This window comes from Nonomuraea rosea, from assembly GCF_039539705.1.
Taxonomy (GTDB): domain Bacteria; phylum Actinomycetota; class Actinomycetes; order Streptosporangiales; family Streptosporangiaceae; genus Nonomuraea; species Nonomuraea rosea.
In genome coordinates this window covers 1-55,521 of sequence record NZ_BAABDQ010000015.1, presented here as the reverse complement: position 1 = coordinate 55,521, position 55,521 = coordinate 1, and the positions used below count along the sequence as shown (strand labels likewise).

The 55,521-nt window shown below is 69.4% G+C and carries 55 protein-coding genes and 1 pseudogene (1 of these 56 only partly in view); 29 read left to right on the top strand and 27 right to left on the bottom strand.

The window, feature by feature from the left end; genetic code table 11:
* From ABEA43_RS31010 to ABEA43_RS30985, 6 genes are all read left to right on the top strand, one after another.
* Positions 1 to 317, top strand: the 3' portion of a protein-coding gene (locus ABEA43_RS31010; protein WP_345567321.1) for a hypothetical protein. 76 nt of this gene lie to the left of the window's left edge; only the last 317 of its 393 coding nucleotides appear in the window; its start codon lies beyond the left edge, outside the window; its stop codon occupies positions 315 to 317.
* A gap of 110 nt (positions 318 to 427) precedes the next feature.
* Complete coding sequence (locus ABEA43_RS31005; protein ID WP_345567319.1) at positions 428 to 1,702, top strand: ABC transporter substrate-binding protein; 1,275 nt, start codon at positions 428 to 430, stop codon at positions 1,700 to 1,702.
* A 134-nt stretch (positions 1,703 to 1,836) separates the two neighbouring features.
* The gene (locus ABEA43_RS31000) at positions 1,837 to 2,619 is read left to right on the top strand and encodes an AfsR/SARP family transcriptional regulator (RefSeq protein ID WP_345567317.1); all 783 of its coding nucleotides are present in this window, start codon (positions 1,837 to 1,839) and stop codon (positions 2,617 to 2,619) included.
* 303 nt (positions 2,620 to 2,922) lie between these two features.
* Positions 2,923 to 6,720, top strand: a complete 3,798-nt coding sequence (locus tag ABEA43_RS30995; protein ID WP_345567315.1) for an nSTAND1 domain-containing NTPase — start codon at positions 2,923 to 2,925, stop codon at positions 6,718 to 6,720.
* 153 nt (positions 6,721 to 6,873) lie between these two features.
* Positions 6,874 to 7,368, top strand: a complete 495-nt coding sequence (locus ABEA43_RS30990) for a hypothetical protein (protein ID WP_345567313.1) — start codon at positions 6,874 to 6,876, stop codon at positions 7,366 to 7,368.
* Between the two features lie 46 nt (positions 7,369 to 7,414).
* Positions 7,415 to 8,827 (top strand): NucA/NucB deoxyribonuclease domain-containing protein, encoded by a 1,413-nt coding sequence (locus ABEA43_RS30985; protein ID WP_345567312.1) that lies wholly within the window; start codon positions 7,415 to 7,417, stop codon positions 8,825 to 8,827.
* A 54-nt stretch (positions 8,828 to 8,881) separates the two neighbouring features.
* Here the strand turns inward: ABEA43_RS30985 and ABEA43_RS30980 are convergent, their stop codons facing one another.
* From ABEA43_RS30980 to ABEA43_RS30965, 4 genes are all read right to left on the bottom strand, one after another.
* Positions 8,882 to 10,030 (bottom strand): serine hydrolase domain-containing protein, encoded by a 1,149-nt coding sequence (locus tag ABEA43_RS30980; RefSeq protein ID WP_345567311.1) that lies wholly within the window; start codon positions 10,028 to 10,030, stop codon positions 8,882 to 8,884.
* A 161-nt stretch (positions 10,031 to 10,191) separates the two neighbouring features.
* Positions 10,192 to 12,192, bottom strand: a complete 2,001-nt coding sequence (locus ABEA43_RS30975; RefSeq protein ID WP_345567310.1) for an ABC-F family ATP-binding cassette domain-containing protein — start codon at positions 12,190 to 12,192, stop codon at positions 10,192 to 10,194.
* A 70-nt stretch (positions 12,193 to 12,262) separates the two neighbouring features.
* On the bottom strand, positions 12,263 to 13,084 hold the full coding sequence (locus ABEA43_RS30970; RefSeq protein ID WP_345567309.1) for an SDR family NAD(P)-dependent oxidoreductase: 822 nt from the start codon (positions 13,082 to 13,084) through the stop codon (positions 12,263 to 12,265).
* A 149-nt stretch (positions 13,085 to 13,233) separates the two neighbouring features.
* Positions 13,234 to 15,234, bottom strand: coding sequence for a sulfatase-like hydrolase/transferase (locus ABEA43_RS30965; RefSeq protein ID WP_345567308.1), 2,001 nt, complete (start codon positions 15,232 to 15,234; stop codon positions 13,234 to 13,236).
* Between the two features lie 327 nt (positions 15,235 to 15,561).
* Between ABEA43_RS30965 and ABEA43_RS30960 the strand changes: the two genes are divergently transcribed.
* On the top strand, positions 15,562 to 15,996 hold the full coding sequence (locus tag ABEA43_RS30960) for a GMC family oxidoreductase (protein WP_345567306.1): 435 nt from the start codon (positions 15,562 to 15,564) through the stop codon (positions 15,994 to 15,996).
* Here the strand turns inward: ABEA43_RS30960 and ABEA43_RS30955 are convergent.
* Positions 15,914 to 16,432 (bottom strand): SRPBCC family protein, encoded by a 519-nt coding sequence (locus tag ABEA43_RS30955; protein ID WP_486348727.1) that lies wholly within the window; start codon positions 16,430 to 16,432, stop codon positions 15,914 to 15,916. The two genes, ABEA43_RS30960 and ABEA43_RS30955, sit on opposite strands and share 83 nt — an antisense overlap.
* A 100-nt stretch (positions 16,433 to 16,532) precedes the next feature.
* Entirely contained in the window at positions 16,533 to 17,384 is an 852-nt protein-coding gene (locus tag ABEA43_RS30950; RefSeq protein ID WP_345567305.1) for a helix-turn-helix transcriptional regulator, read from the bottom strand.
* Positions 17,385 to 17,470: 86 nt separating this feature from the next.
* Between ABEA43_RS30950 and ABEA43_RS30945 the strand changes: the two genes are divergently transcribed.
* A complete protein-coding gene (locus ABEA43_RS30945) occupies positions 17,471 to 18,253 on the top strand; it encodes an SDR family NAD(P)-dependent oxidoreductase (protein ID WP_345567304.1) in 783 nt (260 codons plus the stop codon).
* 41 nt (positions 18,254 to 18,294) lie between these two features.
* Here ABEA43_RS30945 and ABEA43_RS30940 read toward each other — a convergent pair whose 3' ends face one another.
* Complete coding sequence (locus tag ABEA43_RS30940) at positions 18,295 to 19,812, bottom strand: RtcB family protein (RefSeq protein WP_345567303.1); 1,518 nt, start codon at positions 19,810 to 19,812, stop codon at positions 18,295 to 18,297.
* A gap of 252 nt (positions 19,813 to 20,064) precedes the next feature.
* Positions 20,065 to 20,568, bottom strand: a complete 504-nt coding sequence (locus ABEA43_RS30935) for a hypothetical protein (RefSeq protein WP_345567302.1) — start codon at positions 20,566 to 20,568, stop codon at positions 20,065 to 20,067.
* A 276-nt stretch (positions 20,569 to 20,844) separates the two neighbouring features.
* Between ABEA43_RS30935 and ABEA43_RS68685 the strand changes: the two genes are divergently transcribed.
* Positions 20,845 to 21,030: a glycine zipper domain-containing protein gene (locus ABEA43_RS68685; RefSeq protein ID WP_486348726.1), complete on the top strand. Its 186-nt coding sequence runs from the start codon at positions 20,845 to 20,847 to the stop codon at positions 21,028 to 21,030.
* Between the two features lie 346 nt (positions 21,031 to 21,376).
* Here ABEA43_RS68685 and ABEA43_RS30925 read toward each other — a convergent pair whose 3' ends face one another.
* The gene (locus tag ABEA43_RS30925) at positions 21,377 to 21,658 is read right to left on the bottom strand and encodes a SigE family RNA polymerase sigma factor (RefSeq protein WP_345567300.1); all 282 of its coding nucleotides are present in this window, start codon (positions 21,656 to 21,658) and stop codon (positions 21,377 to 21,379) included.
* A gap of 97 nt (positions 21,659 to 21,755) precedes the next feature.
* Complete coding sequence (locus tag ABEA43_RS30920; RefSeq protein ID WP_345567299.1) at positions 21,756 to 22,265, bottom strand: hypothetical protein; 510 nt, start codon at positions 22,263 to 22,265, stop codon at positions 21,756 to 21,758.
* Positions 22,266 to 22,484: 219 nt separating this feature from the next.
* Here ABEA43_RS30920 and ABEA43_RS30915 point away from each other — a divergent pair, with 219 nt between their 5' ends.
* The 3 genes from ABEA43_RS30915 to ABEA43_RS30905 all read left to right on the top strand — a co-directional run bounded on the left by ABEA43_RS30915 (position 22,485) and on the right by ABEA43_RS30905 (position 26,184).
* Positions 22,485 to 23,276 (top strand): DUF4253 domain-containing protein, encoded by a 792-nt coding sequence (locus ABEA43_RS30915; RefSeq protein WP_345567298.1) that lies wholly within the window; start codon positions 22,485 to 22,487, stop codon positions 23,274 to 23,276.
* Between the two features lie 374 nt (positions 23,277 to 23,650).
* Entirely contained in the window at positions 23,651 to 24,886 is a 1,236-nt protein-coding gene (locus ABEA43_RS30910; protein WP_345567297.1) for an FxsB family cyclophane-forming radical SAM/SPASM peptide maturase, read from the top strand.
* Positions 24,883 to 26,184: an HEXXH motif domain-containing protein gene (locus tag ABEA43_RS30905; RefSeq protein WP_345567295.1), complete on the top strand. Its 1,302-nt coding sequence runs from the start codon at positions 24,883 to 24,885 to the stop codon at positions 26,182 to 26,184. Before ABEA43_RS30910 ends, ABEA43_RS30905 begins: the two co-directional genes overlap by 4 nt.
* 6 nt (positions 26,185 to 26,190) lie before the next feature.
* Here the strand turns inward: ABEA43_RS30905 and fxsT are convergent, their stop codons facing one another.
* Entirely contained in the window at positions 26,191 to 28,692 is a 2,502-nt protein-coding gene (gene fxsT, locus ABEA43_RS30900) for an FxSxx-COOH system tetratricopeptide repeat protein (protein ID WP_345567293.1), read from the bottom strand.
* A gap of 306 nt (positions 28,693 to 28,998) precedes the next feature.
* Here fxsT and ABEA43_RS30895 point away from each other — a divergent pair, with 306 nt between their 5' ends.
* Both ABEA43_RS30895 and ABEA43_RS30890 read left to right on the top strand, forming a co-directional pair.
* Positions 28,999 to 29,187 (top strand): hypothetical protein, encoded by a 189-nt coding sequence (locus ABEA43_RS30895; RefSeq protein ID WP_345567291.1) that lies wholly within the window; start codon positions 28,999 to 29,001, stop codon positions 29,185 to 29,187.
* A gap of 408 nt (positions 29,188 to 29,595) precedes the next feature.
* Complete coding sequence (locus ABEA43_RS30890; protein ID WP_345567290.1) at positions 29,596 to 31,545, top strand: tetratricopeptide repeat protein; 1,950 nt, start codon at positions 29,596 to 29,598, stop codon at positions 31,543 to 31,545.
* Here the strand turns inward: ABEA43_RS30890 and ABEA43_RS30885 are convergent.
* From ABEA43_RS30885 to ABEA43_RS30875, 3 genes are all read right to left on the bottom strand, one after another.
* The gene (locus ABEA43_RS30885; RefSeq protein ID WP_345567289.1) at positions 31,506 to 32,060 is read right to left on the bottom strand and encodes a hypothetical protein; all 555 of its coding nucleotides are present in this window, start codon (positions 32,058 to 32,060) and stop codon (positions 31,506 to 31,508) included. The genes ABEA43_RS30890 and ABEA43_RS30885 overlap by 40 nt on opposite strands.
* A gap of 81 nt (positions 32,061 to 32,141) precedes the next feature.
* Entirely contained in the window at positions 32,142 to 33,311 is a 1,170-nt protein-coding gene (locus ABEA43_RS30880) for an alginate lyase family protein (RefSeq protein ID WP_345567288.1), read from the bottom strand.
* A 424-nt stretch (positions 33,312 to 33,735) separates the two neighbouring features.
* Complete coding sequence (locus tag ABEA43_RS30875; RefSeq protein WP_345567287.1) at positions 33,736 to 34,152, bottom strand: MarR family winged helix-turn-helix transcriptional regulator; 417 nt, start codon at positions 34,150 to 34,152, stop codon at positions 33,736 to 33,738.
* A gap of 119 nt (positions 34,153 to 34,271) precedes the next feature.
* On the opposite strand from ABEA43_RS30875, the gene ABEA43_RS30870 reads away from it, so the two are divergent.
* Entirely contained in the window at positions 34,272 to 35,474 is a 1,203-nt protein-coding gene (locus ABEA43_RS30870; protein WP_345567286.1) for a multidrug effflux MFS transporter, read from the top strand.
* A complete protein-coding gene (locus tag ABEA43_RS30865) occupies positions 35,471 to 36,463 on the top strand; it encodes a prolyl oligopeptidase family serine peptidase (protein ID WP_345567284.1) in 993 nt (330 codons plus the stop codon). Before ABEA43_RS30870 ends, ABEA43_RS30865 begins: the two co-directional genes overlap by 4 nt.
* Here the strand turns inward: ABEA43_RS30865 and ABEA43_RS68240 are convergent.
* From ABEA43_RS68240 to ABEA43_RS30850, 4 genes and pseudogenes are all read right to left on the bottom strand, one after another.
* Complete coding sequence (locus ABEA43_RS68240) at positions 36,353 to 36,751, bottom strand: TetR-like C-terminal domain-containing protein (protein ID WP_425570382.1); 399 nt, start codon at positions 36,749 to 36,751, stop codon at positions 36,353 to 36,355. The two genes, ABEA43_RS30865 and ABEA43_RS68240, sit on opposite strands and share 111 nt — an antisense overlap.
* A gap of 115 nt (positions 36,752 to 36,866) precedes the next feature.
* Positions 36,867 to 37,160 (bottom strand): alpha/beta fold hydrolase, encoded by a 294-nt coding sequence (locus tag ABEA43_RS30860; protein ID WP_345567282.1) that lies wholly within the window; start codon positions 37,158 to 37,160, stop codon positions 36,867 to 36,869.
* A 146-nt stretch (positions 37,161 to 37,306) separates the two neighbouring features.
* The gene (locus ABEA43_RS30855) at positions 37,307 to 37,891 is read right to left on the bottom strand and encodes a GbsR/MarR family transcriptional regulator (RefSeq protein WP_425570386.1); all 585 of its coding nucleotides are present in this window, start codon (positions 37,889 to 37,891) and stop codon (positions 37,307 to 37,309) included.
* A pseudogene (locus ABEA43_RS30850) lies at positions 37,883 to 38,014 on the bottom strand (helix-turn-helix domain-containing protein); the annotation flags it as partial. The gene ABEA43_RS30855 and the pseudogene ABEA43_RS30850, both read right to left, overlap by 9 nt.
* A gap of 186 nt (positions 38,015 to 38,200) precedes the next feature.
* On the opposite strand from ABEA43_RS30850, the gene ABEA43_RS30845 reads away from it, so the two are divergent.
* The 3 genes from ABEA43_RS30845 to ABEA43_RS30835 all read left to right on the top strand — a co-directional run bounded on the left by ABEA43_RS30845 (position 38,201) and on the right by ABEA43_RS30835 (position 41,201).
* Positions 38,201 to 39,022 carry an oxidoreductase gene (locus tag ABEA43_RS30845; protein WP_345567280.1) on the top strand — a complete coding sequence of 274 codons (822 nt, stop codon included), beginning with the start codon at positions 38,201 to 38,203 and terminating at the stop codon, positions 39,020 to 39,022.
* Between the two features lie 9 nt (positions 39,023 to 39,031).
* On the top strand, positions 39,032 to 40,540 hold the full coding sequence (locus ABEA43_RS30840) for a DHA2 family efflux MFS transporter permease subunit (RefSeq protein WP_345567278.1): 1,509 nt from the start codon (positions 39,032 to 39,034) through the stop codon (positions 40,538 to 40,540).
* Between the two features lie 331 nt (positions 40,541 to 40,871).
* The gene (locus ABEA43_RS30835; protein WP_345567276.1) at positions 40,872 to 41,201 is read left to right on the top strand and encodes a hypothetical protein; all 330 of its coding nucleotides are present in this window, start codon (positions 40,872 to 40,874) and stop codon (positions 41,199 to 41,201) included.
* 57 nt (positions 41,202 to 41,258) lie between these two features.
* Here the strand turns inward: ABEA43_RS30835 and ABEA43_RS30830 are convergent, their stop codons facing one another.
* The gene (locus tag ABEA43_RS30830) at positions 41,259 to 42,302 is read right to left on the bottom strand and encodes a DUF6461 domain-containing protein (protein ID WP_345567274.1); all 1,044 of its coding nucleotides are present in this window, start codon (positions 42,300 to 42,302) and stop codon (positions 41,259 to 41,261) included.
* A gap of 96 nt (positions 42,303 to 42,398) precedes the next feature.
* Positions 42,399 to 42,578, bottom strand: a complete 180-nt coding sequence (locus ABEA43_RS30825; RefSeq protein WP_345567273.1) for a DUF2399 domain-containing protein — start codon at positions 42,576 to 42,578, stop codon at positions 42,399 to 42,401.
* A gap of 18 nt (positions 42,579 to 42,596) precedes the next feature.
* Here ABEA43_RS30825 and ABEA43_RS30820 point away from each other — a divergent pair, with 18 nt between their 5' ends.
* The 4 genes from ABEA43_RS30820 (at position 42,597) to ABEA43_RS30805 (ending at position 44,889) form a co-directional block, all read left to right on the top strand.
* A complete protein-coding gene (locus tag ABEA43_RS30820; protein WP_345567272.1) occupies positions 42,597 to 42,935 on the top strand; it encodes a hypothetical protein in 339 nt (112 codons plus the stop codon).
* Positions 42,926 to 43,375, top strand: a complete 450-nt coding sequence (locus tag ABEA43_RS30815; protein ID WP_345567271.1) for a hypothetical protein — start codon at positions 42,926 to 42,928, stop codon at positions 43,373 to 43,375. Before ABEA43_RS30820 ends, ABEA43_RS30815 begins: the two co-directional genes overlap by 10 nt.
* A gap of 6 nt (positions 43,376 to 43,381) precedes the next feature.
* Complete coding sequence (locus tag ABEA43_RS30810) at positions 43,382 to 44,308, top strand: hypothetical protein (RefSeq protein ID WP_345567270.1); 927 nt, start codon at positions 43,382 to 43,384, stop codon at positions 44,306 to 44,308.
* A gap of 197 nt (positions 44,309 to 44,505) precedes the next feature.
* Positions 44,506 to 44,889, top strand: a complete 384-nt coding sequence (locus ABEA43_RS30805) for a hypothetical protein (RefSeq protein WP_345567269.1) — start codon at positions 44,506 to 44,508, stop codon at positions 44,887 to 44,889.
* 11 nt (positions 44,890 to 44,900) lie between these two features.
* Here ABEA43_RS30805 and ABEA43_RS30800 read toward each other — a convergent pair whose 3' ends face one another.
* Positions 44,901 to 45,050 carry a hypothetical protein gene (locus ABEA43_RS30800; protein WP_345567267.1) on the bottom strand — a complete coding sequence of 50 codons (150 nt, stop codon included), beginning with the start codon at positions 45,048 to 45,050 and terminating at the stop codon, positions 44,901 to 44,903.
* Between the two features lie 49 nt (positions 45,051 to 45,099).
* Here ABEA43_RS30800 and ABEA43_RS30795 point away from each other — a divergent pair, with 49 nt between their 5' ends.
* On the top strand, positions 45,100 to 45,759 hold the full coding sequence (locus ABEA43_RS30795) for a hypothetical protein (RefSeq protein WP_345567265.1): 660 nt from the start codon (positions 45,100 to 45,102) through the stop codon (positions 45,757 to 45,759).
* Between the two features lie 246 nt (positions 45,760 to 46,005).
* Here ABEA43_RS30795 and ABEA43_RS30790 read toward each other — a convergent pair whose 3' ends face one another.
* The 3 genes from ABEA43_RS30790 to ABEA43_RS30780 all read right to left on the bottom strand — a co-directional run bounded on the left by ABEA43_RS30790 (position 46,006) and on the right by ABEA43_RS30780 (position 48,325).
* Positions 46,006 to 46,974 (bottom strand): zinc-binding dehydrogenase, encoded by a 969-nt coding sequence (locus tag ABEA43_RS30790; protein WP_345567263.1) that lies wholly within the window; start codon positions 46,972 to 46,974, stop codon positions 46,006 to 46,008.
* A gap of 511 nt (positions 46,975 to 47,485) precedes the next feature.
* Entirely contained in the window at positions 47,486 to 47,887 is a 402-nt protein-coding gene (locus tag ABEA43_RS30785; RefSeq protein WP_345567260.1) for a hypothetical protein, read from the bottom strand.
* 111 nt (positions 47,888 to 47,998) lie between these two features.
* Positions 47,999 to 48,325: a hypothetical protein gene (locus tag ABEA43_RS30780; protein ID WP_345567258.1), complete on the bottom strand. Its 327-nt coding sequence runs from the start codon at positions 48,323 to 48,325 to the stop codon at positions 47,999 to 48,001.
* 1,006 nt (positions 48,326 to 49,331) lie between these two features.
* Here ABEA43_RS30780 and ABEA43_RS30775 point away from each other — a divergent pair.
* The gene (locus ABEA43_RS30775) at positions 49,332 to 49,874 is read left to right on the top strand and encodes an integrase core domain-containing protein (RefSeq protein WP_345567256.1); all 543 of its coding nucleotides are present in this window, start codon (positions 49,332 to 49,334) and stop codon (positions 49,872 to 49,874) included.
* A 228-nt stretch (positions 49,875 to 50,102) separates the two neighbouring features.
* On the opposite strand, the gene ABEA43_RS30770 is transcribed toward ABEA43_RS30775, so the two are convergent.
* Entirely contained in the window at positions 50,103 to 50,303 is a 201-nt protein-coding gene (locus ABEA43_RS30770) for a hypothetical protein (RefSeq protein WP_345567254.1), read from the bottom strand.
* Positions 50,304 to 50,420: 117 nt separating this feature from the next.
* On the opposite strand from ABEA43_RS30770, the gene ABEA43_RS30765 reads away from it, so the two are divergent.
* The gene (locus ABEA43_RS30765) at positions 50,421 to 51,887 is read left to right on the top strand and encodes a sialidase family protein (protein ID WP_345567252.1); all 1,467 of its coding nucleotides are present in this window, start codon (positions 50,421 to 50,423) and stop codon (positions 51,885 to 51,887) included.
* Positions 51,888 to 52,005: 118 nt separating this feature from the next.
* Here ABEA43_RS30765 and ABEA43_RS30760 read toward each other — a convergent pair whose 3' ends face one another.
* Both ABEA43_RS30760 and ABEA43_RS30755 read right to left on the bottom strand, forming a co-directional pair.
* Positions 52,006 to 52,515: a hypothetical protein gene (locus ABEA43_RS30760; RefSeq protein ID WP_345567250.1), complete on the bottom strand. Its 510-nt coding sequence runs from the start codon at positions 52,513 to 52,515 to the stop codon at positions 52,006 to 52,008.
* Between the two features lie 82 nt (positions 52,516 to 52,597).
* Entirely contained in the window at positions 52,598 to 52,729 is a 132-nt protein-coding gene (locus ABEA43_RS30755) for a hypothetical protein (RefSeq protein WP_345567248.1), read from the bottom strand.
* Positions 52,730 to 52,993: 264 nt separating this feature from the next.
* Here ABEA43_RS30755 and ABEA43_RS30750 point away from each other — a divergent pair, with 264 nt between their 5' ends.
* The 3 genes from ABEA43_RS30750 to ABEA43_RS30740 all read left to right on the top strand — a co-directional run.
* Positions 52,994 to 53,608 carry a TetR/AcrR family transcriptional regulator gene (locus tag ABEA43_RS30750; protein ID WP_345567246.1) on the top strand — a complete coding sequence of 205 codons (615 nt, stop codon included), beginning with the start codon at positions 52,994 to 52,996 and terminating at the stop codon, positions 53,606 to 53,608.
* 177 nt (positions 53,609 to 53,785) lie between these two features.
* A complete protein-coding gene (locus ABEA43_RS30745) occupies positions 53,786 to 54,637 on the top strand; it encodes an alpha/beta fold hydrolase (RefSeq protein ID WP_345567244.1) in 852 nt (283 codons plus the stop codon).
* A gap of 628 nt (positions 54,638 to 55,265) precedes the next feature.
* On the top strand, positions 55,266 to 55,521 hold a 256-nt coding region (locus ABEA43_RS30740; protein ID WP_345567242.1), incomplete at its 3' end, for a hypothetical protein.

Genomic DNA, 55,521 nt, shown 5'->3' with positions numbered 1-55,521 from the left:
CAGGCAAGCGGGACCCCGGACGGCCCGACGCCAAGCGCATAGTGGACGACGGTTTGTTCAGCGGGGCCACGCTGGTCCCGTTCAGCTGCTACGCCCGTATCGACGACGCCGAATCGGTCGAGGTCGTCGTCATGTGGATGACGAAGCGGCCGGAGGATGCTGACGTGCTGCTCGACGGGAGACCTGGCACGCCGCCGGACGCCGACGAATACGCCGGCGGCAACCTCAGGGTCGGTGGCGTCATCGTGCAGGTGCAGGGCTCCGACGAGGCCGAGCGGGCTGTGGTCAAGCGGCTTCGGTCAAGGGTCGCGTCCTAGACGCCCGAATTTCGTTCGGTCATTTAGCTCGAACTTTTCGCTGAGATCATCTCGCCGTCCCGGTAGCCTTACGGAATTCTTTACTCCGGCACCCCCCAGGAGGTAGAGCCGTGCGCTCCGGTACGAAGAGGTGGACGGCGGTGCTGCTGGCCACCGCTGTCCTGGCGAACACCGCCGCCTGCGGCGGCGAAGCCGCCGACGGCGAGATCACGTTACGTTTCTCCTACTGGGGTGGTCCCGCACGGCAGAAGATGACGCAAGAAGCGATCAAGAAGTTCGAAGCGCAGAATCCGAATATCGACGTCGAGGAAGAGTTCTCCGACTTCGGCAGCTACTACGAGACGCTGGCCACGAAGGTCGCGAGCGAGCAGGCGCCTGACGTCATCACCATCGAGATCCGCGGCCTGCGCGAATACGCCGAACGCGGCACGCTCGCCGACCTGTCCAGCACGGTCGACACCGCCGACATCGACGGCAAGGTGCTGTCCACCGGGGCCATCGACGGCAAGCAGTACGCCATCCCCACCGGCGTCAACGCCTGGTCCCTGGTCGCGGACCCGAAGGCGATCAAGGACGCGGGGGAGAAGCTGCCCGACGACACCGTGTGGACCTGGGAGGAGTACGCCGACCTGGCGGCCAGGATCACCGAAAGGACTGGCGGCAAGGTCTACGGCACGCAGCAGGCTTTCAATCCGGCCTTCCTGCAGATCTTCGCCGCGCAGCGGAGCGAGTCGCTCTACCAGGGCAACAAGATCGGCATCTCGCCCCAGACGCTCAAGGCGTGGTGGGCCATCCACCGCAAGCTGATCACGACCAAGGGCTCTCCCGACGCCGCCAAGAGCGTCGAGCTCGCGACCCTGGGCGAGGACCGGTCGCTGTTCGCCACCCGCAACGGCGCGATGGGGATGTGGTGGAGCAACCAGCTCGGCGCGATCAGCAAGGCGTCCGGCGGCAGGCAGGTGGACCTGCTGCGGATGCCGAAGGCGCAGGGCGCCGACGCGGGCGGCATGTTCCTGCAGCCCGCGATGTTCTACACCGCCGCGGCGAAGTCCAAGCATCCGGCCCAGGCGGCCCAGTTCATCAACTTCATGATCAACGACCCGGAGGCGGGTGCGATCATCCTCAGCGACCGCGGCCTGCCGGCCAGCTCGAAGGTGCTGGCGGCGGTCGGCGACAAGCTGCCCGAGTCCGACAAGAAGACGCTGGCCTTCCTCGACGAGATCAAGGACGAGCTCACGGCCCCGCCCGCCGCGCCGCCGAAACACGCCAGCGCCATCGAGGACATCCTCACCCGGTACACGGATGAGGTCCTGTTCGGCCGGATGACCCCTGACGCGGCCGCTCAGAAGCTCATCACGGAGGCCAACGCCCTCATCGCCGGGTAGCCGGCGTCACCGGTGCCTGGGAGAAGACAATTCAGCCACATCAACTGTGGCACGTACTGACAAGAAGTGTGAACGTGTTCTCGTTACGATGCGAGCGGCATGTGGCCGTATGAAGCGCGTAGTCGGAGGACAACGTGTACGGCGTCGCGTGGTTCGGCATTCTCGGCCCGCTGGAGGTGACGGCGGTGGGCCGACTGATCCGCATCGCCGGGCGCAGCCAGCGCGAGCTGCTCGCGGTGCTGCTGCTCCGGGCCAACCAGCTGGTCTCGATCGATCTGCTGATCGAGACCGGCTGGCCGGACACCCCGCCCGCCAGCGCGCGGCGGCAGGTGCAGAACGCGGTGGGACGGCTGCGGAACACGCTCACCAACGGCGGCCTTCCCGGCGACCTGATCGAGACCCGCCCCGGCGGATACCTCCTGGGCGCGATGGCCGACGAACTGGACACGCTCACCTTCAACCGGCACGTGGAGGAGAGCAGGCAGGCGAGCGCGCGACAACAGTGGGACAAGGCGGTCGCCAGGCTGCGCGCGGCACCGGCCCTGTGGCGTGGCCAGCCGTTGCCTGATCTCGACAACCACCTGGTGGTGGCCGAGGCGCGGCGGCTGCAGGAGCGGCGCGTCGAGGTCCTGGAGGAATGCCTGGACCTGGAGCTGCGGCTGGGCCGGCACCACCAGGTGGTGGGGGAGCTGACCGCGCTGGCGGAGGAGCATCCGCTGAGGGAGCGCGTCTGCGCCCTGCTGATGCTGGCGCTGTACCGCAACGGCCGTACGGCCGGGCGGTCAGCTGATCCCGGGGGTGGGGGTCGTCTTCCTCACCCTGGACGTGCTGGACCAGTTCGGACTCGTGGATCCCGTCATCGACTTCCTGCAGGAGCTGTTCGACACCGACGACCGCAGCCCCGTGCGGACGTGTGACTCCGGGTCCAGGCCGGAATACGGATGCACGCACCTGCCCAGTGGCGGGCAGGGCGAGTACACCGGATCGGCCGGGGTGCCGCCGCCATGCGAGGGCCGCGCGGCTCCACAGGCAGGCGCATGCCCGGTGAGGGGGTGCGACCACAACAGTTACAACCTGGATGACTGATGACTGGTCGGGGGGACGTTCGACCTGAACGTCCCCCCTTGTCAACCCCCGGTCCTGTGCGGGCGTGTGATAATCGCCGGGCGCGAGCAGTTCCAATCGTGGTGCCAGGAGGCCCGCGTGAGGGGGTGGGACCGTTGCCTCGCGGGGAGCGTCCGCTTGACGCAGACGACACCGCACTGCTGCGGTTCGCGGCGAGTCTGCGGGGGCTGCGGCAGGAGGCGGGCAGCCCGCCGTATCGCGCGCTCGCCCGCCGTACGCACTATTCGGTGACGACGTTGTCCGGCGCCGCGGCGGGCAGGCGGCTGCCGAGCCTGGCCGTGACCCTGGCCTACGTCGAGGCCTGCGGCGGCGACCTCAAGGAGTGGGAGCGGCGCTGGCACGAGGTGGCCGCCGAGCTCGCGACGATCCCGAGGGAGCAGGAGGCCGAGCAAGAGCCTCCCTACCTCGGGCTTGCCGCCTTCGGCCGTGAGGACGCCGACCGGTTCTTCGGCCGTGAGGAGCTGGTGGGCGAGCTGGCCGCGCGGCTGGAGCGCCGCAGGCTGGTGGCGGTCTTCGGCGCCTCGGGGGCGGGCAAGTCGTCGCTGTTACGCGCCGGCCTGATCCCGCTCCTGCTGGGCGAGGCTCCCGACCGGCCGGTCGCGGTGTTCACCCCGGGAGCGTCCCCGCTGGAGGAGTGCGCGATCCACCTGTCCGGAGTCACGGGCCGCGCTCCGGCCCAGCTGCTGGCCGATCTGTCGGCCGACGTTCGCGGGCTGCATCTCGCCATCCGCTCCGCCCTGGCCGGTCAGCGGGAGGACGTGGAGCTGCTGCTGGTGGTGGACCAGTTCGAGGAGGTCTTCACCCTCTGCGACGACGAGCGGGAACGCGCGGCGTTCATCGAAACGCTCACCACGGCGGCGACGAGCCCGAACGGCCGGTGCCGGGTGGTGCTCGGAGTCCGGGCGGACTTCTACGCGCACTGCACCCGCTACGCCGAGCTCGTGGACGCCTTCAACGAGGCGCAGCTCACGGTCGGTCCCATGACCGCCGAGCAGACGCGGCGGGCCGTCGTCCAGCCCGCGCTCCAGGCCGGCTGCTCGGTGGAGGGCCGGCTCGTGGCCGCGCTGATCGCCGAGGTGAACGGGCGGGTCGGCGTGCTCCCTCACCTGTCGCACGCCCTGCTGGAGACGTGGCGGCGACGCCGCGGCAACGCGCTGACGCTGGCGGGTTTCCAGGCCGCGGGCGGGCTGCACGGGGCCCTCGCGCAGAGCGCCGAGACGCTCTACGCGGAGCTCGCCCCGGGCCGCCGACGACGGGCCAAGAGCCTGTTGCAGCGGCTGACCGCGGTCGGGGAGGGCACCGGTGACACCAAGCGGCGGGTGGCGCGCGACGAGCTCGACACCGACGACGCCGACACCGCCTTCGTCCTGGAGCGGCTGGCCGAGGCCCGCCTCATCAGCCTCGACCGCGACACCGTCGAGCTGTCCCACGAAGCGCTCATCGGTGCCTGGCCGCGCCTGCGGGACTGGCTGGCCGAGGACCGCGAGGGGCTTGTCGTCCATCGGCGGATGACCGAGGCCGCGCGTACGTGGGAGTTACTGGGGCGCGATCCGGGCGCACTCTACCGCGGCGTCCGGCTCGCGCAGGCACAGGACTGGATCGGGCGGGGCAGGACCGTGCTGAGCCCGCTGGAACGCGCTTTCGTCGAGGCCGCCCTGGCGGCGCGGGCGGCGGAGGAGCGCGCGGACCGGCGGCGCACGCGCCATCTTCAGCGGCTGGTCGGCGCGCTCACGCTGCTGCTCGTCGTGGCCGCGGTGGCGGTGGCGTCCGCGGTGGCGGCCAACCGGACGGCGACGCTCGAACGCAACACCGCCCTCTCCCAGAAGACGGCCGCGGACGCCACGGCGCTGCGCGGCACCGATCCCGCCCTCGCGGCCCAGCTCGGCGTGGCGGCCTACCGGCTGGAGCCGACCGCCGAGGCCAAGGGTGCGATGCTCAGCTCGTACGCCGACCCGCGCGCGGCCCGGCTCACCGGGCACACCGGCAACGTGAACGCGGTGGCCTTCGCCCCCGGCGGGACCCGTCTGGCCAGCGCGAGCTGGGACAACACCGTACGGCTGTGGGACCTGACCGACCCGCGCCGGCCGCACGCCCAGGCCACGCTCACCGGACACACCGACAACGTGAACGCGGTGGCCTTCGCCCCCGGCGGGACCCACCTGGCCAGTGCGAGCTGGGACGGCACCGTACGGCTGTGGGATCTCACCGACCCGCGCCGGCCACGCGCAGAAGCCACCGTCACGGGACACACCGCCCACGTCAACGCGGTCGCGTTCGCCCCGCGCGGCGGCCTCCTGGCCACCGCGAGCACCGACCGGACGGCACAGTTGTGGGACCTCACCGCTCCTGGCCGCCCGCGCCGCGTGGCCACGCTCACCGGCCACACCGACGGCGTCGTCGCCGTGGCGTTCGCGGCCGACGGGCGGACCTTGGCGACCGCGAGCTGGGACGGCACCGCGCGCCTGTGGGACGTGAGCGACCCGGGCCGGGCCAGGGCCGTCCAGGTGCTGCGCGGCCACACGGGGCCGGTGGTGGCGGTGGCGTTCAGTCCCGGCGGAAGCCTGCTCGCCACGGCCGGCCACGACCGCACGGCGCGGCTGTGGGAGCTCGGCGACCTCCGCCGGGTCCGCGCGGGCGTGATCCTGCACGGCCACGAGGACGTCGTCAGGTCCGTCGCCTTCAGCCCCGACGGCCGCGTCCTCGCCACGGCGAGCCAGGATCACAGCATCAGGATGTGGGCCGTGGCGGGCCGGCACCTGACCACCTTGTACGGGCACAGCGGCGCCGTCGTCTCGGTCGCCTTCGACCCGGGGGGCCGCACGCTGGCCAGCGCCAGCGACGACCACACCATCTGGGTACGCGATCTGCCCGCACCCACGCTGACCAGCCACGACGGCGCCGTCTGCGCCGTTGCGTTCAGCCCGGACGGCCGCGCACTGGCCACCGCGGGACGGGACCGCACCGTCCGCCTCTGGGACGTCACCGCCGCCCCCGCGACCCGCGCGCTGGGCGTGCTCACCGGGCATCTGGACGCGGTCTGCGGGGTGGCGTTCGCCCCCGGTGGCCGCGTGCTCGCCACCGCCGGATACGACCGCACGGTACGCCTGTGGGACATCACCCGCCCCGAACACGCCAGCGAGCTGGCGGTCATCACCGGATACACCGACAACGTCAACTCCGTGGCGTTCAGCCCGGACGGGCGCACCCTCGCCACGGTGGGGCTCGATCCCCAGGTGCGCCTGTGGGACATCACCGACCCACGCCGCCCCGGCGCCCTGGCCCGTCTTTCCGGCCACACCAAAGGCGTCAATGCGGTGGCGTTCAGCCCGGACGGCCGCACTTTGGCCACCGGCGGCTGGGATGAGAGCGCGCGTCTGTGGGACGTGACCGACCCGCGCCGGCCCCGGCAGACCGCGCTGCTGTCCGGGCACACCAACGGGGTCAACGCCGTGGCCTTCCGCCCGGACGGCCAGGTCCTGGCCACGTCCGGCTTCGACGGCACCGCCCGCCTGTGGGACCTGCGGAGCCGGCGGCCCCTCGCCGTGCTGACCGCGCACGGCGACATCGTCTACTCGGTGGCGTTCAGCGGCGATGGCCGCACTCTCGCGACCGCCGGCGCCGACCGGACGGTCCGCCTGTGGGACGCGTCGGATCCGCGGCGGATCGGCGACCCGGCCGTGCTGACCGGCCACGGTGACCGGATCTACCTGCTGGACTTCGCCCCGGACGGCCACACGCTGGCCACCGCGAGCCGCGACCGCACCGTCCGGCTCTGGGAGACCGTCCCTGAACGCGCCGCCGCCGCGCTCTGCGCCTCGGCCGGGCCTCGGATCACGCTGGCCGGCTGGCGCCGGTATTTCACGGGAGCGGATTACCGGCCGCCTTGCCCGTGACCCCATTTATCCCGAATTTTCGGTACGTAGTGATGAATCGTCACTTTCTGTTGTTTTCTCGTTGTTTGTTCACTTCAGGGCTGCCGATCAGGAACAACCCGATTTCGGTAGGAACGATCGCGTCAGCACGATCGGCAGACCCGAAGGAGAACGATGTCCGCAAGAGCGAGGGCCACCGGCAGACGCCTGACATCAGGGGTGTTCGGTCTGCTGGTGGCCGCTGGTGTCATGATCACGACATCGCCCGCCCGGGCGGCGGCCGTACCGGACGGCTGCTGGGGGACCGGGCCGGTCGTCGTCGATCCGCAGGGCCGGCAATGGCCCACCAGGTACTGCCACAACTACATCGCCGGCGACCTCTACAACTACGTCGGCAGCGGCTGGCAGCCCATAGGCAGGATGAACGCCGGCGACAACTGGTTCGTCTGCCAGGCGCACGGGCCCGAGAATCCGCCCGTCCAGTCGTGGAAGAACGACATCTGGCTCTACACCCAAGGTGACGAGGGCTGGGCGAACGACGGCTGGGGCGCCTTTCCCGCCACCCACGTGTCCGGCGGGGTGAACTACGGCCCCATTCCCAACCTCGACTGGTGCCCGTGGGAGAACAGCCTCACGTCCGCCACGAAGACTCCCGCGAGCGCCTGGTGAACCCGTCCCCGCGCTCCTCGGCTCATGATCTCCGGAGAGTGACTTCATGCGTGTGAACACGCCTGCTCGACGAATGCGCCATGCCTTTGCCCTGCTGGGGGTGGTCGTGCTGGCGCTGGGAGCCGCCGCGCCCGCCGCCATGGGGCAGAGCGCGCCGCACGATGCGGAACGCTTCTACTCCAACGACCCGGCGAACCTCCCGGAGCCGCAGGGAAAACCGCCGGCGGCGAAGGACGCCATGGAACGCGACCTCCTGGAGGCGGCCAGGCTCGGCGCGCACTCCTTCTACGACACCTCCAAGGTGCCGCTGGACACGCCGACCCCCAGGGCGCTCAACGCCGACTTACCCACGGCCCCTTCTGAGGACGACTTACGCAAGTGCCTCGCCGCCGCTCCCGAGGCGAAGACCGCGATCGGCTGGACCTACAACCGCATGTTCTGGTGCCAGGAGCTCGGCTTCAGGATCGCGTACGAGAAAGTCGACCTGCAGACCGGCGAGCGGACCTACAAGGGGACCAACCTGATCCGCTACCAGATGGTGGTCGCCGGCACCGGCACGCAACGTGCGGTCCGGGTGTTCTTCCGCCCGATCCCGGGTTCCGTCTCCTACCCGGACTGGTCCGTTCTGGACGATCCCGGGAGTCTCAATCTGGACCTGGTCGCCCAATGCGGTCAGGAGTCGGAATACTGCTCGGTGGCGAAACCCTCCGTCCGGAAGACCTGGGGCGAGTGGAACAGCTCCGGATCGTGGGTCTGGTGGGACATCGCCTCCCACGAGGAAGCGAGCGACGCTCCGCTGGACAAGATCATATTTCACTCCTGGCGGCTCCGGTATGACGGCACATCGCTCGAATATCCGGCGGGCGGGAGGCAGACCGTGGAGCGACCGTTCCGGTGCGATTCCGCGACCTACTTCAACAGGTGGGGCACGGTCTTCGACAAGGGCTGCGTACTGACGAACGTCATTCCGCACCTGCAGTACGACATCAGCGACACGCGGGTCCAAGAGGTCGCCCGCCACATCCGGGAGGCGCAGGACAGTCCCGCAATTACCTGGCCCAAGGAGAGCCACACGAAGAACATCCCGGGCAAGTGGGTCCTGACAGACCCTGAGGATCCCCAGCTTCCCGACGGGCTGCACCGTGTTCTCGGCGACAGCGCGATCGCCAAGGAGAACACCAAGTTCAAGAACTACGCCTGCGACCGCAACGGCCCCTACAACGCCCTGACCGGGCTGCCCCCGAAGACTCCGCAGCAAACGGCAGAGGGGTACCAATGCGATGAATACCCCTTCCGTTCCAGCGAAGAGGGCGCGAGCAACTCCCGCTACGACTTCTCGGTGAAGTGGGTCCCGGGATCCCAGAACGGCTCGGCCGGCGGTCGCCTGAACCAGCAGTTCTTCTTCGACGACCGCATCCTGCGGATCGTGGACGAGTTCTGGGTCAAGATCAACAACTGACCCGTCCGCGACGCCGTCGGGCCCGGCGTCCCTGCCGAGGGACGCCGGGCCTCATCACCCGGCGGCAGGGCAGAACACCGACGTGAGGGCCTGGTCGATGAGCCTCCCCACTGCGGCGCGCTCGGCATCGTTCATGGCCACCGTCGCCGAAACCGCGAACTGCAGCCGCCCGTCCGGGGAGGTGTAGGTCACGGCGGTGAAGCCGGGGGCGCTGCCGCCGCGCGGGGCGAAGCTGGGGTTGCCCGCGCACGGACCGCCCTGCGGCGGCGGCTGCTGGCCGGGCACCGGATCGGTGATCACCGCGCGCAGCGAGTCCGGCAGCAGCTTGCTCTGAACGAACGCGCGCTGGAAGGCGCTGACGTCGCGCGCGGTGGAGACCACGCCGCCGGCGCCCAGCAGGGTGGTGGCGTTGAGCTGGTCGACATCGAGCAGCTTGCCCGTCTCATCCGGCATGTACCCGTGCCCATGCGGGCCCTTGATGCCTTCGGCGGCCTTGACCGGCAGGTAGGTGTCCCGCATGCCCAGCGGGGCGAAGATCCGCCGGTCGAGCTCGGCCGCCAGCGAGTGCCCGGTCACCCTCTCGATGATCATGCCGAGCAGGATGTAGTTGGTGTTGGAGTAGTTGAAGGTCCCGATCGGCGACGGCCGCTGCCGCTTGCGGGAGGCGGCCACCAGGTCTGCGGGGCGATACGTGACCGTGGGGTCGAGCGCGTGGATGTCGGGACCGAGGAAGTCGGGGATGCCCGAGGTGAGCTGGATCAGGTTGCGTACCGTGATCTCGCCGGCCTGTTCGACCAGGTCCTTCTCCGCCGTCTCGGGGAGCACCTCGCTGAGCTTGTCGTCCAGCTTCAGCTTGCCGCTCCGTACGAGTTGCAGGGCCACGGTCGCGGTCATGTTCTTGGTCTGCGAGCCGATCCGGTAGCGGGCGGTGGAGGGGATCGCGCCGCCCTTGCCGTCGAGCAGCCGGGATCCGGCCGATCCCGTGGCGGCCCGTTTCCCGTTCACGTACACCTCGCCGATGGCGCCCACGACGTGACCTGTCTTCACCAGGGCCGCCATCGCCTTCTGCACGTCCCCTACCTTGACGGGGCCGCTGCCTGCCGTGGCGGTGGCGCCGGCGATGGCGGGCGCGGACACACTCAGCGCCAACGCCGCGCATGCCACCGAGACGACACGGACAACTGCCGACTGACGCAAAACCATGAAGCACTCCTCCTGGAGGCCGAAGCTCCGATGCGAAAGCTCCAGTTCTAGGCGGGGCGCCGTTTCCTCAGCGTTTCCTCCCGGACCGGGACATGTCGTACGCGCCTGGCTACGGCCGGCCCGGCCATCGGGGACGGCGAACCCGCAACGGCCGCGACCGGCTATGCCACCACGCCCTCGTCCAGCTCCAGCCGGGAGCCGGTGAAGGAGGCCCGCAGGCGCCGATCGTGCGTCACGACCACCAGCGCGCCACGGTACGAGACGAGCGCCTCCTCCAACTGCTCCACGAGCATCGGCGACAGATGATTGGTCGGCTCGTCCAGCAGCAGCAGGTCCACGGGCTCGCTCACCAGCCGGGCCAGCTCGATCCGGCGCCGCTGCCCATAGGACAGCTCCCCGAGGCGCAGCCCCAGGTCGGACGGCCGGAACAGCCCCAGGGCGAGCAGCGCGTCCGCATGCTCGTCCAGGCTCCCCGGACGCCCATGCGCATAGGCCCGCAGCACGGTCCGCTCCGCCACCCCGCCCTGCCGGAGAACCCCGGCCCGGCCAGTCCGCCACACCTCGCCGCTGTCCAGCTCGCCCTGCCGGAAAGTCCGCCTGACTTGCCGCACTTCGTCCGCGTCCAGTTCGCCTCGCCGGAGGGCCCGCCTGGCGTGCCGTTCCTCCTCCGCGTCCAGCTCGTCCTGCCGGAAGAACCCGGCCCGGCCGGTCCGTCGCACCTCGCCCGCGTCCGGCCGCAGCTCTCCGGCGAGAACGCGCATCAGCGTCGTCTTGCCCGCTCCATTCGGGCCGGTGACGAGCAGCCGTTCACCGGCCCGGATGGTCAGGGACTCCAGGCGGAGCCGCCCCGCCACCACTACGCCGTCGAGCGCGACCACCTCGGTCCCGGCGACGGCTCCTCCGGCTGCTTCCGGGGTGCCTCCTGAGGTGCCTTTTTGGGTGGCCCACGGGGTGGCTCCTGCGGTGGCCCCCGGGGCGGCTCCTCCAGCTGCTTCCGAAGTGGCTTCTGCGGTGGTGAGGGTGGCGGTGAAGCGCAGTGGCTCGGGCGGCGGCGGCGCCGGGTGGTCGGTGAGCCACCGTAGCCGCTGCTGGGACTGCCGGATACGCCCGGCAGCGCCGTGCGTACGCGAGCGCGCCCGCCAGGCCCCGGTGCCCATGCCCGCCTTGGCCGTCTTGCGCGGAATCGCGGCCAGCCGTCCCGCGTTGGCCGTCACCAGCGTGGCATGCCGGTCCAGCTCCGTCTTCCACTCCTCGTGCGCCCGCGCCTGCGCGGCGCGTTCGGCGGCCTTGCCCGCGAGGTAGCCGGCGTACCCGTCCCCGTAGCGGCGCACCTGCCCGTCGGCGACCTCCAGGATGGCGGTGGTCACCCGCTCCAGGAACACCCGGTCGTGCGTGATCGCCACGACCGTGCCCCGGTGGGCGCGCAGGCGCTGTTCGAGCCAGGCCACCGCCTGGTCGTCCAGGTCGTTGGTCGGCTCGTCGAGCAGCAGCAGCTCAGGAGCGGACGCCAGCGTGGCGGCCAGGGCGAGCCTGGCACGTTCGCCACCGGAGAGCGTGCCGAGGGGGCGGCTCCGATCCAGCCCGGGCAACCCCAGCCCGTACAGCGCGACATCCACACGAGCGTCGGCCTCGTACCCGCCCCGCGCCTCGAACTCAGCCACCAGCCCCGCGTAGGCCTCCAGCCCCGCGTAGACGCCCAGCTCCGAACCGACCTTCGTCCCCGAATCGGCCTCCAGTCCCGAACTGGCCTCCAGCCCTGAACCGGCCTTGGCCTCCGCCTGGTCGTCCAGGTCGGCGCGAGTCCCCGTGCCGGCCTCCGCGAGCGACCGCTCGGCCGCCCGCATCCGGGCTTCGAGCTCCCGCAGGTCGGCCAGCGCCAGGTCGACGGCGTCGGCCACCGTCGCGTGCGCCGGCAGCGCGAGCGACTGCGGCAGGTAGCCGACGCCGCCCGGCGCGACGACCACGAGCTCGCCGTTGTCCGGCCGTTCGGCGTCCGCCATGAGCCTGAGCAGCGTGGACTTCCCCGACCCGTTGTCGCCGATCACCCCGATCCGCTCGCCGGACTTGATGGTGAGTGACACCCGGTCCAGGACGACGCGGGTGCCGTAACGCTTGGTGATCTCGGTGAGTGCCAGTTGCGCAGCGGTACGTATGGAGCCCATCTCCTCTTCTCGGCGCGGACGATTCCTCGGGTCCGCGGCCTCGCTGTCGATGCGTGAACCGGTGCCGGCCTCAGCCCGGAGCCTGCCGGCTGAGGTGCTCCCAGGCCTGGTACTCCTCCGTGCGCGCCTGGTCCATCTGCTGGACCATGTCGTAGGAGGCGCCGCCGACGATCAGCCGCAGCGGCGGCTCCGCGAGGCCGGCCAGCTCCATGATCACCGGCGCTGCCGTGCTCGGATCGGGGCCGGCGTCCTCGCCCCACATCTCGGCCAGCCTGGCGCGCAGCGGCTCGTAGTCCGGGCGCGGCTCCGTCGTCGTGGTGCCGCGCGTGAACAGGTCCGTGCCGTACCCGCCCGGCTGCACGATCGTCACCTTGATCCCGAACGGCGCCACCTCCATGGCCAGCGCCTGGCTCACCGAGTCGAGCGCGCTCTTGCTCGCCGCGTAGAACCCGACGGACGCGAACCCGCCGCCGGATCCCATCGAGGTGACCTGCAGGATGTGGCCGGACCGTTGCGCCCGCAGGTGCGGCACGACGGCCTGGGCCACCCAGACCGCGCCGAAGAAATTGACGTCGAACTGGGCGCGGACCTGCTCCTCCGTGGCCTCTTCCACCATGCCGAGCAGCATCCCGCCGGCGTTGTTGACCACGATGTCGAGTCGGCCGAACGCCGCTGCCGCCCGGTCCACCACCTCCCGCACGGCCGCGCGGTCGCTGACGTCCAGCGTCAGCCGTACGAGGCTGTCCGGATGCGCGGCGGCCAGGTCGTCGAGCGGGCCGAGGTCGCGCGCGGCAGCCACGACGCGGTCTCCGGCGGCCAGCGCCGCCTCGGCGAAGGCCCTGCCCAGGCCCCTCGACGCGCCGGTGATGAACCATACTCGGGCAGTTGTCATGCGGTCTCCTCGCTTACATGAGACGAGACGGTCCGCCTCGTAAGGTCAGAGTCTGCAGGCATACCGCTCCCATGTCAAGACGAAACGTATCGTCTCGTTGAGGTTTCGAAGCCGGAGATCACGGCGGCGAGCAACTCGACCGTGAGCCGTCAGCGACGGCGGACCGCGAAGCGCTCCACCGCGAGTGTGCCGCCGTCGATGCGGACGCCGAAGCCATAGCGATACTGCGCGCGGACGTTCGGATCGTCGAGTCGTGCGTAGCGGCCGACGTCGGCGGTGAACAGGTACTGCCAGGCTCCGCCGGCCGCCACCGCGTACGCGGTGAGCTCGTCGCGGTGCAGGACGCACGCCAGCCGCGCGTTCGGCCCGGGATAGTCGATCTTCCCGTCGAGCTGGACGATGCGCTGGGCGGTCAGCTCACCGTCGACCCGGACGTCCCAGCCGGTGCGCTTGCTCCGGTGGTTGTACCAGACCACCAGGTAGTTCCCGGCGTCCTTGACCAGGCCCGCGAACAGGGTGTCCTGGGTCGGCGCGGCGGCCCTGGCATACGAGCGCTGGCTGACGATGATCGCGGCCGGCGACTCGTTCACGACGACGTCCGAACGCAGCAGCGCGAACGCGGCGGCCCCGTCGGCGGCCACGGTGAGCGCACCACCGGCGGCCTGCACCGTCCCAGGGCGTCCCTCCGGACCCGGTGCCAGGACGGTGAAGCCGGCAAGCCCGCCCGAGAACTCCCGTTCGAGCACCAGGCCAGGGAAGTTCTCCGGCGTGGGCTGCGGCGGCAGCAGGCCGACGTCCCGTAGATGCGCGTCCAGGGCCGCCTGCAGCTGCCGCGTCTCGTCGGGCAGCCGGCCGGCCAGGTTCTCGGCCTCCCCGGGATCGGCGAGCAGGTCGTACAGCTCGGTCTGCCCGTCGTGCAGATACCGCAGCAGCTTGTGCCGGCCGCGGCGGACCGAGGCGGCGGGCGCGCCGGGGTTGTGCCAGTGCGGGTACACCCAGAACAGGTCGGTACGCTCCGGCGCCGTGCCGCCGCTCAGCAGGCCGGCGAAGCTGACGCCGTCGAGGTGCTGTCCCGGCGGCCTGGCGACGTCGGCGGTGTCGAGCAGGGTGGGCAGGAAATCGACGGTGCTGAACGGGGTGTCGACGACTCGCCCGCCGGGCCCCGCCGGGTGGTAGGCGATCATCGGCACGCGGACGCCGCCCTCGTACAGGGTCGCCTTGGCGCCGCGCAGCGGGCTGCTGGTCGCCACGCCGCCGTCGCCACCGTTGTCCGACAACAGCAGAATGACGGTGTTCTCGGCGATGCCGAGCCGGCGCAGCGTGTCCCGGATCGTGCCGACGCCGTTGTCGATGACCTCCAGCATCGCGGCGAGGACCGGGTTCTTGCCCCGTTCCCCGGCGCCCGGCTTCGCCGCGTACTTGTCGATCAGTGGTTGCGGCGCCGCCAGCTTCGTGTGGGTGGCGTAGTGCGACAGGTAGAGGAAGAACGGCCGCGCTTCGTCCTGGGCGCGGGTGATGAAGTCCACGGCCTCCAGGTTGAGCCGGTCGGTGAGGTACTCGTCCTCCCCGCGAGCGGGCAGATCCGGCAGCATGAAGTACGGGTGGAAGTAGTCGCCGTCGGCGATGTACTTCTGCTCCGAGGCGATGACGTCGGTGAAACCGTGCGACCACGGGTTCCCGGGCCGGTCGCGCACCGCGCCGGTGTAGGTCTCGCTCAGGTGCCACTTGCCGATCAGGCCGGTGCGGTAGCCGGCGTCGCGCAACGTCTCCGGCAGGGTCTGGTGACCGGTCGGCAGAAAGTCGTCGCCGGCGGCGCCGAGAAACTCGGTGATCCCCACGCGCGCCGGGTACTGCCCCGTCATGATGCTGGCCCTGGTCGGCGAGCAGACCGGTGCCGCGGCGTAGCCGTGCTCGAACCTGATCCCGTCCGCGGCGAGGCGATCCATGTGCGGGGTCTCGTTGAACGTGTTGCCGTAACAGCCCAGCTCTCGCCGGGCGAGGTCGTCGATGAGAACCACGATGATGTTCGGCTTCGTCGCCGCGACCTCGGAGGCGCGGGCGCGCGCCGCCGGGCCGACCGCGCCGCCCAGGCCGGCTGCCGCCGCCAGCCCCCGCAGTACTGTGCGCCGGTCCGGCATCGATGTTGTCATGGAGTGGGGGACCTCCGGTCTGGTCGCTGACATTTTTGACACGCCGGCGTCAAGTATCGGAGGGTATGACAGGACACGTCCAGCGTCCGGCCCGCTCCACAGGTCCCCTGAGCGGGGCGCAAAAGCACTCGCGCGCACTGCGCCAGCAGCCACCGCTCCGCTTCCGGAAGCGACCAGCCGTTGTCCTCGGTAAGCATGAGATAACCGGAATAGCCGAAGGAGAACCACAACACGTCCGTCGCGTACCCGGTGTCGATGCCGTCCGCGAGGCCGCCGAGCGCGTGCAGGTGCTCGGCCACCGCGGCCAGCGTGCCGCGATAGCGCTCGGTGGACGAGCGCAGGGCCGGCCCACTCGTCGACCAGGATCCGCAGGAGCGCGACCTCGGCGTACGCGTGGTGCGCGACCTCCCAGGGGTGGGCGCCAACCTGCAGGACCATCCCATGGTCACGCCGGTGTGGCCGGTGTCGGACGGCAGCCCGCTCTGGAACACGCTGACCGAGAACGACGTCCGCGACTACCACCTGCTGCGACGCGGCCCGCTCGCCTCGCTCACCCAGGCCGCCGCGGTGCTCCGCAGCGACGCCACTCGTCCGACGGTGGATCTGCAATTCACCCTGACGCTGCTGGGCATGACCGGCGAGATGACGCTGATCGAGGAGCCGGTCGTCACCTACGCGATCAGCGTGCCGGACCCGGACAGCCGCGGCAGCGTGCGACTGTCCGGCACATGCGCCGCTGGTCGATCCCGGCTATCTCGGTGACGACGGTGATCGCGTCCGGTTGCGATCCGGTCTCCGGGTCGGCCTCGATCTGGTCGCCGGTCCAGCTCTCCTCGGTACGGACGAGGACACCCCCCTTGACCTTGATGAAGTTCCACACGTGCACGCCCTCGTCGATGCGCAGCCCCTCACCGATCGCGGGCCCGCTCCAGCGGATGCACTTGCCCTGCTGGACGTCCTTGACGGTGGAGGTGATGACCAAGGTGGTGGCGGTGGTCGTGGGCGTGGCGGGCGCCGGAGTGGTCCACCGGAACCGCGAGTCCTTCCGCAGCGGTCCCCGGTCCAGCCGCTTGACGCTGGTGACGGTTTCCTGCCAGGACGGCCAGGCCTCCACCTTGGTGTGCAGCTTCCAGACGGTGCTCAGCGGCGCCTTGATGAAGGCCTCGGTCCGGTGGTGGAGCTTGGCGTCGGGGTCGATGCCCTTGCCGCGGCAGGTCAGCGAGTCCGAATGGCTCGGGTTCGCGTTCTGGTCGATGGTGGCGGCGTCCGCCGATGCGGCGCCGGCGGCGAGGAGCCCGTCACCCCAGATAATCCGCGGCCTCGGCGCCGAGCACGTTCAGCAGAGCCAGAGCCTCGGCGCTGGGGGATCCGGGCGGCGCGCTGTAAAGCACGAGGTGCTGGTCGCAGTCCGTGAGCGCGAGCGAGTCGCACTCGACGGTGATCTCCCCGACGACCGGGTGGCGGAAGGTCTTTGTGAGCACCGGCGCGGCCTGCACGTCGTGCCGCTCCCACAGCCGGGCGAACTCGGGGCTGGCGTCGCGGAGCTCCTCGACGAGGCCGATCACCGCGGGATCCGTCGGGTAGCGGGGGAGGGCGGCACGGAGCTGCATGACGACATGGTGCCGGAACTCCGCGGCGTCGGAGATCCCGTACAGCGTCGTGCCAGGTCGGGCGGGCCCGAGGAATGCGCGGCGCGCGAGATTGCGGTCCTCCGGGCTGAGCTCGGCAAAGTTCTCCATGAGCGCGGCCGCGAGGTCGTTCCAGGCGAGCACCTCGAACGTCGCGGATATCACGAAAGCGGCCGTCTGCGGCAGCCGTTCGAGGAGCGCGACGATGCTCGGGCGGACATCGCGCCGGTGCAGGCCGGTGCGGGTCGGCGCAGTGCCCGCGAGGACGTGGAGGTGATCGGACTCGGCGTCCGTGAGCCGCAGCGCGCCGGCGATCCCGGCGAGGACCTCGCCCGACGGCCGTGGCGCCCTGCCCTGTTCGAGCCGTACGTAGTACTCGGTGGAAATGTGGGCGAGGACCGCCACCTCCTCGCGGCGCAGACCCGGCGTCCGGCGTCGCGAGCCCGAGGGGAGGCCGACGTCCTCCGGCCGGAGCCGCTCGCGACGGCTACGGAGGAACGCTCCGAGCTCCTGCTTGTCCATACCCCCAGTCTGCACGCTGCGCTGCGGCGCATCCTGGTACAGCCTGTGCCTGCCTCCGGCATGGAGGCCGGCCTGACACTGACGTCATGACGAACACCATCGACATCGCACCCATCGGCCTGCTCACCGGCAAGGTCGTGTTCATCACCGGCGCCAGCCGCGGCATCGGAGCGGCGGCGGCCCGGCTCTTCGCCCGCGAGGGCGCCGCCGTCGTGCTCGCCGCCCGCAGCACCGACGCCCTCGACCGGGTCGTCACCGAGGTCCGCGCCGACGGCGGCGTGGCCGACGCCGTCACCCTGGACCTCGCCGACCGGGCGAGCGTCCGCGCGGCCGTCGACCGCGTCGCGGAGCTGCACGGACGGCTCGACGGCGCCTTCAACAACGGCGCGGCGATCCAGCAGCCCGGCCCGCTCGACACCACGAGCGATGAGGACATCGACGAGCAGTTCGCCGTGAACTTCCGCTCGCACTGGGCCGCCATGACCGCCGAGGCCGCACTCATGCGGCGCAACGGCGGCGGGGCGATCGTCAACACCTCGAGCATCGGCAGCCGCCGCGCGAACCCCGCCCTCCCCGCGTACGGCGCGATGAAGCGCGCGCTCAACAGCATCACCGAGACCGCCGCGGTGAGCTGGGCCCGTGACGGCATCCGGGTGAACGGCATCACCCCCGGCGGCACCGCCACGGTGATGATCGACAAGTGGGAGGCGGCGACCCCCGGCATCACCGAGAAAGTGAAGGCCTCGGTCCCGCTCGGACGGATGGCCGAGCCCCACGAGGTCGCCGAGGCGGCCGCCTGGCTGCTCAGCGACCGGGCCTCGATGGTGACCGGCGCGATCGTGCCGGTGGACGGCGGCGCCGGCGCCTGAAGGAACGATCGTGCCGGCGCCTGAAGGGAGAGCCCAGGTGGTCAGCCCTTGACGGTGAGGAGCGGGCGCAGCTCGGCCACCGGATCCGCCACCCCTCCCGCCTGCAGGCTCGACACCACAGGCCCGATGTCCTTGTACGCCCACGGGGCTTCCTGCTTGAGGTCGCGCCGCCAGGCCGCCATCACGTCCGCGCGGCGCGCCACGGTCGGATCGCGGTGGTCCAGCGGCGTGACCACGCGGAACTCCCGCAGGAACGCGTCGAGGTCACGGTCGCCGGCCCGTGCGGTGGCGCCGCGCGGGACCCGCCGTCCGGCGCCGTGGCAGGCGCTGGCCAGCGTACGGGCGTTGCCGTGGCCCCGCAGCAGGTAGCTGGAGGAACCCATCGACCCGGGCACGATCACGGGCTCGCCCCACATCGCGTACGGGCCGCCGGTCATCTGCTCGGGACCGCCCGCCGGCGTCGCGCCTTTGCGGTGGACGACACGGTCCTCCTCCTGCCAGAACAGGTTGTGCGGCGCGTCGTAGACCAGCCGCGCCGTCGTCGGACCGCATTCGGCGGCGAGCCCGGCCCGCATGGTCAGGGCGAGGAAGAACCGGTTGCCCGCGGCGAAGTTGGCGGCGTTGCCGAACGCGTCCAGATAACGGCGCCGGGCGGCGGCCGTACGCTCGTCCAGCAGGAACGGCAGGATCTGGTTGCGGGGCCGCGACAACCCCGGCGGCCAGGTCTGGCGCAGCCGATCCAGCGCTGTGGCGTTGGCCTGGTGCCCCAGCGACAGCGAACCGCTGTGCACCATCAGCACGACCGAGCCCGCTGTCAGGCCCCACGCGTACGCGGCGGCGGGGTCGTGGATGTGTGCCACGTACTGCAGCTCGGCGAAGTGGTTGCCGCCGCCGATGCTGCCGATGAGGCTGTCGTGGCTGGCGGCCGTGGTGCCGCCCGCGCTGGTGATCCAGTCGGCGAACGCCTCGGCGGTGCCGGTCGGGTGCGCGGGAGCGTGCATGCGGTCCAGGCAGTCCTCGGCGTCGGTCGGCTGGTGGCCCTGCCAGGAGGCGTCGCCGGTGAGCAGGAGCCCCGGGAGCCCGTCGCACAGGAGGGCTTCCCGCTGGGCGGGGGTGAGGGCGATGCGGCGGCCGCCCTCGAAGAACAGGTGCCGCAGCCGCCGTTCCAGGGCGTCCAGGCGCGGCCGTACCTGCTCCAGGGTGAGCGAGGTGACCTCCAGCCGCATACCGCAGTTGACGTCGTTGCCGACCGCCTGCGGGAGGAGCGCGCCCTCGGTCTCGATGACCGTGCCGATCGGGATGCCCGCGCCCTTGTGGAAGTCGGGCGTGAGGACGAGTCGGGTCAGGCGGGGCGGCGGGCCGTCATGGCCGGGTACGGCCTCGGCGAGGCGGGCGAGGGTGCCGGCGGTCTCCAGGACGGACAGCACTTCGTCGACGGCCGCCGGTTCGAGGGGGACGCCCTCGTCGGCGCAGATGTCGACGGGGACGTTCCAGGAGTTGGGGAGAGTGAGCCACTGCTCGTCACGGCGGACGAGACGGTGATCCTGACGGACACGCATGATGGTGAAGTCCTTCGGGCTGCTGAAATGACGTGCGAGAGGGGCGCGCGGTTGAAGAGCGCGCCACAGAAGACGACGGAACAGGACCGTCGCCACAGGCCTCGTGGGTCAGCAGCCGCGAGGTGAAGACGTATCCGACCGTAGTGCGGCACGCGCCGCCCGCGCCACGGATTTACGGCGATCTCCACCTCGGTGCGCAGGAAAAGAGCCGCCCCGATTGACGAGGGCGACTCTTTCAGCGCGCATGAATCGCTACTTGGGCGAGGCCGCGGTCTGGGTCCAGCGTGAGTAATTGACCGGATTCACGGTGGCGGCGATGCGGACGTCCGAGTTACTGGCCTGGTCGTAGAGGTTGGCGTAGTCGCGGCGGACCGACTCGATCAGGTTGTTGCGGACGACCCAGTCCATGGACGTGCCGTTACCGCACGTGCCTTCGCGGACGCCGTTCGGGCTGGTGTTCTCCGCCCAGAGGCACTTGTTGGTCTTCCAGTTCTTCAGATGGAGACGGCCGCCGCCGTTGGGGGAGTCCTCGACGATCCAGATCTGGTTGTTCCAGCGGGCGCTGCTGCGGGCCACGCATGCCTTGGTGACGATGTCGCTGCCGGTGTCCTCGAGACAGGCACTGGTGGCCCAGTTGCTGAACCTCACGAACTGGGCGGGTGCGGCGGCGAGGGCGGGTGCGGATGCGGGGCTGATGGCGAAAGCGCCTGTCGCGAGAACGCTTGCCAGGCCGAGCTTCGCCGTTTTCTTGATCACGAAGGTGGTCCTTTCGTGTGAGGAGTTCAGAGGGTGCGACCGCGGGATCCAGTGCACTACGGGCCGCCGCTGCGTGTCGCCCTGTTCCCGCCTGAGCCGGAACACCCAGTTCACCGGCCTGCGTGCGGTATCCGGTGCCCCTTTACGGCCGACGCCTGCTGCGGCGCCGGGAACCTTGACGTCAGGTCCTACGTTTGTGGAGGAAGATGGTCGCGCATCCGCCGTGGTGGGCCGCCAGGTCGTCAGCCTTCCGCCCACCTCCCCGGGAGAGATGCGATGACGAGCAAGAACATGCCACCGGGCGCCGGGTTATGTTTCGGGATCAGCCTCGGCTTGGTCTTCGGCGCCGTCTTCGGGATTGCCTTGGACAACCTCGCCATCGGTGTCTCGCTGGGTGTTGCCCTGGGTGCCGCCGTCGGCTCCGCCTTGAGCGTGCGGAAGAACGACGACGGCGAATCCTGAGCGTCGCGCCCGGGTTCGTCAGGAGCGCCCAACGACGAAAAGGCGACACGCGCCCGCTCGGCCACCACGGCCCCGCCCGCGTCGTACGCGGTGACGGTGACCGGCGGCGTGCGGATGGTGATGTCCGCGTTGACCGTCGCCCGCACCCTGCCGATGAAGAACCCGTTCCGCAACGTGGCCTCGTCTCCTGCCCCTCCGCCCAGACCAGCCGTACGCGCGTCACCTCGCCTACCACCCGGCCGGCCACCACCAGGAAGGCCGGGTCGGCGCCGTCCCGGCCCGGGTTCACCAGGGACTTGGTCTGGACCGCGTACGTGTCCACCTGCAGCGGCCCGCTCAGCGCCAGTCACCCGGGAGGGTCGTAACCCCAGTACGAGAAGATCGGCGCCTCGGGGTAGCTCACGCCCGGCTCTCCCGGCAGGCACAGGACGAACCCCTTGGTACTCCCTACGAACTGCGACTTCCCGAGCTTGATGCCCCGCCGGTGACCGGCCGCCTTGACCAGCGCGCTCTGCAGCAGGTCTTCGGCGGCATGCTGATCACCGGTAAGCACGTACGCCAGCCGTATCAGCCGATCCGATGCGGCGGCGACGAACTCGGCGAAATCACGTTGGTCCGCGGATCGCACAGAGCCTCCCCGTCGGGGTCCCGCCTTCTTGGACGGCTGCGGCACGTGGATCTATGGCGTACGGACCGAACGTTTCCCGCCCCTGGTCACCCGCCTGTCAATCAGCCTGGGCGGACGGAAAATAGCCCAGGATGAATTCGGCGTTCACCTTGGAGGCGGGCGGATTCGACTCGCAGTCGGAGCGTACGGACACGAAGTGGCTCTGCGTGTGCGGGACATAGCAGCGATAGAGCGCTCGCCTGCCCGCCCCCGGGCTCTTGTAAAGGAAGCCCTCCCGCCGGAGGAACGTGTTGTTCTTCGAGCTGCTGACGCTGTTCTCGCAGTCGCTCTCGCCGGTCAGGAACTGGTCGCGCCGGGCGTTGCCCGCCAAGCAGCCGTAGATCGCCCTCGTGCCCGGAAGGTTGCTGGTCAGAATGGGGACCCGGCCCTCCTCACGATATTTCGGCCCCGGCCGCGCGCCGCTGGTCACATAGTGCTGCAGCCCGTCGAAGTACCGCACCAGCGGAACGGCCTGCGGACCGGTCTCCGCGTGGGCCGCGGAGATCCCGGCTCCGGCGGTGACAATGGCCGCCGCCAGCGTGCCGAGTACGGCGAATTTCGCTCTCATGTCGACTTGCCTTTCATATGTTTCCGCATACGCGCCTCCCGCGTCGGGTCGCGCGAGATCGGCAGTCACTCTAGCCCCGCCGACATGGCGCTGATCTGCGTTACTTGACGTATGACCGGCTATTGTCAGTCGAATGTCCGCTTAATGTCCGGTCGCGTTTACTCTGTTTCGACCGTCACGGGAACCTCGCTGACGGGATCCAGCAAGGAAGGCATGCCGATGACCAGATTTCAGGTGCCCGACGGCCTGCGGGGCCGCCTGATCACGCCGAAGCCCGCATGGGCCCGAACGGGCGAGCCCGTGACCGATCCGGTGTTATGGATCACCGACGACCTGCTGCGCGATCAGGAGGCGGGCCGCCTTTGGGCGGATCTCCTGACTCGCCATCGCGAGAGCGGTCTGTGGCCCCTCCTGCTGGGCAACGGCGGTGACCACGTCACCCCCTGGCACGCCGGCGATCTGGCCCCCGTTCCGTCGAGCTGGGCGGATGAGCTGGACGTGGAAGGAGAGCTCTCCAAGACGTGGGGGAAGGAGCGGGTGTTCTGGCGCCAGTTCGAGGAAGAGCCACCTCCGTTCGACGAGTGGCCGGGCCTGGCCCGCGCAGGCGAGCAGGGGCCGGACCCCGACCGGCGCGCCTTCGAGCTGGCCACCACCCCGTCCGGCATCCGCCGCCTGCTCACGGGAACCGACCACAGTCCCTTTCTCGGCCTCGTCCCGGCCCGCGACGGTGCCGAGACCATCATCGCCGTCGGCTGGAGCTCGGCGGCGGGCGGTGCGAGGGCGACCGTCGTGCTGCGCAGCTGGCAGGAGCGGTTCGGCGTACGGCTCTGCTCACTCGGCCCCGACACGCTCAATGTCACCGTCGCCTGGCCGCCCCGCACTCTTGAGCACGCGCGCCATGTGGCCGTCGAGCATTACGCGTTCTGTCCCGACCTGCGCCAGGACAACGACTTCGAAGAGTACGCGGCCGAAATCGTGGATGCTCCGGTCTGGTCCTTTTGGTGGGACTGACCGCGGTGCCTGTGCGGGCCGCTGCGCCCTTTGCGATGGCCCGCCCGAATCCGAGACGCCTTTCCCGGAAATCGACGCCGGTTTCCTTTCGACAACCGCCTGCGCGGCGCAGGGCCGCCACGCCGACCAGTCCGCCCGTTCAAGGTCACCGCGATCCCGGTCCACCGGCCGGCAAGATGGCCACCTCCCCTCCCAAGGGTTGCCATCCGCGTTAGACGCCGCCATTTCGGACGGCTCTTTCGGCCATTCACAGGACCGCGCGCCGAGCCCCGCCGGGTTTGACGGGGTCCCTTTACACGCTCATAGTGGTTATGCACTATGCAGCGATTGCGCAACGACGCGCCGAATGCTCACCTCGAGGAGATGATCAAGGCGTGGCGGCGGACCTCGGATCGATGGAGTGCGCAGACCGTACCGAGTGGCCGAAAACGCTGGACGTGGCCGAGCTCAGGTCCCGAGGGTGGCGTCCCGCCCCGTTTCGCGAATTCGTATTGAAGGTCAACAGCAGGTGCGACCTGTCGTGCACCTACTGCTACGTCTATGAAATGGCCGACCAGAGCTGGCGCGACCAGCCCATTCGCATGTCGGCCCGCACCATCGCGCACACCGCCGAACGCGTCGCCGAGCACGTACGGACGCACCGCCTGTCCTCCGTCGAGCTGATACTCCACGGCGGCGAGCCGCTGCTCGCCGGCCCCGAGCTCCTTGCCCGCGTCGTCACGGCCACCCGCGCGGCCGTCGGCCGCTCGGCCTGCGTGAACACCCGCGTACAGACCAACGGCGTCCGGCTCGACGCCGCATTCCTGCGTTTGTTCGACGCCCTCGATATCTCCGTCGCGGTAAGCCTCGACGGCGACAGGAGCGCGCACGACCGGCACCGGATATTCGCGAACGGGAAGGGCAGCCACGACGCCGTCGCCCGCTCCCTGCGGCTGCTGCGTGAGTCGTTCCCGCGGTTGTTCAGCGGGCTGCTGTGCACGATAGACCTGCGTAACGACCCGGTGCGCAGCTATGAGGCGCTGCTCGAACACGGGCCGCCCAGAATCGACTTCCTGCTCCCGCTCGGCAACTGGTCCTTTCCGCCGCCGGGGCGCGTTCCCGGCAGCTCCGCCACGCCTTATGCCGACTGGCTCATCGCCGCCTTCGACCGCTGGTACTCCGCTCCGCGTAAGGAGACGGAGGTCCGTCTCTTCAGCGAGATCATCCACCTGCTGCTCGGCGGCCGGTCCAACAGCGAAACGGTCGGACTTTCGCCCAGTTCCGTGCTGGTCATCGACACCGACGGAACCATGGAGCTCTCCGACACCGTGAAATCCAGCATTCCCAACATGCCCGCCAACGGCCTCAACGTGGCGGCCAACTCATTTGACGAGGCATTGTTCCGGCCCGAAGCCGCGGCCCGCCAATTAGGCGCATCCGCACTGGCGGCAGAATGCCTTTCCTGCGATGTACGCGACGTGTGCGGGGGCGGGCAGTTCGCACACCGCTACCGGGCCGGGCACGGTTTCGCCAATCCTTCGGTCTACTGTCCCGACCTGTTGAAACTGATTCGTCATGTGAAAAGTGCTGTAGCCGCGGATGTCGGTGCCCAGCTGGAAAAGCTTCGATGAACCACCGCAGGCACCGGATATCCGAGGACGTGTTCGCCGAGCTGGCGGTAGGCGACGGCGGCGCCGGGGCGGTGCGGCAGCTCGCCGCCGTCGAACGCAGCAAACACCTGCTGCTGCTGCGCGGCGTGGTGGAGCGGGCCGCGGCCATCGGCCACCCGGACGCCGCCATGACGGCCGGTGCGTACGACCGGCTCGCCGCGCTCCAGGACGACGCTCCCGGCCCGGTCGAGAGCGTGCTGCTCTACCCGGCCGTCGGCGCCTGGCTCCGCTCGACCCTGCTCCTGCTCGACCGCGACCCCGCGCACGCCGACCCCGGCCGCCTGGCCGCCGTCGCCGCGGCCGCCGCGGTCAGGGCGCGCGCCCCGCTGACGATCGAGGCCCGGGCCGGCGGCGGATCGCTCCTGCTGCCGTCCGTGGGAGAGGCCCACGTGCCCGACGGCCCGGCCACCGTACGCAGCACGCCCGGCGGAGCCGAGATCATCAGCCCCGGCGGCGACGTGACCATCCCCGAGGATCACTCCCTCGACCTGCCGAGATGGCGTGGCCTGCGCCGCCTGGCCGTCACCGCCAACGGCCGCGCCCTCGGCCTCGTGCTCGACGACCTCGACCCCTACCGCATGCAGGCCGACCTGGCCGACCGGCTGCCCGCCGCCGACCTGCCCGGCTGGCGTACCGCGCTGGAGCGGGCCTGGGAGATCCTGACCACCCACCACCCGGCGACGGCCGCGGAGATCCAGGTCGCCCACCGCGTCCTGACCCCGCTCCGCTCGCCCGCCCACGGCCTGGTGAGCGGCACCGCGTCGGAGACCTTCGGCGCCGTGGGCCTGTCGGCGCCCGTGGACGGCCTGACGCTCGCCGCCACGCTGGCCCACGAGGTCCAGCACGCCAAGCTCGGAGCCCTGCTGGACGTCGTCGCCCTGGTCGAACCCGACGAGGGTCGCAGGTTCTACGCCCCGTGGCGGGAGGATCCGCGGCCCGCCTCCGGGCTGCTGCAGGGCGCGTACGCCTATCTGGGTGTCAGCGCCTTCTGGCGCCGCCAGCGCGCGCACGAGCCGGGCATCCACCCCCACAGCGAGTTCGCCCGATGGCGCGCGGGGGCGCTGGGAGCCGTGGACACCCTCATGACCTCCGGCCTCCTCACGCCGGCCGGAAAGGCCTTCGCGGGCCACATGCGCCGCGTCCTGGCCGGCTGGCGGAACGAGCCCGTGCCACCCGCCGCCCTGGCCAGGGCGCAGGAGGAGACACAGCGCCACCTGACCCGCTGGCGACAGGCCAACGGGCCGCGAGTGCGAGGCTAGACGGGCCTAGATCGGCGGCGGGTCGAAGTCGAAGTCGAGCTGGCGCGCCTCTCCCGCCACCACGGTGTCGGGGTGATCGGGGCCGCGTACCTGCCGGTACTGGTCGAGAGTCCGCGACAGCAGCTCCTCGGCCTTCTCGTCGGCGCCCAGCCGCCGCATCACCACGGAGAGGTTGGCCGCACACCCGAGCGTCAGCGGGTGCGTCTCGCCCAGCAGCCGCCGCGACCGCTCGTAGGTGTCCTCGCTGAGGCTCTGTGCCCGGCTCAGCTCCCCGAGCGTCGTCAGGTCGCTGGCCAGGTTGATCGCGACCGTGAGTGAGTAGTGGTGGTCACGGGTCAGGCGGGTGTCCAGGCCGAGCAGGCACTGCTCGTTGAGCTTGCGCGCGCTCTCCGCGTCCCCTCGCACCCGGTGCAGCAGGGCCAGGTTGCCCGCGCAGCCGTGGTTGTAGGGATGCTCCTCGCCGTACACCTGCGGATAGCGGTTCATCGTGTCTTTGGCCAGCGCGAACGCGGCGTTGATCTGGCCGGTGCTGCGCAGGGTGTTGGCGTGGTTCATGGCGGCGGCCAGCGTGTCGGGGTGACCGGGGCCGAACAGGCGCTTGTAGCGCTCGTAGACCTCTTCCGCGAGCTGGGTGGCGTCGTCGTAGCGGCCGGCCCGGCGCAGGGCGATCGAGCGGTCCTTGGCGGTGCGCAGCGTCACCCAGTGCTCGACGTCCAGCTCCTGCACACCGAAGGCATGGGCGTCCTCACCCAGGTCGCAGGCATCCTCGTAGTCGCCGCACAGGCGTACGACGCGGGCCAGGTTGCCGTAGCGCAGCAGATAGACGACCTTGCTGATGTCGCTCATCCGGTCGGAGGCCGTGTAGACCTCCTCGTGCATCGCCCGCGCCTGCTGGTAGCTGCTGATCAGGGCGTAGTCGAGCGCCAGGTTGTTTTTCGCGGCGAGCAGCTCGTCGTGGTCGGGCGGGAAAGTGGCCGCGTGGCCTCTGAGGACTTCCTCGTCGTGCCGCCTGGCCTCGTTGAAGTCGCCCAGGGCCCGCAGGTCACCGCCGAAGCCCTGCGCGATGAACAGCGTGCTCGGATGCTCGGGCCCGAAGACCTCACTCGCCCGCGCCAGGGCCGACTGGTCGGTCTCATGGGCCTTGGGGTAGTCGCCGAGCTCGCGCAGCACCGTGCCGAGCTGAGCCTGGGCGTCGATGGAGTGGGGATCGTCAGGGCCGGAGTCCTGGGTCCACTGCTCAAGGAAGCTCTCGACGAAGGCGCGACCGGTCTGGTGCTGGCCCGACATGTAGAGGTAGCGGACCATCTTGAGCGCGAAGTCCCTGACCTTGGGATCGCGGGTGCTCGCCACGTCCGCGGGCGCGATGTGCGGGACCAGCTCGCTGAATCGCGTCCAGTTCGTCTCGTCGCCTGGGGATCCGGGCGCGGCGCTGGCCAGCAGGAGGTGAACTCCCTTGCGGTAGCCCTCCTGCTCCGCCTCGCTGAGGTCGGCGCGGAGCAGCGCCTGGATGAGCCGGTGGACCTGGAGCGTGCGGGTGTCGGGATCGACCTTGGCGAGCGCGAAGCGACCGATGACGCGGATGGCGTTGCTGCGCAGCAGCGGCCTGTCGAGGATCTGCCGCAGCCCGGAGTCGACCCCCTCTTTCGGCCCCCAGCGGAAGACGTCGACGGGAATGGGCTCGGGGCCGAAGAAGGCGCAGTAGCGCAGCAGCTCGACGGCCTCGGCGAGCTGCTGCTCCAGCTGGCTCACCGAGAGCCGCCATGCGGCCGTCATCGACAGCGGATAGTCCAGCGGCTTGGGCATGTGCAACGTGTCGGACATGTGCTTCTGCAGCTGCTGGAGGTATTCCTCCACCGACATGCCCGCCTCGGCCTGCAGGGCTCCCGCCTGCTCCAGCGCGAGCGGCAGGTGCCCCAGCTCGTCCGCGAGCCGCTTGGCGTCGACCTCGCGCAGCGCGTTGGACACGCGCTTGTGCAGGAACTGCACGCTCTCGCCCTGGGTGAACACGTCGACGGGGACGGTCTCGACGACGCTGCGCCACTGCTGGTTGCGCGAGGTGATGAGCACGTGGCCAGGGCCGCGCGGGATGAGCTGGTTGATGTCTTCTGGCCGGTCGGCGTTGTCGAAGATCAGCAACCAGCGGCTGTACGGCTCGCCGCGGCGCAGCGCGTGCAGCACGGCCGCCGCCGTGTCGTCGATGCCGACGGCCTTGGCCGGAGGCAGGCCGAGCCGGGGCGCGAGCGCGGCCAGGGCCGCGGGCACCAGAAGCGCCTGGTCCGCAGAAATCCACCAAACCACGTCATACTCGGACGAATAGCGCCATGCGTACTCAACGGCAACTTGGGTCTTACCAACCCCGCCCATGCCATGAAGGGCATGCGGCACGACCGCGGTCACATCTGACGCGATTCCGGCATGTAGTTGCTCGAGAAGCTCATCTCGGCCGGTGAAATTCTTATTGCGCGGGGGTATCTTCTCGCTCCACACCTCTGGCAATCCGCGCTGCATCACAAGCTGATCCTAGCAACACCGGAGCGTGCCTCCTAGCACGACACCGAATAGGTAAGCATTCTGCACACTAGGCGATATCACTTAACACGCTCATACTGTCATCTAAGCGGACATAGAGGAGCAAATCTGCGGTTACATGATCTAGTGTTCGATAGTTCCGCCAGGTCAGAAACTTTGTCATGGCCGTGGCCGCCCCCTAGGCAAGGTTCGCCGTTTGGGTGATGCTGTTGCAGGTATGCCTTCACGAGGAGGGCTCGCCCGGTCCTGCCGACGCGAGCAACATGCCCGAAATGTGGAGTTTCAGTGGAGAGACAGGAGGATGGTTTGCACGAGCGTGTCGACGAAGGCGACAGTGGCCTGCTCGATCTTTCCGGGGCTTCGCTCCACGACATCGCGGCTCTCTCGGCGGAAGACCCGTCCGTGTTCGGCCAGGCGGTGAAGAGGGCGCTGACCCAGAGCGGGGCGCTCCTCGGGTTCAACCAGAGCATATGAGACCCCTCCATCCTCGACACGGACGGCAGCCATCTCCCGGCGGCTGTGCAACGAGAGGCGACCGGTATGCCACCCCATCAGGCGCGGGAACGTGAGCACGTCCCCTGCACGGTGGGTCGTGGCATGATCGCATCGGTCACCGGCATAAACTCTCGTCATGCGTCGGACCGGGCTCCGCCGGGCGACCGCACATGCCTTGAGAGGAGTCGGCAGCATTTCTGAGCAGTCGCCATCTTCTCTACGGCAATCGCGCACCCGGCCCGAGCCTCACTTTGCCGTTGCCGCTCCGCAATGCGCCCCAAAGCCATTCGCACAGTTCCGCGGCGACGAGAAATCGAGCCAGGCCAGCACCCCCTACCGTAAGCCGATCCTGCTTGCAGGACCCCCATTTCGAATGGGATCGCTGCGATGACTGTCAGCGTGATGGCCCATTATGTCGATCGGCAACCATATGTCGGCGCCCGCCCTTTTCTGGCGGAAGAAGCCGGCCAATTCTTCGGACGCTCCGAGGCGGTGAGCGCCCTCGCCGAGCGCTGGCAGCGCCATCGGGTGAGCGTGCTCACGGGACCGCCGGGATCGGGCAAGACCTCGCTCCTGCACGCCAAACTCCTCGACGCGGCCCACGACGCCGACGTCCTTCCCGTGGGCCGGCCCTTCGGCCCGCCGCCGCCCGCGCTTGCCGCGCTGCCCGGCCACAACCCGTACACGCTGGCGCTCCTGTCGTCCTGGTCGCCCTCGACCCCGCCGAACCGCCTCGCCGGACTGACCCTGTACGAGTTCCTGCGCTCCGACGGCTGGACCAACCGCAGGCGCGGCCGCCCTGGCCCGCTCCTCGTCGCGATCGACCAGGTGGAGCGCGTCTTCGAGCGCCATCCCCGGCTCGACCCCCACCGCGTTGGCTTCCTCGCCCAGCTCCGCGAGGTCGTCACCGAGCTGCCCGACGTCCACCTGCTGCTCTCCGTCCGTGAGGAGGGGCTGGCCGGCCTGGAGGCCGCGCTCGGGCGCCTCGAATCGCCCTACCGCCTGGGCCCGCTGACGATGGACGAGGCCGTGCAGGCCGTCGAGCGTCCCGTCGAGGGAAGCGGCAGATGGTACGCCGAGGGCGTGGCCGAGCAGCTCGTCACCACGCTGGCGGCCCGGCGGCAGTCCGTGGATCCCGTGCTCCTGCAGGCCGTCTGCTCGCGGTTGTGGGCGGCGCTGCCCGCCGAGGCGACCGTCATCACCGCCCAGGACGTACACGCTCATCCCGGCATCGACCGCTCGCTCCGCGAGTTCTGCGGTCAGGTGATCGCCGACGTGGCCATCGACCACCACGTCTCGACGCTGCGCCTGGCGTCCTGGCTGCAGCGCGCCGCCGCCACCGGCACGGACATCGCCGCGGGCGACGACGACGCCGCCCGCGAGGGCTTCCCGCGCAGCGTGCTGCAATCCCTCCAGGACCGTTACCTGCTGGCCGCGGGCCACGGCTCGTACCGGCTGCACCACGAGCTCCTCGCCGGCCCCCTCACGAGACTCGACGTCACGGAGCTGCGCGCCGGCGACACCACTCCCGCCCGTCTCCTGTCGGCGGCGGAGTCGGCGCTGTTCAGGGGCGACCTCGACGCCGCCGACCAGAACGCGGGCACCGCTCTGGCCACCGCCGGCGAGGACGATCTCCCGCTCCTCGCGCAGGCCGAGTCGAGGCTCGGCGACGTCGCCCACCTGCGCGGCGACTACGGGCAGGCCGTGGCCCACTACCGCGCCGTCGCGTCGCTCTTCGAGGCCCTGCAGGTCAACACGGCCGTGGCCAACTCGCTGGCCGCCATCGGCCACGCGCTCCTCGCCCAGGGGCTCGACGTCGAGGCCGTCGAGACCATGCGCTCCGCCGTCGATCGCCTGCCCACCGACCTCGCCCTGCAGACGGAGTTCGGCCGTACGCTGTGGCAGGCCGGCCAGGGCCGCGCGGGGGTGACGGTGCTGACCGACGTACTGAACTCAGACTCCCGCACCCCGGAGGCTCTGCGGACGCGCGGTGAGATGCTGGCCGACCTCGGCCAGTCGGAAAAGGCGCTCCTCGATCTCAACCAGGTGCGCCGGCACCTGCGGCCGGAAGGCCGCGCCGCCCGCGCGCTCGCCCTCGTCGGCACCGGCAACTCCCGCGACGCGGAAGAGGACATGGAGGCCGCGCTGCAGGCCGGCGCCCAGAACGGGCCCGCCCTGCTGTACGCCGCCCGCGTCCGGGCCCTGGGCAGCAACCGGAGCGGCGCCGCCGACCTGGCCCGCATGTCCCTGGCCGCCACCGCTCCCGCACTCGCGCCCCACCAGCGCGCGGAGGCCCTTCAGCTCTCGGAGATCGGCCCCACGAGCTCGTCGCCCTGAGCGCCGTCGACCGCCTGACTGAAGTCGTCGACGCACCGATCCAGCCGATCGAACGACGGACGCTCCAGCATCTGCCCGCTCACGAACTCGCCGTCACCGTCGTAGTTCATCCTCGTGTGCTGGGTGGCCTGGCTGGCCAGCCCGTAGGCGGCCGTCGCCAGCGCCCTGGCCGTACGCGCCGCCCGGCCCGGCGACAACACGGCCACGCGGGAGGCGAGATCCCCCACGGACGCGGCCTGCTCCTCGATCGCGGAGAGCCTGGCGTTCATGTCCTCCCAGCCGTGCTGGGCCGCGACCTCGACCCGTAACCGGAGCTTCAGCACCCCGCCCATCAGGTCGCCGAAGGCCTGCTCGCGCGCCTGCTGCTGGTGCTCCTCATGCCGGCGCCGCGCATCGCGCTCCTCCTTCTTGGCGTTGGACCTGTTGGTGAGCGCGACCCCGCCCAGGGCGCTCAGCGCACCGATGATTCCGCCCGCCGCCGAGATGATGGCCGTCACAATGGAGGCATCCGCCATACTTCGAGTCTGTCATCACAACGGCGCACACGAGCATCACCGGCGCAGCTCGTCGCTGGGGCGACGCCGGACAGCCTTGACCTAGTTCGGGTTGTTCGCGTGGGTGAGGGTCTCCCACGCGACGAACAGGTTGTTGCTGCCCGCGGGCCGCTGCCGCTCGGTCAGCGCCTGCGTGTTCGTCATCGGGATGCCCATGCGATTGTGCAGGCCGTTGAAGCCGACCTCGGTGATCGGGCCCAGCCCGAGGGTGAGGCCGCCGCCGCACAGCCAGCCCGGCACGGCGGCGCCGAGCTGGTACTTGGCGTGGAAGCCGAGCGCGTGCCTGAGCCGCTCCGCGACCTCGGGATAGAGGTCCTGGCCCTGGATGCGGCTGGTCTCGGCGATGTGTGAGATGGAGGACAGGCCGTAGCCGGTATGCGTGAAGTCGCGGCAGGTCTCCTGGCTGAGACCGTCGACGAAGGTGCTCTGGCCGTGCCAGAACCCGATGATCTCGGCCGGGGTGTCGATGCCCCCTACGGGCGGCGGGACCGGCAGGCCGCCGTCGGCGGCCACGTAGACGAAGGCGGGCAGGCGGGCGCGGAACTTGGCCACCGCCCGGTCGTAGGCGGCGCGGTCCTCCAGGAAGACGGCGATGCCCAGGGCCGCCTCCGTCATGGTCAGCTCCCAGTTGCCGTTGCTCGATGAGCCGCCTGCGACCTCGGGCAGGTACACGTTGCGCAGCATGGTGGCGAAGCGGCCGGCGTTGGGCCAGCCGGTGTAGGTGTAGCGGATGATCTCGGCGGCTCGCGGCCAGGTCGAGCCGGCCCAGCCGCTCTGCAAGGGCGCGTTGCTGTTGGTGTGGTCCTGGATCGTCGCGGACCAGGCGTCCATGATCGAGATCGCCTTCTCGGCGTACCGGCTGTCTCGGGTGATGTACCAGCGCAGCGCGAGCGTGTACGCCGCCAAGGCGTCCTCGCGCTCGTCGGTGCAGCCGTTGTTCGGGTTGGAGTAGGACCCGCACTCCACGATCGCCCGCGGGCGCGGGGTCCTGGTCAAGGAGGCGTACGGACTGGCATTCATCTGGTCGTACGCGGTCTTCCACGGTTGCGCGTTCGCCTGGACCTGGGTCCGGACGAAGTCGAGCTGTGGCCGGCTGACGAGCACGCCGGGGTGGGTGAACGTGGCCGGGGCCGCCTCGGCGGCGCCGCCGGTGAGCCCCGCGACCAGCAGGGTGACCAGGGCGGACAGAGAGAGGAACGTGCGGCTGCGCATGGGGATGTCCCTTCGTCCACATACGTGTACGGCATGCATGGGTCTGGACGGTTGCGAGTGATGGCGAACATAAAGCCCGCGCCTGGCCGGGTCAAGGCTTTCTGTTCGTAAACTTTCCTATTGACAGCTCTCTTGCCGGCTGTTTGGATCCGAGTTAATTCACGAGTTGAAGTAAGCCCTCGTATTCACGGCGCGGAGAGAAAGGGACAGCTCATGACCCCCCAGCGCCCTTCAACACGGCTGCTCCTGAGCGTTCTCGGCGCCCTCGATCTAGTGACCGCCGGCCTGGCCGCCCCAGCCGCGGCCGCCACCGGTCAGGTCACCGGCGCAAATGCATGGACGTGGCCGCGGCCGGCCCCAGCTCGGCCGACGGCACCCCGGCCGTCCATTCCAGTACCTGACCGTCGTTCAGTGCGGAGGGGCCTCACGATGGCCTGCTCAGGACATCGGCCAGCAGGTTGAGCGCCTCGATCACCCGTTCACGATCCGCGCCCAGCCCTTCCAGCAACTCGGCCTCCCGCGCCAGCTGCCGGGGAAAGATCGTGTCGACGGCCGTCTCGCCCGCGGGCGTCAGCCGGACCAGCGCGGCGCGCCGATTGGCCGGGCTGGGTTCTCTCGTGATCAGGCCGCGACTCTCCAGCCGGATCAGTGTCTTGCTGATCGCCGCCCGTGAGTGGCGCATCTGGTCGGCCAGGTGACGCGCGATCGTCGGGTTGGGGTCATGGCGCAGCCGCAGACACACATCGAGCTCCGCACCGGTGAGCGGGGCATCGGCATACAGCGGGTCCAGCGCCTCTCCCAGCAGGGCGACGACACGTTTGAGCGGGCCGATCACCTCCATGGGAGAGGTGTCAAGGTCGGGACGGGCCGCGGCCCACAGGTCACGAACGTGATCGCTACTCCGCCTCATGCCGGCCTCCATAGTTGTTAACTAGTTGACTACTAGGTTACCGTCGACGCATGGCAGAGACTACGGCTGTCCGGCGTCCTACCCTGCTGCTGGCCGTCCTGGGCCTGCTCACCGCAGTGGCGCCGCTGGCCATCGACATGTACGTGCCCGGCTTTCCCGACCTCGGCCGCGAGCTGGCCGCGGGCGAGCCGGCGGTGCAGCTGTCGATGAGCGCGTTCCTGATCGGGCTGGTCGCGGGCCAGCTGGTGATCGGGCCGCTCAGCGACGGGCTGGGCCGGCGCCGGCTCCTGCTGCCGGGCACCGCCGCCTTCGCGCTGCTGTCCGCCGGGTGTGCGCTGATGACGACAGCGCCGCTGCTGGTGGCCGGCCGTTTCCTGCAGGGCTGCGCGGCGGCGGCCGGGCTCGTGCTGGCCCGTGCGGTGCTGACCGACAGCTTCCCCAGGGCGCGGCTGCCGGTCTATTTCTCCGTCCTGGCCATGATCTTGGGGGTGGCGCCCGTCCTCGGCCCGCTGCTGGGCGGCGTGATCGTGGCCGCCTCCGGCTGGCGCGCCGTGTTCTGGGTGCTGAGCGCACTCGGGCTGGCGATGCTGGCGGCGACCTGGCTGGGGGTGCCGGAGTCACTGCCGCCCGCCCGGCGCTCGCCGGGCGGCCTGCGGCCTGCCTTCGGCTCGATGGCCGTGTTGCTGGCCCACCGCGCCTTCACCGGATACACCCTGTCGCTCGGCTTGGCCGCCGGGGCGATGTTCGTCTACATCGGCGCCTCCAGTTACGTCTTCCAGGACGGTTACGGGCTGAGTTCTGTCCAGTACGGGCTGGTGTTCGCCGTCAACGCCGGGGCGATGCTCGTTGCCAGCGCAAGTTTCGGCCTGGCCGCCCGCCGCATCGCGCTGCCCGCCCTGCTGACCGGCTACCTCGCCATCGCCGCCCTCGGCGCGCTGGCGCTGACCGTCCAGGCCGTGCTGGCGCCCACCTTGGCCGGTACCTGGCTCTGCCTGGCCGTGACGCTGTTCGGCGTCGGCGGCGTCTTCCCGGCCGCCACCACCATCACGCAGAGCATCGGCCATGCCCGCGCGGGGGCGGCCTCCGCGCTGTCCGGCGCCGCCGCCTACCTGTTCGGTGCCCTGGCCGCCCCGTTGAGCGGCACCACGGTGGGCGCGATGGCGTGGGTCATGCTGGCCTCAATGATGCTGGCGGTCCTGGCACTCATGCTGGCGCGCCCCTGGCGGCCCGTGGCCGAAAGGAGCTTCGCATGAACACCATGTGCCTGATCAGGGCACTGGCAGCGCTGAGCGGCCACCCGATCCGCCTGTCCAGCGTGGCCGCCCCGGCCGACGACCCGGACAGCACCCTCCTGCGCGTGGAACCCACCGACCAGATCAAGCCCGGCCGCGGCACCCGCGCCCATCGGGGAATCGTGTACGCCGCTCCGGCACGCAAGCTGCGCATGGACATCCTGACCCCGCGCGCACCCGGCCCGCACCCCCTGGTGCTGTACCTGCCCGGGGGCGGCTTCGTCACCGCCCGGCGCGCGATGGCCGCCCGCCAGCGACGTTACGTCGCCCAGGCGGGGTTCGTAGTGGCCGGCATCGATTACCGCACCGTCAAGGACGGCGCCACCTACCGCGATGGACTCACCGACATTGCCGCGGCAGTGCGCTTCCTGCGCGCCCACGCCGACCGGTACGGCATCGACCCCGCCCGGATCGCGCTGTGGGGCGAGTCAGCCGGCGGCTACCTGGCCGCCATGGCCGCGACCGACGCCGTCCATGGCATCGCGGCGCTCACCGGCACGCGGGTCGACGCGGTGGTCGACGTGTTCGGGGCCTGCGACCTGGCCACCGTGGCAGACGGCTTCGACCCGGCCACGGTGGCGGCCTACACCGGGCCCGGCGCGGCACTGCCCGCCTACCTGCTGGGACCCGGCCGAGCCCTGGCCGACCATCCCGAAGAGGTGACCCGCGCCGACCCGGCCGGCCATGTCACCGGTGCGACGCCGCCGTTCCTGCTGCTGCACGGCGACGACGACCGCGTGGTGGCTCCCGCACAGACTGCGCGCCTGCACCAGGCGCTGCGCCGCGCCGGTGCGGACAGCACCCGGTACGTGTTGCAGGGGGCCGGCCACGGCGCCATGTCACCCAACGCCCGCATCTGGACCAGCACGCAGGTCATGGCGATCATCGTAAGCTTCCTTCGCGCTCGCCAAGGAGCAGCTCAAGACCCCGATGACGAGACCAGCAGATAGCGGGACCCTGCTTGCCTCGCGACTCGCCGCAGCCCAGGAACCGCCGTCGGCACGGCCGCCACATCGTCTGGCGGTCTGGTGTCCGGGCCATCCGGCTGAGCGCGGATAGTCGATCATCCACGCGAACGAGATGTCCGGGTCGCCGGTCCACTGGAAGCCCTGTGTGACCTGGAGCGAGGCGAACCCGTGGATCATCCGGATCGCGTGGACCATCTCCTCCTCGGGGATGCCGTAGCCGCGCGGCACGGCGGTCATCGTGTCGATCAAGCAAGCCGCGGCCTTCAGCATCGGATCGTCGGGCCCCCGAAAGGCTCGCCGATCGTCGCAGTGCAGGCGCCGGGGTGCGCGGTCACGTACGCGCGAATGGCGGCGAGGTAGGCGGTCAGGGCCGCCAACCCGGACACTAGTGACCCGCGCCCTCGATCATCACGACTGACCCCAGCCCGGAGGGCATAGCCGCGACGATGCCCTGCGTCTCGGCACGCGGGTCGGCCCAGTCGGGGTCGAGCGTGCCCATGACGACCAGCGCGGGCACACCCAGCGTCGGCAGGGCGGCCTCGGCATCCTTCGGTGCGGCCTGGCCCATCTTCTGGGCGATCTTCAGTCGGCCGTCCTGGCGCAGCGTCCTCGCCAGTGTGGCTTGCTGCGCCGCCCGGCAGTGTATCCGCCCGGCCGAGCTCGTGGCCTGGGCGCGCACCCGCTCGCCCTGCTACCGGCACGTGTACCGGGACCTCCCCGCCGCAGGGGCGCGGCGCGGTCGGCCGCGTCAGCGGCGGCCTGGTGCGCGACGAAGGAAGCCGCTCTGCTCCCACTTTGGCAGCCGCAACCGCGTCCGACGGAGACTCACCGCTGGCGTTGCATGGAGAGGGCCTGCCGCCAATGCTCGGCCGCCTGCCCCATGTCGTGGCCGAGGAGCTCGAAGAACTGGCTGGTGGTACGGAGCCGGTCGCCGGTGGGTGTGTCGGTGCCGAAGATCCCGACGCCGTGTCGCGTGGTGTCGGCCCAGATCGCTATCGACCTGGCGCTGGCCGCCCACGTGTGGTACCAGACGTCCACGTCGACGAAATACCGCACCCGGCGCGCCTCGGGCTCCCGGACGACCATCCCTCTCGGCTCCAGCCACTTGATGGCATTGGAGATGGTCGCCGGACTGACGTGGAGTTGCTGGACGAGCTCCGTGGCAGTCAGGCTGCCGCCTTCGCTGAGGAACAGTGCGGCGAACACCCTGGCGGTCATGGGCGCCATTCCGCCCTCGATCATCATGGCGACGAACTGCTCTTCGAACTCTCGGACCGTGCGGACGCCACGGTTGTCGGTGGTGTGCGGAACACCAGAGTGGGGAGCGCGCGTGCGGCGGCGGGCGCGCCAGCTCGTCGCATGTTGCGCTCGGGCCGCCCGGTAGTCGTGCGGGCCGCCGTTCCTGGCGATCTCGCGGGTGACGGTGGACCTGGACCGTCCCAGCCGTCGGGCGATCTCCGCGTAAGTCAGGCCGGCCGCCAGGCATTCGGCGATGCGGCGACGATCCTCGGCGGTCAACCGGTCTCCCGGCATGGCTTCCTCTCTCCGGTTGAGCGCTCGCCAGCCGGTGGCGAACGCGTTGCTGACAGCACTGTTGCACTCAGCTACAAGCCCATTGCACCAATTCATGGCCATTGACCTGCGTATACGTGTTTTGCGAGTTGTCTCATCTCAAAACATGAGCCTAGCGTTTCCCTAGACCGAAGAGGAGGTTTCACCATGAAAAAGGTCGTTCTCGTCACCGGCGCCTCCGCCGGCATCGGCAAGGCCACCGCATTCGAACTCATCCGCGCCGGCCACATCGTCTACGGCGCCGCGCGGCGCGTACACAAGATGGACGACCTCCGCGCCGCCGGCGGACACGTTCTGGCGCTGGACGCACGCCGGCCGGAGGACCTGGAACGCGTCATCGGCGCCATCGTGGCCGAACAGGGCCGCATCGACGTCCTGATCAACAATGCCGGCACCGTCCTGCACGGCGCGGCCGAGGACATCCCCATCGACCTGGCGCGCGACCAGTTCGAGGTCAACGTCTTCGCCCCCGCCCGGCTGACCCAGCTCGCCTTGCCGTACATGCGCGGGCAGGGATCCGGCACGATCGTCAACGTCTCCTCCATCGGCGGCGAGATCGCGCTGCCGCTCGGCTGCTGGTACTACGCGACCAAGCACGCGCTGGAGGCCTACTCCGACAGCCTGCGCATGGAGGTGGAGCCGTTCGGCATCGACGTCGTGATCATCCAGCCCGGCATCATCAAGACCGAGTTCGAGGATCACACGGCACAAGACCTCCGTGAGATCTCCGGTACGACCGCGTACGGGGCGATGGCCGAAGCCATGGCCGAACGCGCCGAGACACAGCTCGGCGAGAACACCCCGGCCAGCGACCCAGGTGTCGTCGCCACCGCCATCCGGCAGGCCATCGAAGCGGCCAAGCCCGAGACACGGTACGCGGTCGGCTACATGGCCGACAGGCTCCTGGAGCTCAACAGGACGTTGCCAGACCGCGAATTCGACAAACTCCTCACGAACACCGCGAAGTAGGACGCCACGATGTCGCACCAACCCCACCCCCGCAGATGGTGGGCGCTCATCGCGCTCGTGCTCATGTCGCTGGCCGTGGGCTTCGACGTGACCATCCTGAATCTGGCACTGCCGAGCATGGCCAAGGACCTGCACGCCGACAACGCCCAGCTGCAGTGGTTCGTCACCGTCTACACCCTGGTTCTCGCCGCCGGCATGATCCCGGCGGGAATGGTGGGCGACCGCTTCGGCCGCAAGAGGACGCTCCTGGTCGCGCTGGTCATCTTCGGGGTCAGCTCGCTGGTCGCCGCCTACGCCCCCTCGACCGGGACCTTCATCGCGGCGCGTGCCGTGCTGGGCCTGGGAGCGGCGCTCCTCATGCCCACGATGCTGGCGCTGATCCCGACGATGTTCACCGCGGAGGAACGGCCGAAGGCGATCGGAACGCTGGCAGGCGCCTCGATGCTGGCCTTTCCCGTCGGCCCGCTCCTGGGCGGCTGGCTGCTGAACCACTTCTGGTGGGGTTCGGTCTTCCTGATCAACATCCCCGTGGTCGTCCTGGCGTTCCTCGCGGTCGCCGTCTGGCTGCCCGAGTCACAGCGGGAGCGCGGCAGGCGGATCGACGCGGGCGGCGTGGTGCTGTCGAGCGCGGCGCTGACGGCGTTGACATACGGCCTCATCGAAATCGGTGAGCGAGGCTGGACCGACGCCGCCGTGTTCGGACCGATCCTCGGCGGGATCGCCGCGCTGGCGCTGTTCGTGCTCTGGGAGCGACGGGCCCGCGCTCCACTGGTGGACCTGTCGCTGTTCGCCAACGCGCGCTTCACCATCGGCACCGCGCTGGCCACGCTCGTCAACTTCACCATGTTCGGCGTCCTGTTCGCGCTACCGCAGTATTTCCAGGCGAACCTCGGCGCGGACGCAATGGGCAGCAGCTTGCGACTGTTGCCACTCATCGCCGGGATGCTCATCGGGATGTCGGCGGCGGCCAGGCTGAGCAGGATGATCGGCCCCAAGCTCGCGGCCGGCCTGGGGTTCGTCCTGCTCACCGCGAGCCTGTTCTGGGGCGCCACCACGGACACGGGAAGCGGCACCGGGTCGGCCGCCGCGTGGACGGCCCTGCACGGCCTCGGGCTCGGCTGCGTCCTGCCCACGGTCATGGACGCGGCGCTGGGCGCCCTGTCGCCCAGCAACGCCGGCGTCGGCGCCGCGGTGACCCAGACCATTCGCACCCTCGGCGGCAGCTTCGGCGCGGCGGTCCTCGGCTCGATCCTGACGTCCGCCTACCGCGCCGCGGTGCCGCAGCAAGCACGCGAAAGCGTCTTCGCAGGGCTGGCCGCCGCACGATCCGCCGGCTCCGCAACCCTGGCGGACACGGTCCGCTCCGCCTTCGTCCATGGCCTCGACATCGTCCTGGCCACCAGCGGTGGCCTCGGCCTCGTCGGCGTCATCGTCGCCCTGGCCTGGCTGCCCGGTACGCCCGAGCGTCCCCGGCCGGGCACACCCCGGCACCAGCAGGCCCACGTACCAGAACATTGATTGAGTGCTTGATCAAAACCGCATCGGCGGGCACGGGTGGTTCACCGCTGTTCGGCCGGCGATGACGTAGCAATGCGCTGGACCCGCACCCCCGTACCGACCTGTCTCCCTATCCACGAGCGAACCCATCCCTGACAAGCCCGGCCAGCCCGAGGCAGGCCACGCCGACGTTCCTGATCCAGCCGGACATGGCCGGCCGTCCGGACAGGTCCGGCGAGCTCACCGCGCACAGCCTGGTCCTGCAGCAGCGCGCCGGGATCTACGATCCAGCCGTGCCCGGCCGGATGCTATTCGCGTTCTTCGCGGGGCGTGATGCTGGCAGGAGTCGTTGATGAAGTGGTCTGTATTCGAGACCACGACCTCGGTGACGATCCACCCCGTGAGCACCTTCCCGGCCACCTGCAGCCTTCCGGGCCAAGGGCGCCCCGACTCGCGTGCCACCGCAATCGGGCCGCTGTCTCAACCGTTTGCGGGCGATGCTGAGCAACTGCGTCAGGATCGCACCGTCACCTTCGGCCAGATCGACACTGATCCACAGCCGCCGCTCTCCGCACCGGAACAGCATGATGGCGTTGTACGGCCTCTCCCTGAACGGCGACTGCCCTCGCTGCGCACGAGCTACTGGACGGGCACCGCCACGGCCAAACGGCCAAGGACGTGAAGGTGCGCTGACGGTTCCGGATGACTACAGGTAGTGGCCCTGTCCGCGTACTCCGGATCACAGCTGGAGGATAGCTCTCATCTGCGCCGCGACCTCTGCCCACTCGTCGCCGAAGGCTGCCTCGGCATGGTGGAACACGTCAAACCCCATCGGCCGGGCCCCGGGACCGCGGGAGGCCACGTCCAGGGTGATGGCCGCCTGCATCCTCCGCCACCGGGGATTCAGCTCCATCTCTCCGTCATCCTCGTAACGGCTGAACTCCATCGCGATCGGTGACACGAGCTCAAACGGCAACCGTTCGGCGAGCCGCTCGTCTGCGGTAGCACCGTTGGCGAGCAGGTCGATGATCTCTTCCACTATGGGGAATGCGGCGAGGTCGAAGTGGTTTGCCGTGGCGCTTGCCAGGTGCGTGAGAGCTTGGAACTGAAGACGTGCCGAACTCGTGGCGAATAGCTCCGGTGCGGGCATCCTCCCCACACCGGTGATGGGTTGCGTGCACACGCTCTGAAGTGAATCAACGAGCACGTACGGCTGCCGCCCAGCCAGCCATTCGCTGTCCAGTCGCACACCGGTGGCGAGTTCGGCGGCTGCCAGGGCTCCCGCCTGCCAGTCGTCACCGTCGGGATCGACTGATTCGGCCATGACCCCCAACTGAGGCCATGCCGACAGAAAGTCCGCGTGGGACCATTCCTCGAACTCCATGGCGTCGAGCGTCAGGAGGACCTGACCTTTCGCGGCCTTGTTGACGCTGTTGTTTCCGTCGATGTCCCAGTAGACGCTGTAGACCTCGGCCGAAGCGCTCACCCGGTTCAAGACAGGCGGCTGGGCACCCAAGAGGCCGTTGTTCTCGAACAGGCTCACGATCGGGCCGTGCTGTCCGAGAGACACTGGAAGCTTGTGTCCGTAGGGGAGCTCGTGGATATGAGCAGGCGGGCCGATCTCTCCGGCGGCGGCGCCGAAGGCCTGGCCCACGACTTCCGCCATGGACGCGTATCCCTCATCGGGGACGACGACGGTCCAGCACATCGCCACGGAGAGCCACTCCACCTCGCGTAACAGCGCGCGATAGTGGTCGAGCGCCTCTTCCTGGGGGTTTCGCATGCGTCCATCCTGTGCGGCGGTGAAACTCGAGGCTAGAGCCGTGACAAAGTGAGGTGCTCTCCGAGCTGGGAGGACATAGCTGCAATAGGTAGTCGTTCATCTGGTTCGCGTGAGGTCGGCGAGGAGTGCGGGGATGAGGCGTTCTTCCATGACAGCGCGGCCGGCGGCGCCCATGGCGTCGGCGAGGGTCTGGTCCCAGAGGCTGGCCGCGGGGCTGCCGGTGAGTGGGGTGGATTCGCCCAGCTCCAGTCCGGAGGAGTAGTCGGCCGCCCCCATCCGCCAGGGAATCGCGCCGTGCCGCAGTTATTGGGCGATGACCGACGTGATGTCTCGCCGTCTGACCCGCGCTCCCGCCCCGTCCTGGCGGCCGGCATGACCAGGTTCGACGCGCGGGACCCGGACCCGGGCGCCGGGCTGCTGGACAAGATCGACGCCCGTGAGCAGGCGCTGACCTGCCAGACCGAACAGATCCAGGCAGAGATCGACGCGCTGACCGCGATGAACGGTCGGGGCATTCACGAAATCCGTACAGACATGATCATCTACGGCCGGGCATACCGCCGCTATACCACCGCTCCCTACGATCCTGTGACGGATGCAGTCAAGGCAACGGAAAGGGCATCATGCGACTGAGCACCATACTTCGGCATGCGGCGATCGTCGGGATCGCGGGACTGACGTTGTCGATCGTCGGCGCCGGCGGCGCTTCCGCCTCTGCGTCGGCTGACAAGACTCTCAGCGGCAGTTGCGAGTCGGACCCCAAGGGTTTCAGCGGCTCGGCACGCTACTACTTCAACGGCGTAGGGCGTGACGTCTTCACCAAGTTCACGTACACGGTGGGTGGTCGCGCTGGATCGAAGACCGACGTGGCCATCGATGTCTATTCGGACAAGAACAACGCACCCGACACGTGGTGGAGCGGTTGGAGCACCGACAAGGCCAAGGTGGGCACGAAGAGCGTGACCGTCAGCATCCCCGCCTCGTCGAAGGACAAGGTCTACGTGAAATTCTGGGTGCGCTGGGACCTTCCGGGCCTCGACCCCACGTGCAGCTTCCAGACCAAGCGGATCTAGCGGCCGATGAACCACCGCGCACTTGTCGCGTCCCTGCTGGCGCTGGTGGCGGTCACGTCGTGTTCCACCGGCGGTGAGCAGGAAATTCCGCCGGTCTTCGTCGCCGCCTCCTCGACGGGGGCGATCGTGTACGACCCGCAGACCGAATCGCACCTCGGGTACGCCTCGGACGGGCGGCACTTGTGGACGGACAAGCAGGCTGCCGTATGCGCGGCCCGGTGCCCTGAAGCGGCCTTCTCCACCGCTACCCGGAAGGTGCTGAGCCGGCGGGGCGATGCGGACACGGTCGTCGCCGAGGGAGGCACGCTCCAGATCCAGCGTTCGGACGGCGAGAAGGAGAGCCATCAGGTCGCCGGTGTGGAGAACGTCCTGTGGCGGGAGAGCCCCGACCGGACGACGGCTCTGCTGCTCTACGCCGACCCCACGCTGCCCGGCGGTGAGATCCTGCGCTTCCAGCGCGACGCTCACGGATGGCGGGCAACAGGGGAGCGCGTGCCCGCCGGGGGGTTCTGGGGCGGCTGCGTCGGCGGAGACTGGGCGGTCCTGACCGGCGAGCGCGGAGGGATACTCAAGGACGGGACCGTTGTTCCTCTTCAGGTCAATCTCGACCAGCCCGGGGAATGCGTGGCCGGCACGCGAGGGGGCGCGGTGGTGTCCCGCTACGTCGACCAGCGCGGAACCCATCACACCGAGGTTCGCGGCATCGACCCGAGCGGGCGGCAGACGTGGTCGCGCGATGTCGCCGCTCGGGCCGGTGTGATCGCCGATCCGTCCGGTACGGCGGTCGGCTTGGTCCACGATGGTGAGCTGGAATTGCTCGACGTCAAGGGGGAGGTCCGCGAGCGGCGCGAGGACGTCGTCGCGGCCAGCTTCACTGAGACGGGCCGCCTGGTGACGGTGAATGCCGACGGCAAGGTCACCTGGGCTGCATAAAGCTCACTCATCCGCGTGTCAGACGGCGTGTACGCCTGTGCGAACGTGCCGGGCCAGTTCGGCCGGCCCACACATTGACACCGCCTGGGCGTCGATCGCCGTCCGGCTTGTCGACGCTGCTGGCATCGCTCCGCTCGGCGAGGTTGTGCCTCCACCCCGGCGAACAGGAGGGCTGGCAGGGCATATCCGGTGCCGGGGTGACCCTGCCGCCCAAGCATGACCGCCTGGTCGGCGTGATCGTCTCGGCCGAGACCGGGTATGCCCACCGGCGCCTGTACGTCGTCCCCCTGGCCGCCGCGCTGGAGGCCAGTCCCGCTCTGGCCGCCGCGCTGCAGGAGGTGACCGGCAGCCCCGTGGTGGTGCAGGTGTACGCCGCCCCCGCCTACAGGCATGCCCTGATGCAGGTCAGCCTGGAGGCGCTCCGCTGCGGGTGGCCGACATCAACGATCCGGGCGTGTTCGGCGTCAAACGCGTCGGCCTGGCCGATGAGTGGCCCTACCCGCCCTATGTGCCCCGCGATCACGACCACGACCTGGTCGAGGCGATGCGAGAGGCGGACGCCGAGCGGCGGATGCTGCTGATCGTCGGAGACTCAGGCGCGGGCCAGGCCGCAGGCGCGGCCTTTCCCAGGCATCGGCTCGTACGCCCACGCGATCACCAGTTGGCCGAGGCTACCCTGCTGCCCCTGGCCGAGCTGGGACCGGGCCTGCTCTGGCTGGACGACCTGGAACTCTACGCTCACCAGGGCATCGGCGAAAGCCTGCCGGCTCCTGCGCACCGCGATGGTGGTGGTGGGCACCATCCGCGCCGAGAAGCCGGCCCAGCTCACCGGCCAGGGCGAACCGCGCGACCCCACCGGCGAAGCGCTGCACGACGACACCCTGGTGACTCAGATCGACTGGGCACGCGACTGGTCGGAGCAGGAACGACAACGGCTGCCGGAGCACGTCACCAACCCGTCGTGCGCCAAGCCGTGGCGGCCGGGCCGGCCTTGGGCCTCTGGGCCGTGGCCGGTTCCCCAACTGGTGCGGCGGCTGCGAGAGGCCCAACGGTCCCAGCACAACTACCCGTACCGGGCCGCCCTGCCACGGGCCGTCCTGGACTGGTATCGCACCGGCCTGACCACGCCGCTGCCCCAGACGGTGGCCCACGAACTCCTCCTGCACAGCTACCAGGTCAAGCCCTCGGCCCCGACGACTTCACCGAAGCGGTCACCGGGGTGCACCCACGCCCCCGACCTCGGCGGCCGCACCGCCCACTACAGCCTGCTGTCCGCCGGCGACCAGAACGCCTTGCACGTCAACGACTGCATCCACGACCACGACGGGCACACCAGCCCGCCCCCGATTCCCGCACCGGCCTGGGAAACGGCCCTTGCTCATGCACCCACGAACGACGCCATCTTCAGCGTGGGCGCGTCCGCCTACGACACAGAACACACAAGGATGTGACTGAACGCGCAATGCTCCTCCTCGCGCGCGAGGAGAGGGACTGTTTTGGGGACGGCTTCCAAGAGAGGGCCCGCGGCTCCCTACGTTGCCGCTGGTCGGCGTCTCTGTACGTCCTTGGCGAGGGCGCGCTGCGTGCGCTTACGGATCTCATTGCGTCGCCTTTGTGTGGTTCTCCGGCAAGCGGCGCCCCGGTCAAGTGATCCTGCACCATCGCACGCCGCCGTAAAGCGTCTCCACGGTCGGCATTCAGAGCACCAGCAGCGTCTTCCCGAGAGCGCTGCGCGCCGCGATGGCGGCATGGGCGTCTGCGGCCTGCTCCAACGGGAAGGTCTGGCCGATGACCGGCCGGATCCGCCCGTCTGCCGCGAGCGCCAGCGCCCTCTCGACGAGTTCCTTCGTCTGCCCCGCGGCCGCGTTGTTCAGGTCCATGAGGCTGATCGTCCGTATCCCGCGCTGCTGTGCCGTGTGCGGATCAACGTGGGCGAAACCGTTGGACGTTCCGTAACTCACGAACCGGCCGCCGTGGGCCACCGCTTCGAACGCCTCGCTGCCGAGCTGACCGCCGGCGCCGTCGAGCACCACGTCCGCGCCGCTTCCGCCGGTCACGGCACGCACTCTGTCGGTCCAACCGGCTTCGGTGTAGTCGAACGCCTCCTCGGCGCCCGCCTCCCGGGCCAACTCCAGCTTTCGGGCCCCGCGAGCTGCGGCGACGACATGGGCTCCGGCCGCGCGCGCAAGTTGCACGACCAACACGCCCGTGCCACCGGCGGCGGCGGTGACCAGCACCCAGGCACCCTCCTTGATCTCGGCGACGTCGGTGATGTTCACCGCGGTGGGACCGTCGTGCAGAATCGCCGCCGCCTCAGGAAGACCCAGGCCATCGGGCACCGGTGCCAGCTCTTCCACGGCGACCGCGATCTGCTCCGCATAGCCGCCGTCCGAGGTCCCGACGGCGACGCGCCGGCCCAACCAGCCGGCATCAACACCCTCCCCCACCGCGATCACAAGTCCGGTGCCACCATGACCGGGCACGTAGGGCGGACGGAGCGGAAAGTAGTCCTTGCCCGCACCGCTGCGCAGCAGCGTGTCGAGGAAGATGATGTCGACAGCGGACATGCCCACCACAACCTTCCCAGGACCCGGGAGGGGATCAGGAGCCTTGTCCACCTCCAGCACCTCGGGGCCGCCGAATCGGTTAACCAGTATGTGCCGCATGACCATCACTCCTCCTGCGCCGACTGTCTCGGCGCCTTCACTGAGCAGTCTGCAACCTCAATCAAAGTCGAGGTCAAATCTGGCCATCGTGAGGCCGCGGGCGCAGGCATAGGTCTTCTCGGTGCTGAACGTCCGACCCGCCCCACGCTGCTCCATCCACATGCGGAGCCAGCAGAACAGGTCATCCAACGGTCACGTCGACCGCAAGACCACTCCGAAACGGCCTAAAGCGATATAGCGCCCGAACGGCCAAAGTGTCCTTCGTGAGCAGTTCGCGCCGAGTGGCTCAATTGCCAGCGCACGGGCTGGCTCAATTGGCTGACGTTCGACAGTTCACGACTGCGTCATCGGCGAAGAGGTCGATCCGCTCGCCGAATGCGGCCGGTTCGTGCGGGGCTCGGTCGGACGGCGTCATGTCGCCGTCGGTGACGTCGACCTTCCTGCTGGGCGCGGTCTGTACACCCGGCGAGAGCACTGCGGCGCGATCAAGGACCTACCTGGAGCGGAGTGCCTATTCGACGCGTTCGGCGTTGGAGTCGTAGCCGCCCCCGCCCGGGTAGACCCAGGCGCCTGTGAGGGTGCGGCCGTCGGGGCTGAAGGTTCCCTGGTAGAAGGCGGGCGAACCCCGCTCACCCGCCCAGATGGTGAAGGTGTCGCCATCGAGTTCGTAGGTGTAGTCGAGGGTGCTGCCGTCCTCGCCGTAGTAGCGGGACTTGATGTCGGTGCTGGGCTCGGCCATCAGCTTCCGTTCCCGGCCGATGATCTCGAAGCCGCGCGTTTCGCCCAGGTGGATGTCCTGTTGGAGGAAGAAGTCGTTCAGCCAGCGATAGGTCACGGTTCCTTCGTGCCCACCGGTGATCTTCCAGGTGCCGACGAGCCTGGTCAGGGCCTGCAGGGCTGGGTCGTTGGTCATCGCCGTCTCCTTCAGAGCGGGTCGTTTGCCTCTACAGACCGGCATCGGCAGGAAAACTCATCGATCCTCAAGGCGTGCGCGCCGGAGTAGTCCTCTCAAACCCTGCATCAATTACGAGGGATTGGAAGCATCCTTCTCAAGGAAGGTTGCGGAAGACCCCTGAGCTCTGCCGATCACCCCGGTGGCCAGGAGCGGACCGCCGGGGACGGCGGACAGCGACGTGAGCTCGCCGCCGACCGGAACTTTCGTCCAGCGGCCGGAGGGATCGCGGTGGGCCAGGGCCGAGTCAGACCCGTTGACGTCGGTGGAGCCGAGAAACCAGTGTCCGCCCCGGCTGTCGGGCACGGGCGGGAGATCACGGCCCATGCGCCCGGCCTTCGCGGAGGTGTCCTCGCTACGCCAGCCGGAATCGGTCTGGGAGAGCAGGAACGACGACATCCCGATCTCCCCAGTGATCCAGATGCCGGACGGATCGGCGGTGATGGCGCTCAGCCGAGGGCTGAGCGGTCCGGGCGGGACATCGTCGGACGGGGGCGGCGCCTTCGGCAAGTGCACGCTCAGGTCGGCTCGGGTCCAGGCCGTATCGGGCGCCTCCCGAACGATCGTCCAGGCACGCCCGTCCCAACGCAGAACGGAACCACCGGCCAGGGCCCACACATTGGACGGACCGGACGCGGCGACCGGACCGACATCGCCGCGCTCGACGGGGAAGTCGCTTTTTCGTCCAACGATCGCCGTCCCAGTGGAATGCCGTAGGACGGTGCGGGCCGTCGGCCACCGGCACACAGGCGGCGATGCCGAGGATGTCCCAGCCGAAGGCCCAGGCGTCACGCTCACCGGTGGAGATGACCCTGTGGGTGCCGGAAACTCGGCCGTTGGGACTGAACTGGGGGTTGGCGTTTCGGCGCTGACAGGCATGATCGCGTCCATGGCGCTGCGGCTGGTTTATCTGATCTTCATTCGGCTCTCAGGCTGGGTGGTGCTGTTGGGTAGCTCGCAGGGGGTCGAAGGAGGCGGAGATTCTGGTCCTGAGACATCAACTCGCGGTGTTGCGTCGGCAGATGGCAAGGCCTCGGCCGTCATGGGCGGATCGCGCGGTGATCAGTGCGCTGGCGCGCCTGCCGGCTCCGACCGGTCGTCGGCGGTTGTTCGTGGCGCCGGGTACGCTCATGCGTTGGCACACCAATCTGGTACGGCGGCGCTGGACATTCAAGCGCCGCGCCCAGGATCGGCCGCCCACGCGCACCTCCATCCAGACCTTGATACTTCGTCTGGCCCGGGAGAATCCGCTGTGGGGTTACCGGCGGATCGCCGGGGGACTCGCCGCTCTGGGCTATCGGGTCGGGGCCTCCACCGTGTGGCTCATCTTGAAGAGGGCCGGTATCGATCCCGCGCCGCGACGCTCGGGACCGACCTGGGGCGATTTTCTGCGTGCTCAAGCTACGTGGATCATTTCTTCCACTGCGACATCGTGCTGTTCAAGCGCCTGTATTGCCTGGTCGTCATGGAGATCAGCACTCGCCGTGTGCATGTGCTCGGCGGCGTCACCGAGTATCCGACCGGGCCGTGGGTTGCGCAGCAGGCCAGAAACCTGATGATCGAGCTGGGGGACAGGGCGGAGGGGTCCAGGTTCCTCATCCGCGATCGGGATATGAAGTTCACCGCGGTGTTCGACGACGTCTTCACAGCCGAGGGCATCCGCATTCTCAAGAGTCCACCTCGGGCTCCGCGGGCCAACGCTCTCGCCGAACGCTGGATCGGCGGCCTGTGTCGAGAACTCCTTGATCGGATCCTTATCGTCAACGCCCGCCACCTTCGACGCGTGCTGGTTGCCTACGAGACTCACTTCAATGAGCATCGCCCGCATCGTTCCCTGGGCCAGGCCGCTCCGTTACGAGCCCTTCCCGATCCTGTTGAGGGCGATATCACGGTCATCCGACGTGACCGTCTCGGTGGGCTGATCCACGAATACGCGCAGGTTGCGTAGGTGGCCGAGTTCTTGGCACTCACCGGCTCGGGTAGGAGGTCCCTTGGATATGGGCCAGACGACCGTGTACGGCGTGACGGTGGCCATGACGTGTCAGATGATGACCATCAGGCATTGACGTGCCCCGGGTTGAGTCCATGCCATGGTGTGCCTTCGTACCTCGCCGATCAATCCCTGCCGGCCGTCCGGCCTCCGGCTCGGGCAAGACCCGCCGCCCCCATGAATGTGTCACGCCCGGCCCGCGCGCGGAGTCCAGCCGCATGCAAGCCCCGGCGGCGCGCGAACCCTGGTGGCGGGCGGCCTTTGCAAGCGGAAACCCGAGCGCAACGCCACCGGCTGACTACGCAACGGCTTCTCTGTTGCGAGGCCGGTCAACGCGGCCGTCATAAATAACCCCAGTTCAGAGCAGATTTTTTCGATCTCTTTCATTTCTTATAGGTGAAAAAGATCATGCTCCTGTAATGTTCGCTTCGTCGTACGCCAAGGTCTGGGGCGCGCCCCTCAGCGGTGACGGCTCCGTACATCCACCGAACATGAGGAATGCTCGTGCTTCGAAGCTTTCAGGTCGCGTTACCCGCAGCGGCCATCCTGCTCGCCTGCACCGCCGCTTACCCCGCCGCGGCGGACAGCACCGACATCGACCGCCCCATCATCGTAGAAACAGTCTCGGGCACCAGCCCGCTGCCCGCAGGCTGCGGAGTCCCGCCGGCCGACGGCTATACCCTGAACCCGAACACCGAAGTCCTCCCCTCGCTGGCCCGCGACCCGAACCGGCCGCAGCACCTCGTCACGGTGTACCAGCAGGATCGCTGGAGCCGGTACGGCAGCAACGGCGCCGTCACCGCCGTGTCGGACGACTACGGCCAGACCTGGCAGCGATCCACGAACCTGCCCGCCTTCTCCCGGTGCAACGGCGGCACGAGCGCCAACGGCGGCGACTACGACGTCACGACGGACAACTGGGTCACGGTCACGCCCTCGGGCGCGGCGGTGGCGGCGTCGCTGTCGATGTCCCGCTCCGGGGACGTGACCGCCATCCTGGTGTCCCGTTCCGGCGACGGCGGCCGTACCTGGGGGGCGCCGACCACCCTGCAGCGCAACGACGACCCCAACTTCTTCAACGACCGGCCGACGGTGACCGCGGACCCGTACCACCCCGGCGTGGTCTACGCGGTGTGGGACCGGGTCGACCAGGAGACGACCAACGGCACGTCGACCTGGGTGCAGCCGGTCTACCTGGCCAAGTCGACCGACGACGGGCGTACCTGGACCAGCAGTAAAGTCGTCGACATGCCGGCCAACAGCGGCGTCATCGGCACCCAGCTCGTGGCGCTCCCGGACGGGACGCTGCTGATCGGCATGCACCACGAGACGGACACCGACGCCTCCACCCAGGTGATCCGCTCCACGGACGGCGGCAAGACCTGGTCGGCGCCAACGCTGAACGTCCCGGCCCCGCCCGCGGTCGCCGTCCGCATCCCGGACCCGGACAACTCCGGCGACCCGATCCGCAACGCCGCCCTGCCGCTGCTCGCCGCCCAGCCGGGCACCCAGAACGTCAACGCCGTCTGGCCCAGCCAGGAGGCCGACGGCACCTTCCACGTCGCCTACTCGCGTTCGGCGGACGGCGGGAAGACCTGGTCCACCCCGGTCCGCCTGGACAAGACACCCACCGGTTCCGCCGCCGTGCCGGTCGTCGCCGCGTCCGAGACCGGCGCCGTGGCGGTCACGTACTACGACTTCCGCAACAACACCTCCGATCCGGCCACCCTGCCCACCGACGTGTGGGCCGTGACCTGTTCGAGCGACTGCACGAAGTCCGGCTCGTGGCGTGAGCAGCACCTCGAAGGGCCGTTCGACGCCCGGAAGGTCCCCTTGACCAGCGTGGGGCGCCTGCTCGGCGACTACACCGGCCTCGTCGCGGGCGGCAACGCCTTCACGGCCGTGTACGGCGTCTCCACCGGCGACGCCGCCAACCCGGTCGACCTGCACAGCGTGATCTTCTCCCGCTGATCACAACCGCGCTGATGACGACGGCGCTGATCACACAGAGTCGATAGAACGGCGGGGTCCGGTTCCACCGGGCCCCGCCTCCTCGTGTTATCCGGTCCTGGCCAAGTGCAGCAGCCAATCAGCAGGCCGCCAAGGTGATCGCGAACTTCGACGGGGTCTTGCTGCTGGCCAACGCGGCGATCTCCCTCATGTGGCGCAGGTGATCGAACTTAACGCCACCGGAGGGTGGGAGGAGTTCCTGCAGGAGGCCGGCAGCACTGCCAGGTTCCTGATACGGGACCGAGACGCCACGTTCTCCGCGGCCTTCGATGCCGTGCTGGTCGATGCTGGAATCCGCATCGTTAAGAGCGGAGTCCGGATACCGGGCATGAATGCGATCATGGAGTGATGGATCCAGACCTGTCGGCGCGAACTGCTGGACCGGACGTTGATCTGGAACCAGCACCACCTTCTGCACGCGCTGCGCGAGTTCGAAGCCTTCTATAACGAACACCGGCCGCAGCGGACTCTCCATCAGGCAACTCCGCTCCGACCGCTTCCCGCCTCTGACACCGCCCCAGCCCGGATCACGGCACTCGTCATCCATCGACGTGATCGACTCGGCGGCATTCTGAGAGAGTATCGACATGCGGCTTGACCTGGTCGAGCGAGCTGCAGCTCCTCCTTGGTGGGGAAATGATTGAAGATGCCGCTCTTGCTCATAAGCGAAGTCACGATGCCTTCAGGTCCGGCACCACGCTGGCCAGGCGCAGCAGCAGCCCGCGGTGTGAGGGGTAGAAGTGGTCCAGCAGCGGCAGGTAGTGGTCGCCGTGGAAGGCGGCCAGCGCCTCCTGCTCGGCCACCAGGCCGCGGTAGTAGGAACCGCGCGGAACCCCTGCTCATGTCAGTTAAGGAACTTAGTCCCTTTTGTCTCACTTGAGCTTGGCACAGAGGGACCCAGCGGCCAGTGAGGCTCGATCAAGGACCGCTCCTCGTCGGTGAGGTCTCCACGCGCCTTGGCGAAGACCTACCAGGAGCGCAGACCTGCGTTGACGTTGCCTTCTCTACTGTAACGGAGCTTCGATATGTTAACCGTAGCCCCCTTTTTCTCCCAGAGAGGCACGCTAGTGGCCGAGTCCGATGAGCTGGAATCGCTTGTCTCCCAGGGACGCAAACATGGAGTACGCAAGCGCGTCATCTTGCTGCAGGCTGCTCGGCTGTTCGTGGAGCGAGGTTACGCCAGCACCGGAATCGACGACATAGGGGCCGCGGTGGGCATCAGCGGGCCTGGGGTCTACCGGCACTTCCCTGGCAAACAGGCCATCCTCCTCGCGCTGATCGAGCTGTCGCTGGAACGCCTGCGGGAGGGGACGCAAGCCGCGCTGGCCGACCGGGACCGGGAGCCGGAGAGGGCGCTGATCGCCCTGGTGGATTGGTTCTCCCGGTTTTCCGTCGAGAACCGGAATCTGACTTTGGTCATGCAGGCCGAGCTGCTGTGGCTGCCGGATCAAGATCGGCGGCGGCTCAATCGCCAGACGCGGCAGATGCGTGAGGAGTGGGCCGGGCTACTGCTCGAGGTGCGGCCGGAGCTGTCCGACCTCGCGGCCCGGATCGCCGTCACCTCCGTCATGGGGATGGTGACGCCGGTGCTCGCCGCCCGGCTGAGCGATGACACCCAAGCGCTGAGCGCGCACCTGCGGGCCCAGATGCTCGCCGTCCTGCATGCGCCGGCCGTGTTGTGACGATTCTGCTCCAAGCAAGAAGTTAACGTGTCTATACTTTCCTACTGCGGAAGGGGCTCTGCAGAAGCGCACGGCCTTGGCGGACGGCCCGTGAGCGCTCGTCCCCATACGGGACGCTGTAGCGCCGGTCGTCGCACCTGGTCCGAGCAGAACGAAGGGCTGAACACGATGGAACACATGGTCGAGGCCAACGGGGTCCGTCTATGGTGCGAGACGTTCGGGGATCCGGCCGATCCCGCGCTGCTGCTCGTGATGGGCCTCGGCGCCCGAGGCGCCACCTGGCCCGATGAGTTCTGCTGGCTGCTCCAGAAGGGAGGGCGGTACGTCATCCGCTATGACAACCGGGACACCGGGCTGTCCAGCAGTGTTGATTACGAAGCCAAGCCGTACACCATCGTCGACCTCGCCCATGACGCGGTCGGCCTGCTCGATGGCTTGGGCGTCGCCGTAGCGGACGTGGTCGGCGCGTCGATGGGCGGCATGATCGCCCAGGAGATCGCGCTCGAACACGCTGACCGGCTGAGCAGCCTCACCGTCATCATGTCGAGCGCCGAACCCCTCGATCCTGAGACCAACACCTTCCGGGGGACACAACGAGATCCACGGCTGGCCGCTTGGGACGCCGAGCAGATCGCCAATCCGCCTAGCAGCCGGAAGGAGCACGTTGAGGCACAGCTCAAGCTGGCTCGCATTCTCACCGGACATCTAACGGCGTTCGACGAGGCCGCCACGCGTGCGATCATCGAACGGCAGATCGAAAGTGCCACCGGTACGGCCCACGCCGCGAAGAATCACATTTTCGCGGCTTTCGCCTCTCGCGACCGCTCCGGGCTCGTCGGCTCGATCACCGCCCCGACCCTGGTAATTCACGGGTCGGACGATCCGATGGCGCCCATCGCCCATGGCAAGGCACTGGCAGCGTCGATTCCCAACAGCGAGTTTCTGCCCATCGAGGGAATGGGGCACGGGTTCCCGCCGCCGGTGATTCCCCGTATCTCCGCCGCAATACTCCGGCACACCGGGCGATAGCCAACAAGGCTGCCACACGATCTCGATGCTGTGGCTGTCCTGGCTGCGCGCTTGGTGCTGTGGTAAGACGCTCGCTCATTGCCCAGCCACGCTGGCAGGAGCCGTGGTTCTGCACGTGGGCCGCCTTCGCCCCTTGGAGACACGCTGACCCCCGCTCGCCACATGTCCCGGGATTCGCGAGCCCGCAGGCCATGCCCTGGGCCGAGCGGGGCCATCTCGCCCGTATCTGCAATCCTCACTTTCGATTAGGGGAAGAACTATGGCACGACACCAATCAAATAGGCGCCGACTTGTCGGCGCCCTATCGACAGCCGCGGCCCTTGTCGCTTCTGTCCTCGTCATCGCCGCCGGCCCGGAACGGGCCGTGGCGGACGCGAACGTCCGGTTAGCCGCCGGCTCTGCGACGGTTCAGCAGCCCGCCGCCACTCCCACGCCTACGCGCAGCCGCAAGCGCAAGCACAAGCCGAGGCCCACCCCCTCGAAGAAGCCCACCGCATCTGCTACGCCGACCAAGACTCCCACCGCATCTACCACGCCGATCAAGACTCCCACGGCGACTCCCACCGCCACGCCGACCAAGAGTCCCAGCTCCACGGCGTCGGCTTCGGCGACACCCACCCAGAGCGCGGTGACGGCGACTGCGCGGCTGCACGCGCGGCCCAATGACGGTTCGGGTCTGTGGCCGGACTTCTCCAACACGGGCTACCAGCACACGCCCGCCAATGCGGGCGGTCTGGGCCTGGGGGCCTATCCGGGCAAGCTCAAGGACCACACGACGGGCATGAGCTCGGCCAAGCCGTTGCGGCTGGAGTACAAGGACGGCAGCGTCATCTCCTTCACGCACTTCCTGGCGCAGAAGGTCATCATCTACGGCGACAATCTGA

What these genes read in the sequence shown, in the direction of transcription:
- ABEA43_RS30990 (WP_345567313.1), top strand. Translation starts at nt 6,874, where the DNA reads ATGTCCGCAAGAGCGAGGGCCACCGGCAGACGCCTGACATCAGGGGTG.
- ABEA43_RS30985 (WP_345567312.1), top strand. Translation starts at nt 7,415, where the DNA reads ATGCGTGTGAACACGCCTGCTCGACGAATGCGCCATGCCTTTGCCCTG.
- ABEA43_RS30980 (WP_345567311.1), bottom strand. Translation starts at nt 10,030, where the DNA reads ATGGTTTTGCGTCAGTCGGCAGTTGTCCGTGTCGTCTCGGTGGCATGC.
- ABEA43_RS30975 (WP_345567310.1), bottom strand. Translation starts at nt 12,192, where the DNA reads ATGGGCTCCATACGTACCGCTGCGCAACTGGCACTCACCGAGATCACC.
- ABEA43_RS30970 (WP_345567309.1), bottom strand. Translation starts at nt 13,084, where the DNA reads ATGACAACTGCCCGAGTATGGTTCATCACCGGCGCGTCGAGGGGCCTG.
- ABEA43_RS30965 (WP_345567308.1), bottom strand. Translation starts at nt 15,234, where the DNA reads ATGACAACATCGATGCCGGACCGGCGCACAGTACTGCGGGGGCTGGCG.
- ABEA43_RS30950 (WP_345567305.1), bottom strand. Translation starts at nt 17,384, where the DNA reads ATGGACAAGCAGGAGCTCGGAGCGTTCCTCCGTAGCCGTCGCGAGCGG.
- ABEA43_RS30945 (WP_345567304.1), top strand. Translation starts at nt 17,471, where the DNA reads ATGACGAACACCATCGACATCGCACCCATCGGCCTGCTCACCGGCAAG.
- ABEA43_RS30940 (WP_345567303.1), bottom strand. Translation starts at nt 19,812, where the DNA reads ATGCGTGTCCGTCAGGATCACCGTCTCGTCCGCCGTGACGAGCAGTGG.
- ABEA43_RS68685 (WP_486348726.1), top strand. Translation starts at nt 20,845, where the DNA reads ATGACGAGCAAGAACATGCCACCGGGCGCCGGGTTATGTTTCGGGATC.
- ABEA43_RS30920 (WP_345567299.1), bottom strand. Translation starts at nt 22,265, where the DNA reads ATGAGAGCGAAATTCGCCGTACTCGGCACGCTGGCGGCGGCCATTGTC.
- ABEA43_RS30915 (WP_345567298.1), top strand. Translation starts at nt 22,485, where the DNA reads ATGACCAGATTTCAGGTGCCCGACGGCCTGCGGGGCCGCCTGATCACG.
- ABEA43_RS30905 (WP_345567295.1), top strand. Translation starts at nt 24,883, where the DNA reads ATGAACCACCGCAGGCACCGGATATCCGAGGACGTGTTCGCCGAGCTG.
- fxsT (WP_345567293.1), bottom strand. Translation starts at nt 28,692, where the DNA reads ATGCAGCGCGGATTGCCAGAGGTGTGGAGCGAGAAGATACCCCCGCGC.
- ABEA43_RS30890 (WP_345567290.1), top strand. Translation starts at nt 29,596, where the DNA reads ATGACTGTCAGCGTGATGGCCCATTATGTCGATCGGCAACCATATGTC.
- ABEA43_RS30885 (WP_345567289.1), bottom strand. Translation starts at nt 32,060, where the DNA reads ATGGCGGATGCCTCCATTGTGACGGCCATCATCTCGGCGGCGGGCGGA.
- ABEA43_RS30880 (WP_345567288.1), bottom strand. Translation starts at nt 33,311, where the DNA reads ATGCGCAGCCGCACGTTCCTCTCTCTGTCCGCCCTGGTCACCCTGCTG.
- ABEA43_RS30875 (WP_345567287.1), bottom strand. Translation starts at nt 34,152, where the DNA reads ATGGAGGTGATCGGCCCGCTCAAACGTGTCGTCGCCCTGCTGGGAGAG.
- ABEA43_RS30870 (WP_345567286.1), top strand. Translation starts at nt 34,272, where the DNA reads ATGGCAGAGACTACGGCTGTCCGGCGTCCTACCCTGCTGCTGGCCGTC.
- ABEA43_RS30865 (WP_345567284.1), top strand. Translation starts at nt 35,471, where the DNA reads ATGAACACCATGTGCCTGATCAGGGCACTGGCAGCGCTGAGCGGCCAC.
- ABEA43_RS68240 (WP_425570382.1), bottom strand. Translation starts at nt 36,751, where the DNA reads ATGCTGAAGGCCGCGGCTTGCTTGATCGACACGATGACCGCCGTGCCG.
- ABEA43_RS30845 (WP_345567280.1), top strand. Translation starts at nt 38,201, where the DNA reads ATGAAAAAGGTCGTTCTCGTCACCGGCGCCTCCGCCGGCATCGGCAAG.
- ABEA43_RS30840 (WP_345567278.1), top strand. Translation starts at nt 39,032, where the DNA reads ATGTCGCACCAACCCCACCCCCGCAGATGGTGGGCGCTCATCGCGCTC.
- ABEA43_RS30835 (WP_345567276.1), top strand. Translation starts at nt 40,872, where the DNA reads ATGAAGTGGTCTGTATTCGAGACCACGACCTCGGTGACGATCCACCCC.
- ABEA43_RS30830 (WP_345567274.1), bottom strand. Translation starts at nt 42,302, where the DNA reads ATGCGAAACCCCCAGGAAGAGGCGCTCGACCACTATCGCGCGCTGTTA.
- ABEA43_RS30825 (WP_345567273.1), bottom strand. Translation starts at nt 42,578, where the DNA reads ATGGGGGCGGCCGACTACTCCTCCGGACTGGAGCTGGGCGAATCCACC.
- ABEA43_RS30815 (WP_345567271.1), top strand. Translation starts at nt 42,926, where the DNA reads ATGCGACTGAGCACCATACTTCGGCATGCGGCGATCGTCGGGATCGCG.
- ABEA43_RS30810 (WP_345567270.1), top strand. Translation starts at nt 43,382, where the DNA reads ATGAACCACCGCGCACTTGTCGCGTCCCTGCTGGCGCTGGTGGCGGTC.
- ABEA43_RS30790 (WP_345567263.1), bottom strand. Translation starts at nt 46,974, where the DNA reads ATGCGGCACATACTGGTTAACCGATTCGGCGGCCCCGAGGTGCTGGAG.
- ABEA43_RS30785 (WP_345567260.1), bottom strand. Translation starts at nt 47,887, where the DNA reads ATGACCAACGACCCAGCCCTGCAGGCCCTGACCAGGCTCGTCGGCACC.
- ABEA43_RS30780 (WP_345567258.1), bottom strand. Translation starts at nt 48,325, where the DNA reads ATGTCGTCGTTCCTGCTCTCCCAGACCGATTCCGGCTGGCGTAGCGAG.
- ABEA43_RS30770 (WP_345567254.1), bottom strand. Translation starts at nt 50,303, where the DNA reads ATGAAAGAGATCGAAAAAATCTGCTCTGAACTGGGGTTATTTATGACG.
- ABEA43_RS30760 (WP_345567250.1), bottom strand. Translation starts at nt 52,515, where the DNA reads ATGTCGATACTCTCTCAGAATGCCGCCGAGTCGATCACGTCGATGGAT.
- ABEA43_RS30745 (WP_345567244.1), top strand. Translation starts at nt 53,786, where the DNA reads ATGGTCGAGGCCAACGGGGTCCGTCTATGGTGCGAGACGTTCGGGGAT.